47 protein-coding genes and 1 pseudogene (2 of these 48 only partly in view) are annotated in these 57,671 nt (G+C 64.2%); 15 read left to right on the top strand and 33 right to left on the bottom strand.

The window, feature by feature from the left end:
* From MesoLj_RS31495 to MesoLj_RS31515, 5 genes are all read left to right on the top strand, one after another.
* Positions 1-362, top strand: the 3' portion of a protein-coding gene (locus tag MesoLj_RS31495) for a hypothetical protein (RefSeq protein WP_202323764.1). The gene continues 112 nt to the left of window position 1, outside the view; the window shows 362 of its 474 coding nt (coding positions 113-474); its start codon lies beyond the left edge, outside the window; it ends in the stop codon at positions 360-362.
* A 126-nt stretch (positions 363-488) separates the two neighbouring features.
* Positions 489-2,099 (top strand): AMP-binding protein, encoded by a 1,611-nt coding sequence (locus MesoLj_RS31500; protein ID WP_202323765.1) that lies wholly within the window; start codon positions 489-491, stop codon positions 2,097-2,099.
* 111 nt (positions 2,100-2,210) lie between these two features.
* Positions 2,211-3,413, top strand: a complete 1,203-nt coding sequence (locus MesoLj_RS31505) for an acyl-CoA dehydrogenase family protein (RefSeq protein ID WP_202323766.1) — start codon at positions 2,211-2,213, stop codon at positions 3,411-3,413.
* Positions 3,410-3,868, top strand: a complete 459-nt coding sequence (locus tag MesoLj_RS31510) for a MaoC family dehydratase (RefSeq protein ID WP_202323767.1) — start codon at positions 3,410-3,412, stop codon at positions 3,866-3,868. The genes MesoLj_RS31505 and MesoLj_RS31510 overlap by 4 nt, the downstream gene beginning before the upstream one ends.
* Positions 3,865-4,872 carry a DUF7064 domain-containing protein gene (locus MesoLj_RS31515; protein WP_202323768.1) on the top strand — a complete coding sequence of 336 codons (1,008 nt, stop codon included), beginning with the start codon at positions 3,865-3,867 and terminating at the stop codon, positions 4,870-4,872. Before MesoLj_RS31510 ends, MesoLj_RS31515 begins: the two co-directional genes overlap by 4 nt.
* A 135-nt stretch (positions 4,873-5,007) precedes the next feature.
* Here MesoLj_RS31515 and MesoLj_RS31520 read toward each other — a convergent pair whose 3' ends face one another.
* The 11 genes from MesoLj_RS31520 to MesoLj_RS31570 form a co-directional block, all read right to left on the bottom strand.
* Positions 5,008-5,718: a TetR/AcrR family transcriptional regulator gene (locus tag MesoLj_RS31520; protein WP_181180069.1), complete on the bottom strand. Its 711-nt coding sequence runs from the start codon at positions 5,716-5,718 to the stop codon at positions 5,008-5,010.
* Positions 5,718-6,551 (bottom strand): enoyl-CoA hydratase/isomerase family protein, encoded by an 834-nt coding sequence (locus MesoLj_RS31525; RefSeq protein ID WP_202323769.1) that lies wholly within the window; start codon positions 6,549-6,551, stop codon positions 5,718-5,720. Before MesoLj_RS31525 ends, MesoLj_RS31520 begins: the two co-directional genes overlap by 1 nt.
* Positions 6,552-6,657: 106 nt before the next feature.
* Positions 6,658-8,181, bottom strand: coding sequence for a sugar ABC transporter ATP-binding protein (locus MesoLj_RS31530; protein WP_181180068.1), 1,524 nt, complete (start codon positions 8,179-8,181; stop codon positions 6,658-6,660).
* Positions 8,178-9,107 (bottom strand): ABC transporter permease, encoded by a 930-nt coding sequence (locus MesoLj_RS31535; protein ID WP_181180067.1) that lies wholly within the window; start codon positions 9,105-9,107, stop codon positions 8,178-8,180. The genes MesoLj_RS31530 and MesoLj_RS31535 overlap by 4 nt, the downstream gene beginning before the upstream one ends.
* A 130-nt stretch (positions 9,108-9,237) precedes the next feature.
* Positions 9,238-10,314 (bottom strand): sugar ABC transporter substrate-binding protein, encoded by a 1,077-nt coding sequence (locus MesoLj_RS31540; RefSeq protein WP_140775018.1) that lies wholly within the window; start codon positions 10,312-10,314, stop codon positions 9,238-9,240.
* Positions 10,315-10,386: 72 nt separating this feature from the next.
* Positions 10,387-10,731, bottom strand: a complete 345-nt coding sequence (locus MesoLj_RS31545; RefSeq protein WP_244735226.1) for an AtuA-related protein — start codon at positions 10,729-10,731, stop codon at positions 10,387-10,389.
* Between the two features lies 1 nt (position 10,732).
* Entirely contained in the window at positions 10,733-12,079 is a 1,347-nt protein-coding gene (locus MesoLj_RS31550) for an acyclic terpene utilization AtuA family protein (RefSeq protein ID WP_140775017.1), read from the bottom strand.
* The gene (locus tag MesoLj_RS31555; protein WP_202323770.1) at positions 12,066-12,899 is read right to left on the bottom strand and encodes an SDR family NAD(P)-dependent oxidoreductase; all 834 of its coding nucleotides are present in this window, start codon (positions 12,897-12,899) and stop codon (positions 12,066-12,068) included. Before MesoLj_RS31555 ends, MesoLj_RS31550 begins: the two co-directional genes overlap by 14 nt.
* A 37-nt stretch (positions 12,900-12,936) precedes the next feature.
* Positions 12,937-14,448, bottom strand: coding sequence for an aldehyde dehydrogenase family protein (locus MesoLj_RS31560; protein ID WP_202323771.1), 1,512 nt, complete (start codon positions 14,446-14,448; stop codon positions 12,937-12,939).
* Positions 14,445-16,769 (bottom strand): hydantoinase B/oxoprolinase family protein, encoded by a 2,325-nt coding sequence (locus MesoLj_RS31565; protein WP_202323772.1) that lies wholly within the window; start codon positions 16,767-16,769, stop codon positions 14,445-14,447. Before MesoLj_RS31565 ends, MesoLj_RS31560 begins: the two co-directional genes overlap by 4 nt.
* The gene (locus MesoLj_RS31570) at positions 16,766-18,958 is read right to left on the bottom strand and encodes a hydantoinase/oxoprolinase family protein (protein WP_202323773.1); all 2,193 of its coding nucleotides are present in this window, start codon (positions 18,956-18,958) and stop codon (positions 16,766-16,768) included. Before MesoLj_RS31570 ends, MesoLj_RS31565 begins: the two co-directional genes overlap by 4 nt.
* Before the next feature lie 367 nt (positions 18,959-19,325).
* On the opposite strand from MesoLj_RS31570, the gene MesoLj_RS31575 reads away from it, so the two are divergent.
* Positions 19,326-20,054, top strand: coding sequence for a GntR family transcriptional regulator (locus tag MesoLj_RS31575; RefSeq protein WP_140775013.1), 729 nt, complete (start codon positions 19,326-19,328; stop codon positions 20,052-20,054).
* Positions 20,055-20,211: 157 nt separating this feature from the next.
* Here the strand turns inward: MesoLj_RS31575 and MesoLj_RS31580 are convergent, their stop codons facing one another.
* The 3 genes from MesoLj_RS31580 to MesoLj_RS31590 form a co-directional block, all read right to left on the bottom strand.
* Complete coding sequence (locus MesoLj_RS31580; RefSeq protein WP_202323774.1) at positions 20,212-21,183, bottom strand: SMP-30/gluconolactonase/LRE family protein; 972 nt, start codon at positions 21,181-21,183, stop codon at positions 20,212-20,214.
* 93 nt (positions 21,184-21,276) lie between these two features.
* Positions 21,277-22,578, bottom strand: coding sequence for an MmgE/PrpD family protein (locus tag MesoLj_RS31585; protein WP_202323776.1), 1,302 nt, complete (start codon positions 22,576-22,578; stop codon positions 21,277-21,279).
* Between the two features lie 2 nt (positions 22,579-22,580).
* Complete coding sequence (locus tag MesoLj_RS31590; protein ID WP_202323777.1) at positions 22,581-23,375, bottom strand: enoyl-CoA hydratase/isomerase family protein; 795 nt, start codon at positions 23,373-23,375, stop codon at positions 22,581-22,583.
* A gap of 181 nt (positions 23,376-23,556) precedes the next feature.
* On the opposite strand from MesoLj_RS31590, the gene MesoLj_RS31595 reads away from it, so the two are divergent.
* Positions 23,557-24,441 (top strand): HpcH/HpaI aldolase/citrate lyase family protein, encoded by an 885-nt coding sequence (locus tag MesoLj_RS31595; protein WP_140775009.1) that lies wholly within the window; start codon positions 23,557-23,559, stop codon positions 24,439-24,441.
* An 87-nt stretch (positions 24,442-24,528) separates the two neighbouring features.
* Here the strand turns inward: MesoLj_RS31595 and MesoLj_RS36760 are convergent, their stop codons facing one another.
* Positions 24,529-25,377 (bottom strand): Lrp/AsnC family transcriptional regulator, encoded by an 849-nt coding sequence (locus tag MesoLj_RS36760; protein WP_342215814.1) that lies wholly within the window; start codon positions 25,375-25,377, stop codon positions 24,529-24,531.
* A gap of 116 nt (positions 25,378-25,493) precedes the next feature.
* Between MesoLj_RS36760 and MesoLj_RS36895 the strand changes: the two are divergent.
* The 5 genes and pseudogenes from MesoLj_RS36895 to MesoLj_RS31625 all read left to right on the top strand — a co-directional run.
* Positions 25,494-25,724, top strand: a pseudogene (locus tag MesoLj_RS36895) (hypothetical protein); the annotation flags it as partial.
* Between the two features lie 178 nt (positions 25,725-25,902).
* Positions 25,903-26,889, top strand: a complete 987-nt coding sequence (locus MesoLj_RS31610) for a 2-hydroxyacid dehydrogenase (protein ID WP_202323778.1) — start codon at positions 25,903-25,905, stop codon at positions 26,887-26,889.
* Between the two features lie 203 nt (positions 26,890-27,092).
* Positions 27,093-28,319, top strand: coding sequence for a CaiB/BaiF CoA transferase family protein (locus MesoLj_RS31615; RefSeq protein WP_202323779.1), 1,227 nt, complete (start codon positions 27,093-27,095; stop codon positions 28,317-28,319).
* Between the two features lie 11 nt (positions 28,320-28,330).
* On the top strand, positions 28,331-28,978 hold the full coding sequence (locus MesoLj_RS31620) for an isochorismatase family cysteine hydrolase (RefSeq protein WP_140775007.1): 648 nt from the start codon (positions 28,331-28,333) through the stop codon (positions 28,976-28,978).
* 23 nt (positions 28,979-29,001) lie between these two features.
* Positions 29,002-30,492: an aldehyde dehydrogenase gene (locus tag MesoLj_RS31625; protein ID WP_202323780.1), complete on the top strand. Its 1,491-nt coding sequence runs from the start codon at positions 29,002-29,004 to the stop codon at positions 30,490-30,492.
* A gap of 160 nt (positions 30,493-30,652) precedes the next feature.
* On the opposite strand, the gene MesoLj_RS31630 is transcribed toward MesoLj_RS31625, so the two are convergent.
* The 13 genes from MesoLj_RS31630 to MesoLj_RS31690 form a co-directional block, all read right to left on the bottom strand.
* Positions 30,653-32,143, bottom strand: coding sequence for a sugar ABC transporter ATP-binding protein (locus MesoLj_RS31630; RefSeq protein WP_202323781.1), 1,491 nt, complete (start codon positions 32,141-32,143; stop codon positions 30,653-30,655).
* Position 32,144: 1 nt separating this feature from the next.
* A complete protein-coding gene (locus tag MesoLj_RS31635; protein ID WP_202323782.1) occupies positions 32,145-33,233 on the bottom strand; it encodes a hypothetical protein in 1,089 nt (362 codons plus the stop codon).
* Complete coding sequence (locus MesoLj_RS31640) at positions 33,230-35,356, bottom strand: ABC transporter permease (RefSeq protein ID WP_202323783.1); 2,127 nt, start codon at positions 35,354-35,356, stop codon at positions 33,230-33,232. Before MesoLj_RS31640 ends, MesoLj_RS31635 begins: the two co-directional genes overlap by 4 nt.
* 84 nt (positions 35,357-35,440) lie before the next feature.
* The gene (locus MesoLj_RS31645) at positions 35,441-36,445 is read right to left on the bottom strand and encodes a sugar ABC transporter substrate-binding protein (protein WP_140775002.1); all 1,005 of its coding nucleotides are present in this window, start codon (positions 36,443-36,445) and stop codon (positions 35,441-35,443) included.
* A 43-nt stretch (positions 36,446-36,488) separates the two neighbouring features.
* Positions 36,489-37,484: an ABC transporter permease gene (locus MesoLj_RS31650; protein WP_244735227.1), complete on the bottom strand. Its 996-nt coding sequence runs from the start codon at positions 37,482-37,484 to the stop codon at positions 36,489-36,491.
* Between the two features lie 332 nt (positions 37,485-37,816).
* Entirely contained in the window at positions 37,817-38,614 is a 798-nt protein-coding gene (locus MesoLj_RS31655; protein ID WP_202323784.1) for an enoyl-CoA hydratase/isomerase family protein, read from the bottom strand.
* Between the two features lie 153 nt (positions 38,615-38,767).
* On the bottom strand, positions 38,768-39,658 hold the full coding sequence (locus tag MesoLj_RS31660; protein WP_202323785.1) for a LysR family transcriptional regulator: 891 nt from the start codon (positions 39,656-39,658) through the stop codon (positions 38,768-38,770).
* A gap of 121 nt (positions 39,659-39,779) precedes the next feature.
* A complete protein-coding gene (locus tag MesoLj_RS31665) occupies positions 39,780-41,273 on the bottom strand; it encodes a sugar ABC transporter ATP-binding protein (protein WP_202323786.1) in 1,494 nt (497 codons plus the stop codon).
* Positions 41,270-42,295 carry a hypothetical protein gene (locus MesoLj_RS31670; protein WP_140774999.1) on the bottom strand — a complete coding sequence of 342 codons (1,026 nt, stop codon included), beginning with the start codon at positions 42,293-42,295 and terminating at the stop codon, positions 41,270-41,272. Before MesoLj_RS31670 ends, MesoLj_RS31665 begins: the two co-directional genes overlap by 4 nt.
* A 68-nt stretch (positions 42,296-42,363) precedes the next feature.
* On the bottom strand, positions 42,364-44,487 hold the full coding sequence (locus MesoLj_RS31675) for an ABC transporter permease (protein ID WP_140774998.1): 2,124 nt from the start codon (positions 44,485-44,487) through the stop codon (positions 42,364-42,366).
* Between the two features lie 68 nt (positions 44,488-44,555).
* Complete coding sequence (locus MesoLj_RS31680; protein WP_181180064.1) at positions 44,556-45,578, bottom strand: sugar ABC transporter substrate-binding protein; 1,023 nt, start codon at positions 45,576-45,578, stop codon at positions 44,556-44,558.
* Between the two features lie 25 nt (positions 45,579-45,603).
* Positions 45,604-46,608, bottom strand: coding sequence for an ABC transporter permease (locus MesoLj_RS31685; protein WP_202323787.1), 1,005 nt, complete (start codon positions 46,606-46,608; stop codon positions 45,604-45,606).
* Positions 46,609-46,653: 45 nt separating this feature from the next.
* Positions 46,654-47,835 (bottom strand): CaiB/BaiF CoA transferase family protein, encoded by a 1,182-nt coding sequence (locus MesoLj_RS31690; RefSeq protein ID WP_244735228.1) that lies wholly within the window; start codon positions 47,833-47,835, stop codon positions 46,654-46,656.
* Positions 47,836-47,992: 157 nt separating this feature from the next.
* Here MesoLj_RS31690 and MesoLj_RS31695 point away from each other — a divergent pair, with 157 nt between their 5' ends.
* Positions 47,993-48,961: a hydroxymethylglutaryl-CoA lyase gene (locus MesoLj_RS31695; protein WP_244735229.1), complete on the top strand. Its 969-nt coding sequence runs from the start codon at positions 47,993-47,995 to the stop codon at positions 48,959-48,961.
* A 35-nt stretch (positions 48,962-48,996) separates the two neighbouring features.
* Here MesoLj_RS31695 and MesoLj_RS31700 read toward each other — a convergent pair whose 3' ends face one another.
* Entirely contained in the window at positions 48,997-50,598 is a 1,602-nt protein-coding gene (locus MesoLj_RS31700; protein WP_202323788.1) for a GMC family oxidoreductase, read from the bottom strand.
* 168 nt (positions 50,599-50,766) lie between these two features.
* Here MesoLj_RS31700 and MesoLj_RS31705 point away from each other — a divergent pair, with 168 nt between their 5' ends.
* On the top strand, positions 50,767-51,831 hold the full coding sequence (locus tag MesoLj_RS31705; RefSeq protein ID WP_140774993.1) for a LysR substrate-binding domain-containing protein: 1,065 nt from the start codon (positions 50,767-50,769) through the stop codon (positions 51,829-51,831).
* Here MesoLj_RS31705 and MesoLj_RS31710 read toward each other — a convergent pair.
* Positions 51,783-52,961, bottom strand: a complete 1,179-nt coding sequence (locus tag MesoLj_RS31710) for a CaiB/BaiF CoA transferase family protein (RefSeq protein ID WP_244735230.1) — start codon at positions 52,959-52,961, stop codon at positions 51,783-51,785. The two genes, MesoLj_RS31705 and MesoLj_RS31710, sit on opposite strands and share 49 nt — an antisense overlap.
* 222 nt (positions 52,962-53,183) lie before the next feature.
* Here MesoLj_RS31710 and MesoLj_RS31715 point away from each other — a divergent pair, with 222 nt between their 5' ends.
* On the top strand, positions 53,184-54,665 hold the full coding sequence (locus MesoLj_RS31715) for an aldehyde dehydrogenase family protein (protein ID WP_342215815.1): 1,482 nt from the start codon (positions 53,184-53,186) through the stop codon (positions 54,663-54,665).
* Between the two features lie 29 nt (positions 54,666-54,694).
* Here the strand turns inward: MesoLj_RS31715 and MesoLj_RS31720 are convergent, their stop codons facing one another.
* The 3 genes from MesoLj_RS31720 to MesoLj_RS31730 form a co-directional block, all read right to left on the bottom strand.
* On the bottom strand, positions 54,695-55,642 hold the full coding sequence (locus MesoLj_RS31720) for a LysR family transcriptional regulator (protein ID WP_202323789.1): 948 nt from the start codon (positions 55,640-55,642) through the stop codon (positions 54,695-54,697).
* 3 nt (positions 55,643-55,645) lie between these two features.
* Positions 55,646-57,265, bottom strand: coding sequence for a GMC family oxidoreductase (locus MesoLj_RS31725; RefSeq protein ID WP_202323790.1), 1,620 nt, complete (start codon positions 57,263-57,265; stop codon positions 55,646-55,648).
* Positions 57,266-57,410: 145 nt separating this feature from the next.
* Positions 57,411-57,671, bottom strand: the 3' end of a protein-coding gene (locus MesoLj_RS31730; protein WP_202323791.1) for an aldehyde dehydrogenase family protein. The gene runs 1,107 nt beyond the window's last position; 261 of the gene's 1,368 nt are visible here — the last part of the coding sequence; the start codon falls outside the window, past its right edge — the gene reads right to left on this strand; it ends in the stop codon at positions 57,411-57,413.

The raw sequence follows: 57,671 nt of genomic DNA on the forward strand, positions 1-57,671 counted from the left end.
ATCTGCTGAACAACATCGCTCCCCGGGTGGAATGGGCGCAGGCGCCCCTGGCCGCGGCGGTCAGGCAGAAAGTCGACCTTCTGGAGAGTGTCTCCGGGGTCATTCCCGAATCTGCCATCGATGCTGTCGGAAACGATGCCTCGACCGCGGAGGCGCTCCTGGCGCGCAAGGCGGAACTCGATGCGGCGCTCGGGGACGTGCTGGCGCAGGCATGGCCGCGCCGCAGCGAGGAGGATTCCAGCCGGGCCGTCGCCGCGATCAAGGCACATCTGCACGCCGAGGCGGACGCCGAGTTGAAGAAGACGCGCAAGCCTCTGTTCGCGGAGATCGCCGGCGGCAAGGACGGCGCGAAACACGACTAGACCAATTCCAGGAGAAGCGTGGAACGGTTTTCCGTCCGGGATTGTGTAGGAATAAACAGTTGGGGAGTTCGGCGTTTCCATGAAACTGCGAGCTGCCCGTCAAGTCGCTGCAGGGAGGCGGTGACCATGGTCAGTCATCTCGATCCAAGGATGCCGGCACCCGAAGCCTGCGTTCAGCGTTACATGCTGGAACGCTGGGCGACGACGCAGCCGGACAAGATATTCGCGATCTTCGCCGACGGCTCGCGATGGACCTATGCCGAGACACTCGCAAGCACCATCCGCACGGCGAATGCGCTCAAGGCGCTGGGCGTTCGGCAAGGCGATCGCGTTCTGTGCTGGCTGCCTAACGGGGCCGACTGCCTACTCTCCTGGCTCGGGCTCAATTACCTCGGCGCGGTGTTCGTGCCGATCAATCTTTCCTATCGGGGCAACATCCTGGCGCACACCGTCAAATTGTCGGAAGCCCGGCTGGGCATCGTTCATGCCGAGTTGCACCAGAGGCTGGGCGATGTCGAGCGCGCCCGACTGGAGCAGATCGTGGTGCTTGGCGGCAAGGGACACCCGGTCCCGGGCCTGAGGGTGCACCAGGCCGAGAGCTTCACCTCGACCGACGACTACCCGCCGGCGCTAGAGCGGCCGATCGTGCCGTGGGACATGCAGGCGATCGTCTTCACCTCCGGCACCACCGGCCCCTCCAAGGGCGTGATGTCGTCCTACATGCATATCTACAGCATGGCCGTCTCCGCACCTTTCCTGGGCAGCGACGACCGCTATCTCATCCACCTGCCGCTCTTCCATTCCGCCGGCGTGATGCCGATCACCGCGATGCTCATCCATGGCGGGTCGGTCGTTGTGGTCGAGGCGTTCAGCACCGAGGACTTCTGGCCACTCGTGCGTCGCACCGGCGTCACCACGGCCATCCTGCTCGGCGTCATGGGCGGCTTCCTCCTCAAGCGCCCTCCGAGCGGGGACGACAGGGAGCACACGCTGCGGACCTGTACCTACGTGCCGCTCAACGAGACGGCGCTGGAATTCCATCAGCGGTTCGGCACCGAGATCCACACGCATTTCAATATGACCGAGATCTCGATGCCGATCGTCTCCGAGGCCAACCCCAAGGCGCTCGGAAGCGCCGGCAAGCCTCGCGCCGGCGTCCAGGTCAGGATCGTTGACGAGAACGACTGCGAGGTTGATGTCGGCGCCGTGGGCGAACTGGTGGTTCGCACGGATTGCCCGTGGGCGATGAACCACGGCTATGCGCTCGATCCTCAGGCGACAGTAGCCGCCTGGCGCAACGGCTGGTTTCACACCGGCGACGGCTTCCGGCGCGATGCGGATGGCAACTTCTATTTCGTCGACCGCCTGAAGGATGCAATCCGCCGCCGTGGCGAGAACATCTCCTCCTTCGAGGTTGAATCCGAGGTCCTGGCGCATCCTTCGGTACGCGAGGCCGCGGCGATCGCGATCAAGAGCGAGATCGCCGAGGACGAAGTCCTGGCGGTCGTGTCCCTGAAGGACGGCGCCACGCTCGACCCCGCCGAACTGATAGAGTTCCTGCGACCGCGCATGGCTCACTTCATGATCCCTCGCTACGTGCGCGTGGTGGAGGCCCTGCCCCGCACCCCGACCGCAAAGATCGAGAAGATCAAGCTGCGCGAATTCGGGATAACCGCCGACACCTGGGACCGTGAAGCCGCGGGGATCGTCGTCAAGCGCGAAAAGATCGGCGCCTGAAGCAGTCGTGCCCGATGCGCGGTGGCCCGAGAGGATGTCGCGCATCAGAACAAGAACCTGAGGCGAAGCCGGCGCGACGGCACCGGTCCTCTTCGACGGAGTCAGCCGTTCATGTTTGCAGAGCTCTCGGCGCATGCCGCCGCCATTCGAGACCGTCTCGTCGATTTCATGAACGAGCACGTCTATCCGAACGAGCGTGAATTGCTGGCGCCGCCGCCGGAAGACGAGCGGTGGGCGCCGCGACCGCTCGCCATGGCCCTCATGGCCAAGGCCAGGGAGGCCGGGCTGTGGAACCTCTTCTACAACCACGGGCCCGAGGGCGCCGGCCTGTCCAACTTCGAATACGCGCAGCTCTGCGAGATCTTCGGCCGATCCCTCGCCGCGCCGGAACTGTTCAACTGCAATGCGCCCGATGTCGGCAACATGGAGCTTCTCGCCGCCTATGGCTCGCAGGAGCAGAAGGATCAATGGCTGCGTCCGTTGCTCGCCGGCGAAATCCGGTCCTGCTTCGCGATGACCGAGCCCGCGGTAGCGTCCTCCGACGCGACCAACATCGAAACGCGTATCGAGAGCGACGGCAACGACTATGTGATCAACGGACGCAAATGGTGGGTGACCGGCGCGCCGTCGCAACGCTGCAAGGTCGCGATCGTCATGGGCAAGAGCGACCCTTCCGCGCCCAAGCACAAGCAGCAGTCGATGATCCTCGTGCCGATGGACACGCCCGGCCTGACGGTGGTGCGGCCGCTCACGGTCTATGGCTATGAGCATGCCCCGCTGGGTCACGCCGAGGTCGATTTCAAGGACGTGCGGGTCCCGGCGCGAAACATGCTCCTCGGCGAGGGGCGAGGCTTCGAGATCGCACAGGGTCGGCTGGGTCCGGGCCGGATCCATCATTGCATGCGTTTCGTGGGACTGGCGGAGCGAGCGGTGGAGAGCATGTGCAGGCGGGCCCGAAGCCGGTCCGCTTTCGGTTCGACGCTTGCCGAGATGGGCGGCGTGCGCCAAGCGATCGGCCAGTCCCGCTGCGAGGTGGAACAGGCACGGCTGGTCACGCTCAAGGCCGCATGGATGATGGACAAGCTGGGTAACAAGGCCGCCCGCAACGACATAGCGGTGGCGAAGATCGTCGTGCCGAGCCTGGCCGGTGCCGTCATCGACCGCGCCATCCAACTCCATGGCGGCGCGGGCCTGTCGCACGACTTCTTCCTCGCCGAGGCCTTTGCCGAAACGCGCTTCCTGCGCATCGGCGACGGACCGGACGAGGTGCATCGCGAAGCGCTGGCGCGCGTGGAACTGGAGCGACAGAAATGAACATTGCAGGAGCTCCCCTGGTTCAAGGACTCACCGCCGAATCGGCGGGGCGCACGATCGGCGAAGGCGACGTGAATCTGTTTGCCGGACTCGTCGGCGATTTCACGCCCATCCACGTCGACGAGACGGCGGCGGCCAGGTCGCCGCACGGCACGCGCATCGCTCACGGACCCCATTCGATGGCGACGGCGATCGGCATGGCCACTCATACCGGCCTGTTCGGTGAACGCGTCATAGGCCTGGTCAACCTGAATTGGGACTTCCTCGGCGCGGTGAGGCTGGGCGACACCATTCGCTCAAGGGTGACCGTGGAGGCATTGCGCCCGACATCGAAACCCGGTCGCGACCTCGCCACCTACGCGTTCGAGGTGCTCAACCAGAACGACGAGATCATACAGCGCGGCCACCTCAAGGTGATCGTCCGCGCCGACAAAGATGAGGAGACCCAGCCGTGAAAGACGGCCAATTCGTCATGCTGCCGCGGCACGAACTGCCGCATGAGCCGGACGGCTCACGGAACTTCAACGAAAGCGTCTATACCAACGCCTTCGACACCGCCTCGCCGGTCGGAGGGTGGATGCGCCTCGGCAATCGCGTGAACGAAGGATATGCCGAGCTTTCGGTGTGCCTGTACCTTCCGGATGGCCGCATCGCATGCCAGTTCGCCCGGCCGCAGATCACCAGCAATGACCGCTTCGACGCCGGTGGCCTGTCCTACGAGGTGATCGAGCCGCTGAAGAGCGTTTCCATGACTTATTCGGGCGACCTCATCATCGTCGAGGACCCGGAGGCCCTCCGCGATCCGGCAAGCCTGTTCCAGGGCGGCCAGAGGCTACCTGGACGCGCGCATTGGGTTCATGAAGCCGAATCCCCTGTTCACGGCGGCGAGCCCGCCGACGACAGCGTCCAGACGATGTACGGACGCGATTTCTCCTTGGGCCATTTCAACCAGCACGGCCGCGCCAGGGGAGAGATCCGTGTCGGCGATCAATCCTGGACGATCGACGGTCGCGGATGGCGCGATCATTCCTGGGGCCCGCGCTACTGGCAGGCGATCTATTTCTATCGCCTGTTCATCGCCAATTTCCCCAATGGCGACGGTTTCATGCTGCTGAAGATCACCGATCGCGCCGGCCGGGTGCGACGCGAGGGCGTCCTGCTCGTGGACGGGCGCTACGAGCCCGTGCTCGATCTCGACGTCTCCACCGAATGGACCGGGGATCGCGATCCCGCCTTTGTTCGCCTGGGCGTGCTCACCGCCAACCGCAAGGCCCGGATCGACGCCGAAATCCTGCAACTGGCGCCGTTGCGGAACCGGCGCCGGGCCGGCGATGAAATCCTTCTCTCGCGGATCGCCGAAGGCTTCACCCGGTTCCACTGGGACGGCCAGCAGGGACGCGGCATGACTGAGTATATAGAGCGGCTGGAAGACGGCAATCTTGCCGGGTTCCCGCTCTAACTATTTGTTTTACGCAATTCCGGACGGAAAACCGTTACACACTTTTCCTGGAATTGCTCTAGACCAGGACAGGCTCTGAAAGCCGTAAAATCTCCCGGTCACGGCAGTGGCCGGAAGGCATCGCACCCGTGGGTTTCAGGGATTCTTGCCGCCCGCCAGACTTTCCAGGCGCGCCACCGCCTTCTCGATCCGTTCGGCCACATCGGCGCGACCGGACGCAGGGTCCGGCCCCAGCTTGCGCAGGCCACTGAGGATCAGTTCGACAATCGCGTCGGCGGTCGCGTCGGGGTCGAACTCGCCTTCGCCGCGCAGATACGACCATGTTCGGTGCTCCACGCAGCCGTAGATCATGTCCCTGACGAGCGCCAACGAAACATCGTCGCGCAGTTCGCCGGCATCGACCCCCTCGCGCACGATATCCAGCGTACGGCGCGTGTAGCGGCGGTTCAGTTCGTGGACGGCGGTGTGGCTGTAGTCCTTGCCGGTGCGCAGGAACTGGAACATCAGGTTACACAGCGCCGGTTCGTCGTGGATCGTCTTCAGGTGGCGCCAGATCATGTAGCGCAGGCGGTTTCGAGTGCCCGTAATGCCCGCCAGACGCTGGTCGTAGTCGGCCAGCATGCTTTCGTACCAATCCTCGATGACCTTCACCAGAAGATCGCGCTTGTTCTCGAAGTATCGGTAGATGCTGCCTTCCACGACATTGGCGCGCTCGGCTATGTCGGACAACGGCGCGTCCTCATAGCCCTTCTCGCGAAAGACCGACCGTGCGGCAGCCATGATGTCGGAGACGCGGCGCTCCTTCGAAAGCCGGAAAACCTGTCGGCGTGCGGTGCCGTTCGTCATCAGTCCCCTGCCCGGAAGCTCGGATTCCTTTTTTCCGTGAAGGCGGCCATCCCCTCCCACCATTCGGTGCCGGCGGCGGCGGACGCGACGGCGTCGAGCGCGATCTGGTCCGCTTCCTGCCCTCCCACGGTCTCGCATCGGTACAGGGCGCGCTTCGTCTCGGCAATCGAAATCGGGCTGCAGACCAGGAAGCGCCTGGCAAAGGCCTCGGTCGCCGAGGCCAGCTGATCGGCGGGGTGGAGCGATGTCGCCAGCCCGGCCGCAAGCGCCTCCTTTGCGCTGAGTTGATCGCCGAGCAAGGCGATTTCGAGGGCTTTCGCGCGACCGACCACACGGGCCAGCAACTGCACTCCTCCCGCAGCGGCGAGCGCGCCGATCCTGGTCTCGGTCAGTCCCATTCGTGTATGGTCGGCCATCAGCCGGAAATCGCAGGACAGAGCCAGTTCGCAGCCGCCCCCAAGCGCGAAGCCGTTGATCGAGGCGATGGTGACGCAGGACGCGTCGCGAACCTTGCTGAATACGTTCAGGATGGCGACCACATAGTCGTCGCGTATGGCGCGCGCGTTGCGATAGAGCGGCGATTGCGGATCGGTGAAATAGGTGATCTGCGCGCCGCCGCAGAAGGTGCGGCCCGATCCGGTGAGGATGAGGACGCGTGCCTTCCGCGCGCTGACTTCGTGCAGGAGTCGGCCCACCGTGTCGAGGAAGTCGAATGTCACGGTGTTGTGGCTGTCGCCGCGCGTGAAGGTTATGCGCGCAATGCCCTCGTCGATCCATTCCAGAACAGCGGGAGCTTCCTGCGCGTTCCGCTCGTCCAACCTCGACCCTGTCACCCTTAACCTCCGGCTCTGCCCTGCCTGGAGCATGATGCCGAAAGGTGTGAAGCGGCTTTCGACGACATCATGCTCTATCTCTTTGATCTGGAGACGGCTTCCGACTCTAGGCGTTTAGCACGGCTCCTGCCGTCGTGACTGCCCGTACGAGCGCCTCCGAGGTGATTTTCCCGCCGCTCAATTCCGTCGAGACCTGGCCCCGGCTAAGCACGAGGACACGATCGGCAAGGCCGACCAGTTCTTCCGGTTCGCTAACCGCCACCACCACCGAGCGCCCCTCGCCGGAAATCCGGGCAAGCAGGTCGTGGATTTCCTGCCTTGCCTTCACATCGACACCGACAGTCGGGTCGTCCAGGATCAGGACGCGGGCGTCGGCCAGCATGCAGCGCGAGAGCAATATCTTCTGCCTGTTGCCGCCGGAGAGGGCGCGCAAAGGCTCCTCGATTCTGCGCTCGAGGCCCAGTTCCGAGACGACGGGCCGCACGAAACGGCTTTCCATCGCGGCGTTGAGCACCCCGAGACGGCCGACCCGTGGAATACTGGAAGCCATCAGGTTCGCGCGGATGGTGAGATCCAGCATGCCGGCCCGGGCCCTCTCGACGGGCAGGTACGAGATCCCGCAAGCCAGCGCATCCGCGGGATCGGCGAAGGCCACTTCGCGTTCGTCGACAAGGATCGAGCCACGCACGGGCCGCTCCGCGCCACCGAGTATCTCCATAAGTTCGTTGATGCCCGACCCCGGCAAGCCGCACAGGCCCAATATCTCGCCGCGACCGAGGCTGAGGCTGACACCGCGCAGGCGTTTGCCGACGATATCGCGGACCGCCAGCAATGCGGGAGAGGCGTCGTAACGGCCGCGCGCGCGCTCCGGCGCACTACCCGTCTCGCCCTCGGCCATGATCGCGGATACCAGCTCATGCTGGTTGCAACGATCCCCGATGAGCCTGTCGACGGTGCGGCCGTCGCGCATGACGGTCACCTCGTCGCAGAGCCGCTCGATCTCGCCGAAACGATGCGAGATATAGACGACGGCAACCCCTGCTTCCCGGAGTGTTTCCACCACGCCCAGGAAGACTTCGGCCTCTGTCGCGTTGAGCGCGGCAGTGGGCTCGTCGAGAATGACGGTGTGGGCTCCCGCGTGCAACGCGCGGGCAAGCATGACCACGCGCTGCGAGGCCGGTCCGAGCTCTCCCGCCGGCGTCGCCGAGGGAATGTCGACATTCATGCGCCGCAGCACCGCTTCGGCGGCGCGCACAGAGTGGCGCGGGCTGAGCATACCCCACAGCGAGGGCTCGCGGCCGAGCGTGATGTTCTCGGCCACCGACAGCTCCGGGACGATGGTGAGCTCCTGCGGCATCACGACGACGCCGGCAGCCAGGGCGTCAGGCACCCCCTGGAAGTGGACAGCGTCGCCCCGTACCCGGATTTCTCCGGCGTCCCGTCTGACTTGTCCCGACGCGATCTTGACCAACGTCGACTTGCCGGCGCCGTTCGGCCCTATAATACCGTGGATTGTGCCGGCTTCCACGCGCAGGCAGCCGTCCCGCAGGGCCGGCGCGCCGCCATAGGCTTTCTGGATGCCCTGCATCTCGAGGGCGATTGCAGGGGCGATGGAGGGTTGGCCCGTCATCTCGTTCGCGCCGCCCTGGCGACCAGCACGGCTGACACAAGGACTGCGCCCTGGACGAAATTGTCGACCCATGAAGGGACCTGCAGCATGATCAGTCCGGTGGACAGCGTGCCCATGAAGAGCACGCCGAAATAGGTATAGGCAGGGTAGAAGCGGTTCGCGCCCGCGGCGCTCCAACCGAGGAAGCAGGCCGCGAAGGCCGGCAGAAGCAATCCGACCCCGCTGTTGGGATAATAGGAACCCGCCTGCGATGTCAGCAGGATGCCCGCAAACGCCGCGGTCAGACCCATCACCACGAATGTCAGCCAGCGCACCCGCTTGGTGCGGATGCCGGCGATCCTGGCGGCCTCGTCGCTGCCGCCGATGGCATAGATGCGGCGGCCGAATACGGTAAAGGACGAGATCAGGCTGAGCGCGATCACCACGAGGATCGAGATGATAACGATCAGTGGCAAGCCGGCGAAGCTGGTCTCGGTCAAGGCGACGTATCCCGGCGGAATACCGTCATAAACGGTGTTGTCGTTCATGACAGCGCGTTCGAGCCCAAGCGCCATCGAGCCCACGGCCAGGGTGGCGATGAGCGCCGGCACCTTGCCGTGGGCGACGATCATGCCGCTGATGGCGCCGGCCGCAAGTCCCGCTATCAGGGCAAGCAGGATGGCGATCGGAACCGGCAGTCCGAGCATATACATGGAATAGACGGCAATGGCGCCCGCGAGGCCGGCGACATTGCCGAAGGACAGGTCGAATTCACCGATCGCAAGCACCAGCGTGAGGGCCGAGGCCACCACGCCGAGGACGGCCGCGTCGACCAGGATCGCCCGCAGCGTATCGATCTGCAGGAACGTTCCGGGCCGAAGCACCGAGAATATGACGAGCATGATCACGAATACCGCGAACACGCCGTATCTGAGGAGAAACTGCATCGTGCGCTCCGCGCCTTTCCGGACCTCCACCCCGCCTGCGCCCGCCACGGGCGCAGGCGACTTCGCGACCTGCTGCATCGACATTCTTCAAACCCTGGTCGTACGTTGTTCGGACTGGATGCTGGCGGGATCAGTTCCCGCCATACTCCTTCGTCCACTTCTCCTTGTACTGGTCGATGTACTTCTTCACCGGATACGGGGTGAGGAAATCCTCGCCAGCCGGCGGCAGGTTCTCGAGGGTGAATATCTCGACAGGAACCTCCAGGCGCTGCGCGGCGGACGAATCGAACGGCTTGTTCGCCTTGAAGTGACCCAGCAACTGGTCGACCGCCAGCAGACCAACCTGCTCCACCGGACCGTCGGCAACCGCCTTGAGGGGCGAGCCTTCGGTCTTCATGTAGGGCACGTTCACGGCGTCGGCGAAGAACGAATAAACCGACACCTTGTCGGCCCGGCCGGCGCTCTTGATCGTGTTGCCGGCGGGCGCGGCGAAGAAGTCGTACACCGCCAGGATAGCCTTCAGGTCCGGATTGGCCGTCAGGTAGGTCGATACGATCTTGCGCGAGTTGCCGACGATGTCGGTCAGATTGACCGATTGGTCGCCCACGATCACCGCCTTGGCTCCCGCCATGCCTTCCTTGACCGCGTTGGTGCGGATCTTGCCGGCCAGGATGACGGTGTCGCCGAGGATACCGACCTGGGCGTTGTCGCCGATCTGCTTGCCGACATACTCGCCCAGCGCATGGCCGACGGCGGCGTCATCGAGCGGGAACGAAGCGTCCCACGCCTTCTCGTCGGTCATCGGGCAGCCTGCCTGGACAGCCGGGATGCCCTTGCTCTTGGCAAGTTTCAACGCCGGGCGCATCGGCGCCGAGTCGGCGCAGGAGACGACAAGCGCGTCGATGCCCTGGTTGATCAGGTTGATCGCTTCCGTGTTGGCCTTGGTCGGATCGCCTTGGGCATCCTGGAAAATCACCTTCCAGCCGAGAGCGTCGGTGCCGGCGGTGAAGTAGCTGTAGAAGCGGCGCTGCATGGCACCGGAGGCAATCAGGTCGACATAGCCGATCGTCTTCTTGTCGACCGGAAACGAGACCGTCTTTTCTTGCGCGCTGGCGCTGCTCAGTGCCGCCGTGCCGAGTGCAAGGCCGGCGGCAATCGCGGCGACTGTCTTGCGCAATCGCAACCCGCGCTTCGTTGGAAATGTCATTATCTATCCTCCCTTTGGACTACCCTCTGCGCGGCGGCGCCCGCGCACCCAGGCTCGTGAATACGAGCCCGGCTACGCCGTTGGAGCTGATACTTCAGCCTCCAAGATCAGCGACTGGAATGACTTGCCGTGTCCATCGACACGCAGGGACATGGAGACGCCGCCGGCGAGCGCGCCCTTCATGACGAAATTGAGCGCGCGCGTTCCCGGCAGCTCGTAGCGGGTGATCTCGCCGTTGACCAAGCCTGCGTAAAGCCGGCGCACGACATCGATGGTTACTTGTTCCCTGATCAGTTCCCAGTGTTTCTTGTCGTAGGGGATTACGGACACGTTGATCGTGTCGCCCTTGTCGCCGGATCGGGAAAAGGCGATCTCGCGCAAGGGAATGAAACCGCTGCTGGGCTTCGACGATCCCATGTCAGGTCTCCATGTAAGAGATGGACGGGGTGACGACGCCGGCGTCGATGTAGATCGGGAACACGCCCAGCGCCGGTTCGACGCGCCTGACGACGCCGCCGCCGCCGGCGGGCCCTTCCAGGTAGAGCCGCTCGACTTCGAGCGAGAGGCGCTCGGCCGCCTTGCGCGTGCGGCAGCGCGCCGCGACGCGCATGCGCACCTCGACTGGATCCTGGTTGCGGCGGTCGCGGAAGGTATCGCCGACAAGCGTATTGAAGCCGTGCAGATCCTGTCGCGATTCCAGAATGTCTCCTCCCATCGCCGCCAGCTTGTGGGCGATGATCTTCTGCGCCAGTTGGGCGCGCGACAGGCAGCCGGCGGCCGCGTAGGAAATCTCGGCGACGACCTTCCACCCCATGTCGATGCCGACGAGCACCTTCAGCTTGTCCGGGCGCGCGCTCCCCCTGGCGCCACGAACCAGGACCCGGTGCGGCGCCACGGTCTCGGCCGTGACCTGCGTGAAGTCCGCGACGATATCGGGATTGGTGTAGGCGGCCGGGTCATGGACTTCGTAGGACACCTGGGCCGCGATGATCCGGTCGTCCACCAGGCCGCCAGTGCCATCGAGCTTGGTGATGATGGCATGTCCGTCGCTAACTTCCGCGAGCGGGAACGGCAGGTTCTCGATACCGTCCACCTCGCGATAGGGCGGGTCGGCGAAGAAGCCGCCGGTAATGTGCGTGCTGCATTCCAGGAGGTGACCGACGAGTGTCGCATGGGCGACGCGGTCCCAGTCGTCGAGCGACCAACCCATCTCGTGGCAGATCGGTCCAACATAGAGCGACGGGTCGCTGAGGCGGCCGCCCACGCACCACTGCGCGCCCTGCCCGAGCGCCTCGACGATCTCGCGCGCGCCGAGATAGGCGTTGGCCGAGATCACCCGCTCGCCGAGATCGCCTATGCGCTTGTCGAGTTCCTCGATGAACGGGTTGATCTCGCGGACCTGCTTCAGCACGTCGTCGCCGACGATCGCGGCGACCTTGACGCCGCGATGACCCGCGTTGCGGAAGCGATCCACGATCACCTCGGCCGCGGCCTCGACATTGGCCGCGCCGAAGCTGCCGACGACCTTCAGGCCATTGGCGACATATGGCGCAAGACCGTCAAGCGTGTCCTCCAGCCGCGTGTCGTAACCATGCCGCGGGTTTTCCTGCCGCCGCAGTTGCGCCATGGCCAGGGTGCGCTCCGCAAGCGCGTCGAATGCGAGATAGTCGACCCTCCCGCTGGCGGCGAGATCGAGCGCGGGCTCCAGGCGGTCCATCGCAAAGCCGGAACCACAGCCGACGCGGACGGTCTTAGCGTGCGACATAGCCACCATCCACGGGTATGGCCGTTCCGGTCACGTAGCGCGAGGCCTCGCTGGCGAGGAACAGGGCGATCCCCGCCACCTCCTCCGGCACGCCGGTCCGGCCCAGCGGGACGAGTTGCTTGAAACGGTCCACGCCCCCGGCGACGTCGGCGCGCGTCGCGGCCTTGGGATCGGCAACATCCGCCGTGGCCCGGAAGAAATCGATCAGCATCGGGGTTTCCATCGTACCGGGGCATATGGCATTCGCCCTGATGCCTTCCGGGCCGAGAGCCGCGGCCACCGCCTTGGTGAAACCGACGATGGCGTGTTTCACGGCCGAGTAGAGCGGGCTGTTCGGCGAGGCCACCAGGCCGGCTATCGATGCCGTGTAGATCAGCGATCCGGCCTTGGACTTGCGCACAAGCGGAAGCGCCTTGGACGTCAGCATGATTGGCACGCGCAAGTTCAGGTTAGTACCCGCGAGCCAGTCGTCATTGGTCAGCGCCAAGCCAGGAGCGCACGCACGGCCGGCATGGTTGAACAGCACGTCGATGCGGCCCTGCTCGTGCTCGATACGGGCAAGCACTGCATCGATCGCGGCGTCGTCGCTTGCATCGATCGCCACTGCATGGATTCGACCCTGGGCGGAGGACACCTCCCCGGCAACCGCCTCCACGGCTTTGCCGTTGAGGTCAAGGCCATAGACAGTGGCGCCGGCCTCGGCAAAGGCCCTGGCGCAGGCGCGCCCCATGCCGGAGCCCGCGCCGGTGATCACGGCCACGCGATCCCGCAGGCTGAATGCAGAGGGCAGCGACAGCCCTTCTCCCTGGTGTACCGTCATTCCCAACTCCTGTTATGGCCGGCAGCCGTCTGTCGTCTCACTTGGTGCCGAATGGCTTGGTTGGCTCGCCGTCGAGCGGCCACTGGATGTGCTTGGTTTCGAGATATTCGAGGAAGCCGTCCTCGCCGCCTTCGCGGCCGAGCCCGCTGAAACCGTAGCCGCCCCAGGGAACATCGGGCCGCATGCCGCCGCCGCCATTGATGGTGACGGTGCCCGACCTTATGCGCCGGGCGACGTCGATCGCCTCGGAGGTCCTGCCCCAGATGTTGGCGTTGAGGCCGAACGAACTGGTGTTGGCGATGCGGATGGCCTCCTCGACGTCGTCGAAAGGCATGACCACGCCGACGGGGCCGAACAGCTCCGTCTGGGCGATGTCGCTGTCGTTGGTGACGCCGCCGATCACCATCGGATCGACGAAGTATCCTTGCTGACGATCCTTCGGATTGCCGGCCTCGATGCGGCCGCCGCCCGCCAGGGCACGATCCACATGTCCCTGCACGAAGTCGCGCTGTTCGGCGCGAATGAGCGGGCCGAGGTCGGTCCTTTCGTCACGCGGGTCACCGACGACCAGCTTTCCGAGAGCATCGCGGGAGCGCTCGACATATTCGTCATAGGCCTGGCGTGCGACCAGAGTTCGCGTCGTGCAACCGCATCCCTGACCGCTGTTCAGGCAGAAGCGCAGCAGGGATGGCGGCACCGCCACGCTGAGATCCGCGCCGGGCAAGATGATGTTGGGCGACTTGCCGCCAAGCTCCAGCGTCACGCGCTTCAGGGTGCTGGACGCCTGCCGCATGACCTGAGCGCCGACCTTGTGGGAGCCGGTGAAGCTGACCACGTCGACATCCGGGCTCTCACTCAGCCGGCGGCCGACATCCACGCCACCGACGACGAGATTGACCGTTCCCTTCGGCAGGTCCGCTTCGGCGAGAAGTTCCATGAAGGCGATGGTCGAGAGCGGCGCGCGCGGCGACGGCATCACCACGATCGTACAGCCCGCGGCGAGTGCCGGACCGAGCTTGCGCCCGAGCAGGAGCAGCGGGTTGTTGTAGGCTGTGATGGCGGCGACCACGCCGGCGGGTTCCCGCACCAGCATGCTGGCCGACAGGATCGGCTGCTTGTGCAGGTTCAGGAGTTCCTCGAAGCCGCCACGCGGTCCCTCGGCGGCCTTGTCCGCGAACCAGCGCAGCACATCGATCGCGAACTGGATCTGCAGGCCGTGCGTGATGCGGATCGGCGTGCCGACCTCATCGACGATCAGTTCCGCGAGCTGCTGGCGCCGCGCCTCGAACAGGTCGACCAGATGGTGCATGCGCCGACTCCGCTCGCGCGGAGCCATGCGGGACCAATGGCCCTCAAAGAACGACCGGCGGGCGGCGGCGGTAGCCCGGTCAGCCTGCTCGACGGACGCTCCCGTCAACCGATGCAGGACAGTCTCGTTCGCGGGATTGACGACGACGATCTCCTCGCCCTCGCCTGTCTCCCATACGCCGTCGATGAGGCATCCCGGCGACGACGGCAGCGTCGCGCCCTTCCCAATCATGACGTTCATGACCGCGCGCCCTCGCGAGTGACCGTGATATCGTTGAAAGGCTCGTCGGCCGGGCGGCAGATGACGCCGTCGAGAGCCGAACCACAGGACGGGCAGAGGAAGCGACGGAACACCAGCGCATCGGTTACCTGCGTCGACGGATCGCCAAAATAGGGCGAGATCGAAGGCAACGGCATGTCGAGCTCGGCGCAGCCAGCGCGATAGCCGGTTTCGCCGGTGCCGAGGCCGGTACCGCAATGGCTGCAGGTGAGGACGAGACCTTCCGCATTTTCGCAGACATTGACGGTGGCGAGCACCTTGCCGATCACCTTGCCGGATGCCCGGGACAAGCCCGGACGGCGCGGCTTGCCGGCCTGCGACAGCCTCTGCTCATAAGCCTTCTTGCGGGCCTGGGCGGTGGCGTCGGCGTCGACGGAGCCGTCGTCCTTCAACACCACCCCGTAGATGCGCAAGGCGTCACCTTCGAGAAGACGGCCGGAGGAACCATCGCCGGCGACGAGCTGTGGGTCGCGCAGTAGGGGATCGCCGTAGCCTGCGCCCGGTTGCGCCCAGCTCTCGAACACATCGCCCTCGGCGAGCCGGTTGTCGAACTTCTTGGTCGGCGGCGGCGCAAGGTCCGGCACCAGTTGCTCGAGTTCCTCCGGACCGCCCGGCAACGTACCGCCGGCCAGCAGGGCCGGCACGCCGGTTCCCGTCGCATGGCGCATCAGCCCGGCCGTCGCCGGAAAGCCGCCTACCAGGCCAAGTCCCTGCGTGACCGTCTGGAACAGGCCGCCCGAGGAGATGAACGCGTGGTCGGTCCGGTGACCGGTGAAGCCCGATACGAAGGAGCAGCCGCCGCGGAACTGGCCATGGCCGCCCGAGGCCGGCATTTCCTTGCGATAGAGATACAGGAACGGAATCTCGCGTTCGTAGCCCTCGCAACTGCCCACCGGGTTCATCATCGACAGGATGCCGCCACCGTGATCGATACCGTCTCGGAACGTGAAGGCCCCGATCGCGCCGACGACCGAGTCGAAGGGGAAATTGGCATAGGGGGTGCCGTTCTCGTCGCGTCCGAACACCTGGTTCACGACCAGCGTGTGCAGGCAGGACGCGGCGAACACATGCGCGCCGAGTTCAGGATCCGCTGAGAGCATCTTGGCGGCGAGATAGTGCGCCTGGGCGCCCGCCGTGCACATGCCGATCGACGTGCTGACCGCCGCCGGATGGCGCGCGGAGGTTATCCGGTCGCCGCCCTCCACGAGGAAATCTATCTGCCGCAGGACGCCGGCCCCGCAAAGGAACTGGTCATAGGCAAGAAGCGGGATGAACACATTGGCGATGACCGCCCGCAGGACGCCGCGGGTGATATTGAAGGAACCGACGCTTCGGTCCGTGCCTTCATTTGTGACGCGCAGCCTGTCGCCGCGCTTCTCGAAAGTCAGGCCGAGCTTATAGAGGTTCTTGTCGCCCGGGCTCGACCCGGCGACATAACGAAGGTCCCGCCACGTCGCATCCGGCAGTTTTTCGAGCCTGCGGCCCACTGTGCGGGCGGCGTTGTCGATGACGCCCCGCATGGCGCCCTTGACGACGGCGGCGCCGTAGCGCTCGATCATTTCCTCCAGGCGCCGCTTGGCGAACTGGACACCGGCCAGTTGCGCCTTGGTCTCCAACGTCATCAGGTCGGGCAGGCGCGACCGCCGGACCCACATGTCCAGCACGTCCTCGCGCAGCTCGCCGCGATCGACGATCTTGATCGGCGGCATGAATGTCGCTTCGCTATAGACGTCCTGGGCCTGCTGGACGAAGCCGCCCGGCTCCACGCCGCCCAGCTCGCGCTGGTGCACGACGTTGTAGACCCACGCGAACAGCTTGCCGTCCACGAAGACCGGGGCGAACACCGCCGTATCCATCTGGTGGTTGGTGCCGACCCAGGGATCGTTCTGCATGAAGACGTCGCCCGGATTGATGCCGGAGCCGCCGGAGCGATGCTCCAGCGTCCATTTCACGCACAGATCGGCGCAGCCGGCGAAGAAAAGGTTGCCGGGCCCGAACACGACGCCCTCACCTTCTTCCGTTTGGATAGAGGTGTTGAAGTCGAAACCGTAGACGACCACGAGCGATCCCGACGCGCGCCGCAGCGCCTCCTGGTGGTCCCAGTTCAGGTTCCAGAACTTCGAGCGCAGCACTTCGTAGGTGACGGGATCGAGGTTCTTCTCGTAATCGCGATGGAAAGCCACGCTCGGATCGACGATGAGCTTTTCACCGGGCATGTAGCCGTCGAGCAGGCTGGCTGCCCGGCGCCGGGCTTCGCTGGGATGGGTTACGGCGATATTCATGACGCCACCTTCTGCTTGGCAGCCCGCACACTTCCGATGGCCATGGCGGACAGGTCGATGACGACATTGCCTATCGGGTCGATTTTCGCGGTCTGGTTGGGACGAACGACAACTGTCGTATGCCGATATTCGATAACAGCCGGACCTTCGATCCGATGACCGGAGTGGACAGAGCCGCCGGCGTAGATCGGCGTTTCCACGGCCTTGCCGTATTCCTGCCAGTAGACCTGCCTGCTGGTCCGCCTCGCGAGCGGCTTGTCGGTCGCCGCCTCGCGCGGCACCTGCGGCCGGTCCCAGGCGACGGAAGCGCGCACGCGCACTTCGGTCAGCGCGTAGCCGGCTTCGGCATAGCGCGACCCTTTCCCGTAACGCTGTTCGTAGGCGGCATCGAAGTTGGCGATCAGCTTGGCCGCGCCGGCTTCGTCGAGATGCCCGTCGGGGACAGGGGTCTCGACCTCAAACACCTGCAAAGCATATTTGAGGTTCGCCGTGCGCTCGATCTTGACGTCCTGCGGGCGGGCACCCATCGCCACGCAATCCTGGATTGCCGCCTGCTGTAGTTCGGCGAAGGTCTGGTTCAGCGTGTCGATGGCCGTCTGGTCGAACGGGGTGCGCAGGTGCCGGCTGGCCTCGCGCGTCCTCACGATGTCGGCCGTGCCTATGCCGAAGCTCGAGAACACCGAGGCCAGGTTGCCCATCGGCACGACGACCGTCTGCACGCCGAGATCGCGCGCGTAAAGGGTCGCGTGGGCGCCGGCGTGACCGCCATAGGCCCAGAGCTGGAAGTCGCGGGGATCATGGCCGCGCTGCAGCGTCACTCGCCGCACAAGGTCTTCCATTTTGCTGTCGACGATCTCGACGATGCCCGCCGCGCATTGCTCGACCGTCATGCCGAGCCGTTGCGCCAGTTCGCCGACGGCGGCCCGCGCGGCCTTGCCGTCGATCTTCAGGTCGCCGCCCAGACTGCCTTCGGGGTCGATGATGCCGAGAACGACGTCGGCATCCGTCACGGTGGCCTCGCGACCGCCGCGACCGTAGCAGGCCGGCCCCGGGACGGCGCCCGCGGAATGCGGCCCCACCCTGAGCGTGTTCGATTCCTTGTCGATCCAGGCGATGCTGCCGCCGCCGGCGCCGACCGACTCGACGTCGACCTTGCGCAGGTGGAAGGCATGCTGCTCGACGCTCGCGACATCGGCGACACTCGGGCGGCCATTGTAGATGACGCTTACGTCGAGCGTGGTGCCGCCCATGTCTGTCGCGATCACGTTCGGCATGCCTCCATAGAGGCCGACATTGGCGCTGGCGACGACGCCGCCCACCGGACCCGACTGCAACGTGATGATGGGATGGCGACGAGCGAAGTCGGCCGTGACCAGACCGCCGTCGGAATGGGCGAACAGCACATCGCCGCCAAAACCGTGCGCAGCCGCGCCGTCCACGATCGCCCCGATATAGTCGTGCATCAACGGGCCGACATAGGCATTGAGAACGGTCGTCACCGTGCGCTCGTACTCGCCGAGACGCGGATCGGTCGCGTGAGCCAGCGATATGAAAGTATCCCCGGCCTCTTCGCGGATGATCTCGGCCGTGCGCAACTCATGCTCCGGTCGCAGGAAGCCCCAGAGATAGGAAACGGCAAAGGCCTCGACACCGCCGGCGAGGAGCCGGGCCACGCCACGGCGAACCTCGTCCTCGTTGAGCGGGACGACGATGCGCCCCTTCGAATCCAACCGCTCGGTAACCTCGACAATGTGCTCGCGCTCGACGAACTGGCGCGGCCGCTTGGAGCGCGTGTAGTCGAGGACTTCCTCGATGGAGACGCCGGTTATTCGGCCCGAATTGTCCATGATCCGGATTGCGTCGCCGTGGCCCTTGGTTGCCAGCAGGCCAACCTTCGCGCCGGTCCGCGTCACGATCGCGTTGATGCCCACCGTGGTGCCGTGGGAGAGACGCTCCGAGCGCCTGTACAGCTCGTCGACGCCGATGCCGATCTGCGCCGCGGCGTCGGCGATGGAGCCGAAGAACCCTTCGGAAAGCGCGTGGCGCGTCGTCGGCACTTTGCCGACATAGATGGCCCCACCGCGCGACACGACCGTGCAATCGGTGAATGTCCCCCCGATATCGACCCCTATGCCGTATCGCTCACCTGCGCGCGCGGCGGCATTGCTGGCACCCGGTTCTCCTCCCAAGGCGCACCTCCCTCACTATTTGGCCTCAAAATCGCTAACTGAGTTAGACTTATCAATGCGATCGGCCGAAAATGTACACGATTGACCTCTTCGCGCAACCCATAATCACCAGATTGTCATCGGTAATCGCGAATTTTCGCCTGAAATTGTGTACCATCAAAACAGATGGATAAGCGTAAAAATTGATAAATGAATTACGCTCACTAGAAGTTTGTGTACATCACCATGCAGGCAGGCACGAAGTGTCTCATATTTTTCAATATGTTAGCGACGTCCATCATTTCGCGCAACTCGGGATTGTGTACGATCCTGCGCTGGTGTAGGACTGATAATGACGCCGGGCACATCGAGAGAATAGCGTTCGCACATGTCGACAACCGCCGAACTGCAGGATTCCCGGGCGATCGAGGACGATCGCTCTTTTGAAGCCGAAAACTCGCTCCTGCGCGCCAGCACGCAACCCCTTTATGAGGGCCTTCGCACGGAGATCCTCAGAGGACGTCTCCTGCCTGGCTCGCATCTGGTGGAGTCGCAGATCGCCCAGACCTACGGGGTGAGCCGGACGCCCGTAAGAGCAGCCCTCGCGCGGCTGGAAGGCGACGGTCTCGTGGAGATCATCCCGAATCGCGGAGCATTCGTCAGCCGGCTCACCGACACCGACTTCGAGGAGATCTACGGGCTTCGCGTGCGGCTGGAGCCTTATGCGGCGCGTCTCGCCGCGGGCAAGATCGAAATGCCGGAACTGAACCATCTGGAGGAGCTGACCACCGCCATGACGCAGTTGCTCGATGCCGGGACGGATGGCTGGATCGAGCGGTGCACCGACCTCAATGCCGAATTCCATACCGCGATCCTGCGAGCCTCCAATTCGCCAAGGCTCGTGTCGATCGTGACGGCGCTGACGGAACTGCCGATGGTCAGGCGTGCCATCAGCCTCTATCCGCGCGACGTCTTGCGGCGCAGTTTCGAGCAGCACAGCCAGATATTGCAGGCCTTGAGGCAGGGCGACGGCGAATGGGCCGAAGCCTTGATGTCCGCGCACATACTGGGAGCGCGCCAAGCGCTTCGCCTGCAGAACGATGCGGCCTCCCTTTAGGGCGGGCCGCAACATGCCGCCGGAAGTCCGCGAGTGTTTCGCGGCAAGGCTCCCTAAGCCTGGAAGTAAGTCCGGCCGGACTGACGCAGCCATCGGGTTCGCTCTTTCACCGACAGGCGACGCCGGCTCGGCGGAAACGCCGGCGATGCGCGGGTGATCAGAACGCCCAGTTCCAGTGGACGGGACGCACGCCAGGAACCGGCGAGCGGAAGGTCGGGAAACAGTTCATCTTGAGCGTGCCTAGATAGGCGGTTCGCATATCCTCCCCGCCAAAGGCGATGCTCGCGATGTGGTTGAGCGTCTTGCCCGCGTCGGCATAGAGGATTTCGGCGGTCAGCCCCTCCTTCTTGAAGCTCTGCTCGGCCATGGCCACGTAGGCCGGGTCGGCGTCCTCGAACATCAGGCGCGGCCTGCCGTCGGGCTCGAAACGATAGATGCGGTTGGAGACCACACTGGTCAGCCAATAGCCACCCATGGCATCGAAAGTACCTCCATCCGGATAATCTCCGATGCCGAGCTCAGCAAAGGTTTCCCGTGCCCCGAGGGAACCATCCGCGGCGACAGGAAGGCGGGAAATCCGCCTGGCAAAGGTCTCGTTGACATAGAGATAGGCGCCGTCGTTCGACAGCCGGCACTCGTTGGTGTAGCCGAAACCCTCGGCAACGATCCTGGCGGTCTTGCCGTCCCACAGCACGATGTAGCCATCCGCGATATCGTGACGATAGGCTTTGGCGCGCGGCACCTGGCGGGTGCTGACGGAAATCCAGAGCCGGCCTTCCTTATCCGCGAGCACGAAATTCACCGGGTAGAGATGCCGTCCCTCGACTTCCATTAGAAAGGGCCGGCAATCCCCGCTGCGGTCGACCTGCCAAACCCCGCCTTCCAGGCCGCTGTTTGCGATCATCAGCCGGCCATCCGGCATCAACGCGATGCCGTTTGGCGTGAACTGCTGGGAAGTTACGCCATCCTGGCGGCCATAGAGCTTTCGGCTGCCATCCGCGGCAATGTGAAGAACGCCTATCGGGTCGTGCGATACGAATATGCCCGCCGAAGCAGTGCACAGAATGCACTCCGGCCGGCTCAAGCCGTTGGAAACGAAACTAAGTTCACTCGGGTCTATCTTGTCCATACTGCCCCCAATTGGCGCGCAATGATTCCGGCGGCGGCGGCGTTGAGCCGCTTCCACCCTCGACATTCCTGGTTATCGCGATCCGCTTTCCTGTCAGGCGTTCCCCGCGAATTGCTTCGCCATCGACCTGAACCGTGCGGCAAGATCCTTCTCGTGCGGGGCGCCCATCGCAATGCAATCCGAAAGCTTGGCCTCGAGCGCCGCGTCGGTGATCGGCGCGGCGGGTGACCCAGGATAGGCCTCGATCGAGATGCGCGCGGCAACCGAACCTCCCCTGACGAGGCTGACGGTGACGCTGCCGCGATCGATGCCCACGCCGGCTTCTCCCGCGGTACTTGTCTCCCGCAGGACAACGCGCCTTGCGATGCCGGCAAATTCAGGGCTTGCGACGCTTTCGGGAACGAATGCCGACAGGCCCAGCCGTCCAGTCGAGAGCGCGTGCGCCACCGTATATTTGCCGGAGAATTTGGCTTCGGATCCGCTTGCCGGAATGTCGACCGTGAGCGCCTTGAGGCAGCCCGGCGGAACCTCGACCTCAACCCCGGTATCCTGATCGGCGAGCAGGTCGGACGCTCCCGCTTCGTGAAGACGGATGGCGGCGGCTACCGGCCGATGGGCCATATAGCAGCAGGCGAACAGCTTTCGCGACAGGCCGGCGACCGCCGCCTCAATGTCCAATTCGAGCCGGGTATCCGGCGGTCCCTCGAAGACGGCCAGGAAGCCGTTATTGCCGGTGAAGACATCGCCGGGCCCTTCCAGGCCCGACCTCGCCAGGTGCGCGGCGCGGATGCCCGCTTGCGCGGCAAGACCCGCTTGCAGCGGCTTGATCATGGTGCCGAAATTGCGCTGCAGCCCTCCCGACTGGGCCGCGGCGACGGCGAGGCTGGAGCGGAAGGCGCGCTCGTCCAGGTCCAGCAGGTGCGCGATGGCCGCTCCCGCGGCCAGGGCGCCGATGGTGGATGTGGCGTGCCAGCCTTTTTCGTAATGGGCGAAGCCCATGGCATTGCCAAGGCCCACATTGACGGCAAGGCCGACCGCAAACGCTCCAGCCTTCCTGCCACCGGTGCCGGGAACCAGCCGTGCGACGGCTTCGATGGCAGGAACAAGAACGGCGCTTGGATGCGTGACGCTGGTCATATGGACGTCGTCGTAATCCAGCGCATGGGCAGCTGTGCCCCAGGTCAGCGCCGTCGTCTCCGCATCGGACGGACTGACCGCCTCCCAGGGTGCGCGAACATGTGGGTAGGTCTGGCGCAAAGCCCTTGTGACCGGTTCATTCCACCCGGCACAAAGCACTGCCAGCGTGTCGATATAGGCGCGTTCGACTTCCCGTCTCGTGGCAGGCGACAAATCGCCAATGCCCTTCGAAAGCGCGAAAATCTGTCCCGCAGGCATGTTCAGCATCCCCTGAAAAGCGGCGCGCGCTTTTCGTTGAAGGCCCTGACGCCCTCCAGCCGGTCTTCGGTCGGAACAAGCCGATTGTAGGCTTCGATCTCGAAGGCCATTCCATCCGAGAGCGACAGGCCGGAGCTGCGCGCGATCGCCTGCTTGGCCTGCCGGACCGCGAGTGGCGCGTTGATCGATATCCGCATGGCGGTATCGAGGGCCCTGCCGGTGAGCGCATCGGCTGGGCACACGGCGTTGACGAATCCCCATTCCAGGGCGTCGGCGGCCGAGAAGGAACGTCCAGTCAGGATCAGTTCCTTGGCTCGCCTTTCTCCGACCGCCCGCGCCATGGACTGCGTACCGCCGGCCCCCGGGATGATGCCGAGCTTCACTTCGGTGAGTGCGAATGTCGCCCCCTCGGAGGCATAGATGAAATCGCAGGCCGCCGCGATCTCGCAGCCGCCGCCATAGGCCGCGCCGTTCACCGCGGCGATGATCGGCACCGGGCAGTTCACCAGCGCCCTCGCCATGCGTTCGAACACGAGGTGCTGGGCGGCCCAGGCCTCGACGGACATGCCGTTGCGCTCCTTGAGGTCGCCGCCGGCGCAGAACGCCTTTTCTCCCGCGCCGGTGAGGATCACGCAGCGCAGCCGCGACGGCGTCATCGCGAGCGCTTCGAAATAGGCAACCAGTTCCTCGCCCATGCGGGTGTTCAGCGCGTTCGCCGCTTCGGGCCGGCTAAGCGCCACCGTTTCGACGTGCTCGCGTTCCTGTATGACTTCAAGGGTCTGGAAATCGGCTGTCATCCGCTGCCCATGCGGTTGTGGGTCCGCGCGCAAGGCGCCAGGATCAATGCCGCGACAATAGTCGAACCGGCCGCGCCACCCTCATAGTTCCTCGTGATAGATTCATACGTCGATCCGAATACTAGGCGCCTCCTCGGTGCAGTATCCGTCGCGGCGATACCCAGCATGGTGGAGGACGCGGATGACGAAGGACTTTCGCCTTGCCAGGTCGTGGCTTTTCGTACCTGGCGATTCCCAGCGCAAGCTCGCCAAATGCTGGTCGAGCGGCGCCGATGTCATCATTGTCGACCTTGAGGATTCGGTGACGGCCGACAATAAGGCGGCTGCGCGCGAGACGGCCGCCGAGGCTATCCGCAACGCGCGGGCCGAGGGCGTGACGACGCCGATCGTGGTTCGCCTGAACGCCCTGCAAACCGGACTGGCCGAGCGGGATATCTCCGCAACGGTCGGCGCCGGCGCTGACGGCTACGTCGTTCCGAAGGTCGCCGGCGCGCCGGACGTGGTGGAATTCGCGCGGATGCTGGAAAGCGCCGAGGCGCCCGGGGCCAGGCCCATGGCGCTTATTCCGATCGCAACCGAACTCCCGGAGGCGATCTTCCATCTGCGAGAGATCGCACTCGCGCACCCGCGCGTCGGCGCGATGTTCTGGGGCATGGAGGATCTCGGCGTGGAGGTCGGCGCGCGCCGCACGCGCCACGACAATGGCGATATTCTCGAGGCCTTCAAGACCGTGCGTTCGCTGGCTATGTTTGCCGCCTCCGCCGCCGGCATCGCCTGCGTCGACACGCCATTCATCGACATCGCCAATGGCGAGCAACTGAAGCGGGAAGCGACCGAGGCAAGCTGGATGGGCTTTTCCGGGAAGCTCGCCATCCATCCCTCGCAGGTCGAGCCGATCAACGCGGCGTTCTCGCCTTCGGTCGAGGAAATGGACGATGCGCGCACCATATTGCGGATGTCTCGCGAGGGTGGAGGCGCTGCCTTCCGGTACAAGGGCCGGATGATCGACACGCCTCATCTCGCGGCAGCCGAGCGCCTGCTCGGTCGGATGGAGAAGACTTTCTAGCTATTCTGCAGCCAGATGGCATCGCTGGCACCGCTCGGCGTTACTGAACGGATCCTGGATTTCACGCAAAACGCGGGGCCGCTTTCCTCAGCCCACCGCCAGCGGATCGACCGAGACAACCCGCTTCAGCGCCCGAAGCGAGAAGGTGCTGCGCGAATGCCGGATGCCGTTGATGCGGTACAGCCGTTCGCGCAGGAAGCGCTCGTAGTCGGCGGTGCCGGCGACCGCCACCTTGACGAGATAATCGTAGTCCCCCGTCACAAGGTGGCACTCCAGCACCTCGGGTATGCGTGCGAGCTCGCTGCCGAACTGCTGCAGCACATGTTCGTCATGCTGCTGGAGCGTGATCTCGATGAAGACGATATCGCCGAGGCCCAGCGCCGACTGATCGATGACCGCCGTATAACCTTCGATCGTGCCGTTTGCCTCAAGGCGCCTGACGCGCGTCCAGCAAGGCGATGGCGAAAGGCCGACCTGCTCCGCCAGCTCGTTGTTGGTGAGGCGCGCATTCCCTTGCAGGGCGGATAGAATCTTTCGATCAATGACGTCCAGTTCGCCAGATGTCTGCCTGCGCTTCCTTACAGAAGACATGTCGGTCAATTCCGTCTTTTGCAGAAGATCCTGCCGACAATACCCTGCTTTTGGCGGAACAAAAGAAAGAAATCGGACGTGGATCGGAATAGCCTGCCTTGGCTGGGAGGCGCCATGCTGGACGAAAGATCGAAACTTCGAATGGACGTACTCCAGATATCGACAGTGCTCGTCGATCCGTTCGATGGAACGATCCGGATTCTTGGCGATGCCCAGCGCTTCGGCCTCACATTGCGCAGGCTTCACCTTGAACCGCTGCCTGGTGGCAAATCGACCATGAACCTCGAACTGCTGGTGCCCGCCGGCTCGGATCCAATCCTGCTCACGTCGCGTTTCGCGCGGCATGGCGCAGTGGTCAGCATCGAACAGTCCTCACTTGGAGCTGACATGCAGGAAGACGGCGCCCCTGCCTTGGCGTAGCGGAGCCACCCTCGCGGCCAGGCCAGCAAGGCGATTACAGCCACCTGCATTTTTCGGCGGCCGGAGACGTCGCAAGGCTCGCAGTGGACGCGGACGCTGCCAGCATCACGGATCTGACCAGCGGGCTGGTCCGCGTGCTGGACGATGACGGCATCGCCAGGAGGCCGTATGACCCCAGCCTATCCGCCGATGCCATGCGGGCCGACCTGCGCGCCACGTCTGCTCCCAGCCTGAAAGTCCGGTCGTCATCGCGAAACGCGATGTGGCGATAAGCCGAAGCTTGTTTGGCCGCGCGCCCCCGCAAAATAGTCTGTCCGGATGTTTCCGGTGGGCCCGCTGCGGAGCGCCGGCATCGAGGGGTCAGGCATCCGCAGCGAGGGCCGCGTGGGTGAATGGCAGCGATGGATGGACGTCGCGCTTGACCCAATCGCGTAACAGGAGATCGAGACCATGACCGTGCAACAAGACAAGAGGCCGGTTCTCGTCGCCTGCGCGCTGCCGGATGCAGCGCTTGCCGTGCTGAATGACGCCTTCGACGTCACGGTGGTGACCACTCCGGAGCGCCCCGAGCCGGAACAGGTGGTGGCGATGGCGCAGGGCAAGGAAATCCTGCTGCTCAGCGTCACGCTGCGTTTGACGCGGGAGCTCATCGAGCGGCTGCCCGATTCCATTCGTGGGGTCGCAACCTATTCGGTCGGGTACGAACACGTCGATATGGACGCCTGCCGAAATCGGGGGTTGGCCGTCTTCAATACTCCGGATGTGCTTACGGACGCGGTCGCGGAAGTTGGCCTCCTGCTTCTGCTCGGCGCCGCACGGCGGGCACGGGAGGCCGCGACGCTGATCCTCGACGGACAATGGACGGGCTGGCAGCCCACTCAGCTCAACGGCGTCGAGCTCGCGGGCAAGTCGCTTGGCATATTCGGCATGGGCCGGATCGGACGAAGCATCGCCCATCGCGCGCGGGCCTTCGGCATGGCCATCCATTATTCCAATCGCCGCCGCCTGCCGCCCGAACTTGAAGCCGGCGCCCACTTCCATGCCGATCCCACCTCGTTGCTTACGACGAGCGATGCGCTGATGCTTGCTTGTCCGGCCAGCGAGGAGACACGGTACTTCCTCGACACGAAGCGGCTGGCGCTCATGAAACCTGGGGCGATCGTGGCCAATGTGAGCCGAGGCAACGTCGTCGTCGACGACGCATTGATAGCCGCGCTCCAGACCGGCAGGATCCGCGCGGCCGGCCTGGACGTCTTCGACGGCGAACCGCGCTTCGACAAGCGTTATCTTGCCCTTCCCAACGTGTTCATGCTGCCTCACATCGGCAGTTCAACGATCGAGACACGCGTGCGCATGGCCGAAAGCTTGCGCGATGGATTGCTCACATGGGCCGGCGGTGCGACGCCTTCCAATCGCATCGACATCAAAGGGGGGTGATCGGCCGGTCGCCGAGACATAAACGTCGGTTATCGGAACTGCAAAAAACAGATTAGTGGACCGTTTCAAATGTGACCGCGATAGTCGCGCCGAGGAGGACGCCCGCCTGGTTTGCCGGAAGATTGTTCGCGTTGCAGCGGAAGGACCATGAACCTTCCTTCCCTGCGGCGGCAGCGGCACTGCGCGGCGTGAAATACTGATACATGCTCAGAAAAAGCCTGAAAGACGTAAGGGTAGCCGATTTCAGCCAGATAGGCGCGGGCCCGACCTGTTCGATGTTCCTTGGCGACCTTGGCGCGGACGTCATCAAGGTCGAGCCGCCCTCGGGCGATATTGGCCGGGGGCTCGGCCCGCCCTGGGTCGCGGACAATGTCAGTTCCGTCTTCGTGGCGTTCAACCGCAACAAGCGAAGCATCTGCATCGACCTCAAATCCGAGCAGGGCCTTCGGGCGGCCAGGCGCCTTGTGCGGTCCTGCGACGTGCTGATCGAGAGCTTCAGGCCGGGGGTGATGGATAGGCTGGGGCTCGGCCATGGAGAGGTGAGCGCCGACAATCCCGGCATCGTCTATTGCTCTGTCTCCGCCTATGGGAGCACCGGCGAGGCGGCGCGCCTCGGCGGCGTCGACGGCATCGTCCAGGCGGAGTCTGGATTGATGAGCCTACTTGGCGACGAAGGCCAGCCGCCGAGCAAGGTGCAGGCGCCGGTCGTGGATGTGACCACCGGCTATGTCGCGACGATCGCCGTGATGGCGCAACTCTATCAGCGCCAGGCGACCGGTTTCGGCGGCTACCTGGACGTTTCGATGCTCGGGGCCGCGGTCGCGCTGCAGCAGTCGTCCCTGGCCGGCTTTCTCGGCGACGGCGAGTTGCCTGGCCGGCTCGGCAGCGCGGCGCCCTATTCGGCGCCAAACGAGGCGTTTCCCGCAAGCGACGGCTGGATCATGGTCGCCGCCTATCAGGGCGGCCGCTGGGAGCGGCTCTGTGAAATCCTCGAAAGGACGGACCTGGCGCAAGATCCGCGTTTCGAGACGTCGGCTCTGCGGGTCCGGAACCGCCAGGCCATGCGCGCGGAACTGGGTGGCGCTTTCTCCCGCCATCCATGCGCCTATTGGCTGGAACGCCTGATGGCCAGGGACATATTGTGCAGCAAGGTCTGCGACTATGCGGACCTGATCGAGAATCCTGCCGTCGCCCATCTCAAGCTCATCACGAGCCTGACCGACGACCTCGGTCGGAGCCACCGCGTCCCGGGCTTCCCGGTGAATTCCCGCGAGAGCCAGTCGCTGCCGCACCGCGCGCCGCCCAGGCTTGGCCAGCATACGCTGGAGGTGCTTTCCGAACTCGATTTCACCGCCGCCGAGGCGGCGGCTCTCGTCACCACCGGCGCGGTCTTCGCGGACCGCTCCGCCAGCCCCGCAGAAACCGCTTAGGAGGAACCTAGATGTCGGAGTTTTCCGTTCTCCCCGCCAACGATACCGTGCTGGTGCTGACCCACCTGCAGAACGAGTTCGCCCATCCGGATGGAAAGGGAGCGAGCATCGTCTACAAATTCCTCAAGGAGTCGGGCTCTCTCGACCGGATCAAGCGCGTGCTCGCCGTCTGCCGCAAGGTCGGCATTCCGGTCATCTTCCACAACGAGACGTTCCGGCCCGGCCATCCGGAACTGCGCGCCAGCCGAGGCGGCTATGTGCGGGGGACAGGCCGCGTGCTTGGACTTGCCCGCGACGACATGGCGGTGCGCGGCCAGTGGGGCGCCGAGGTGATCGACGATCTCGCGCCCGATCCGGGCCGCGACGAATTCGTCCTGCACAACGCCAAGGTGGACCCCTTCACCTGCAGCGAATTCGAGGTGCTCCTGCGAAACCTGAACCGCAACATCATCCTGGTCGCCGGCCTGGCCTGCAACTTCGGCATCGAGATGACCGCGCGCAGCGGCAACGAGCGCGATTACGGCATCTGCGTCCTGTCGGACTGCATCGATCGGTTCCTCGGCGAATACAGCGAGAAGACGGTCACCGAACTGCTTCCGCTTTATGGCCGCGTCGCAACCAGCGACGAGATCGTCAAGGAACTGGAAAGCCAGGCCTGAGCCAGGTCGAGAGGAGGCCGCCGATGCAGCAATTCGGGATTTGGATCGACAACGAGGAGCAGGCTTCGGCCTCGGGCCGGTATTTCGAGAGCCTCGACCCGGCCACGGGCAAGGTCTGGAGCCGGGTCGCCGCGGGCGGGAAAGCCGATGTCGAGCGCGCGGTCGCGTCGGCATGGCGGGCCTTTGAAGAGCCCGCCTGGTTCGACATGGAACCGTCGGCGAGGCGCAAGCTGCTGCTCGCGATCGCCGCGCGCATCCAGCAGAACAGGCACCAGCTTGCGGAAACGGAGAGCAACGATTCCGGCAAGCTGCTGCGTGAATGCCTGCTGCATGTCGACGCGATGGCCGAATGGTTCGAGTATTTTGCCGGCATGACCGACAAGGTCTGCGGCTCGACGATCCCGTCGGACCGGGGCGTGTTCAACTACACCACCCTGGAGCCTTACGGCGTCGTTGGCGCCATCGTGCCTGGAAACTCTCCGCTGCTGCTGTCCACGTGGAAGCTCGCGCCGGCGCTGGCCGCCGGGAACACTGTCGTGATGAAGCCCAGCGAATACACCAGCGCCTCCATCCTCATCCTCATGCGGCTGCTGAAGGACATCCTTCCGCCCGGCGTCGTCAACATCGTCACGGGCGACGGCGTGGAAGCCGGCGCGGCTCTCGTCGATCACCCCGACGTAAGGAAGATCTTCTTCACCGGCGGGCCGGCGCATGGCGCCGCCGTCGCTGCCGGGTCGGGTCGAAGGCTGGCGCCCTCGATCCTGGAACTCGGCGGCAAGAGCGCCAACATCGTGTTCGACGACGCGATCTACGACAAGGCGCTGGCGGGGGTCATGGCGGGGGTCTTCGCAGCCAGTGGCCAGACATGCATGGCGGGGTCCCGCGTCCTTGTCCAGGAAACCATATTCGACAGGTTCTTGAACGACCTCCGCGAGCGGACGAAAGCAATCGTGGTCGGCCATCCGGCCGACGCCACCACGCAGGTCGGGCCGCTCGGCAACAGGAAGCAGCTCGACCGGGTGGCGTCGCTCGTCGAGGGAGCCCTCGCCGAGGGCGCCCGGATTGCAGCGGGCGGCCACAGGGCTAGGGTCGAGAGTTTCGAAGGCGGTTACTATTTCCAGCCGACGATCCTCACGGACGTGACCAACGACACCGCCATCTGCCGCGAGGAAATATTCGGGCCGGTGATGACCGTCATGCCTTTTTCGACGGCCGAAGAGGCGCTGAAGATCGCCAACCGCAGTGATTTCGGGCTCGTGGCCGGGCTCTGGACCAGCGACCTCTATCGCGCTCACTCACTTTCACGCAGCCTCAATGTCGGGACGATCTTCCTCAATCTCTACCGGAAGGTCGCGCCTCAGACGCCTTTCGGCGGGCGGAAGGCGAGCGGCTTCGGGCGCGAAAATGGCTTCGCCGTTATGGGCGAATATCTGCAGGTCAAGAGCGTTCTCGTCGACACGGACGCCGAGCGCGTGCAGGACCCCTTCGTCATGCGGGTTGGCAGTTCCCGCTAGGCTGTCCAGGAGAACGTGAAGCGGCTTCTGTTCCGGAACCGCTTCACGACAAGGACGCCATCAGATCCCGGTCAAGTCCGCATCCTCCCAGCGTGCCTGACAGCAAGACGCCGCCGGAAAGCTCCGGCGGCGTCTTGCGCGTTGAACGGGCAAACGGTGTTCAGTGGACCGCCGCATACATGATCTTTTCCTCGGTCACGCTGAGCGGCGAGAACTCCTCGACGATGCGCCCCTTCTGCGACACCAGGATGCGATCCGAAAGATTGATGACCTCGGGAAGGTACGACGAGATAACGACGACGGCCATGCCCTCATCCGCGAGGCGGTTGATGAGCTGGTGGATCTCGGCGATCGCGCCCACGTCGACGCCCCGGGTCGGCTCGTCGAAGATGATGACCTTCGGCTTCTGCACCAGCGACTTGGCGATCACCACCTTCTGCTGGTTGCCGCCGGAAAGCTCGATGACATGGGCGTTGTTGTTGATCGCCTTGATGTTGAGCTTCTTGGTCCATTCGTCGGCGAGTTGCTGCATCTCGCTGAAGCGGACCACGAAACCGCTTGAATGCGAGGATGTCAGTTCACCCATATGCAGGTTCTCCGCGATCGACATGGTCTCGAAGAAACCTTCCATCTTGCGGTCCTCCGTCACATAGACGATACCGTCGAGCACGGCCGGCCGCGGCACGCGATAGCGCACCGATTGCCCGTTGAGGTGTACCTCCCCGCCATGGAAGAAGTTGCGCTTCAAGACGCCGGCGACGATCTTTGCCGTCTCGGTGCGGCCGGCGCCGATGAGCCCGAATATGCCGGTGATCTGCCCGGCATAGACCGTGAAAGAGTTGTTGCGCACGAGCTTGCCCATCGACAGGTTCTGTACGCTGAGCACGCGCCTCCCGGGTTTCCTGACCGACTCGCGGCGATGATAGAGCGCCTGCGACAAGGTGCGGCCCACCATGGCGCGCACGATCTTCTCGCGGTCGAAGTTCTTCGTCTCGTCGGTGACGACGTGTTCACCATCGCGCAGCACGGTGATGCGATCCGAGATCGCCAGCGCTTCCTCGAGCGCGTGGCTGATGAAGATGATCGAGACCCCGCGCTCCTTCAGCCGCTTCATCAGCGCGAAGAAGTAATGCTTCTCCTCGGGCGTCAGCGTCGCCGTCGGCTCGTCGAAGATAATGACGCGCGCGTTGTGGCGCACGGCCCGGGCGATTTCCACCATCTGCTTCTTGGCGGCGCCGAGCGTCGCCACGTTTGCCCACGGATCGACGTTGAAGTTAAGCGACTGCAGGAACTGCTGGGCCGCGATGTACAGGCCGCGAAGGCGATTGAAGTACTTCTCGTCGCCGAGATAGAGGTTCTGGGCGACCGTCATGGACGGAACCAGGCTGTTCTCCTGGAACACCATGTTGACCCCGTTGTGCAGGGCCTCGGCGGGAGTGGCGAAATGCGTCGGCTTTCCGTCGACAAGCATTTCACCTGAGGTCGGCGATGTCACGCCGGCCATCATCTTGGTCAGGGTCGACTTTCCCGCGCCGTTCTCGCCGAGCAGCGCATGGATTTCTCCCTTCTCCAGCGAGAACGACACGTTCTTGACCGCCGGCACGCCCCGATATTCCTTGGTGACGCCTCGCATTTCGATCAGCGATGCCATGCTATTCTCCAAACCCTTCGTCGGTCGGCAGGGACACGATCGCGTCTCCGCCCTTGCTCGTCGCCAGGAGGCGGCCATCGGCTTCAAGGCAGGACGTGATGCCATGACGGCGGCCATCGGCGCGGCTGTGCATGCTGAATACCGGCTGGAACGCCTCGTCCAGGCGCAGAACCAGTCCGTAGGAGCGTGTCGGGGCCCATGGCTTGACGATACCGAGGTGCTTCAGCCCTCCGCCCTGCAGCGGCTCGAGGAACGTCAGCGGCGCTGAAATCGAGGGAGCGATCCACAGATGCTCGGGCACCTCGGTCATCATGCTCTGGCGGTAGTCCGCCTCCCTGAGTACGAATTCGATGAGCTGGCTGCGCGGCGCGAAGACCGCAAGCCATGCTCCGCCTCCGGCGGCTGGGGAAAGGCGCGCCGGGTAGCCGGCTATGTCGCCGAGTTCCACGACCGGCCGCCGTCCCCTGGCAACGCGTATGAGCTGGTTGCGCCAGCTCTCCGACACGATGACGCTGCCGTCGGCCTGAGCCAGCAGGCCATAGGGGAACGCAAGACCGTCCGCCAGGCATTCGGCTTCGCCGTCGACCGGCACGCGCCAGACCGAACCACTGGCATTCTTCTGCATGAAATCGCGCTTCCACCACGAGGGCTGGTTCGAGGCCGAGCCCACGGCCAGGACAAGCGTGCCTTCGTCAACGAAGCTCAGCGCGGTCGGACATCTGATGTCGTGACCACCGACCTTCGACACTATCCTGCCGTCGTGGCGTCCGCCCTTCAGCAAGACACGACCGTCGTCCAGCCCGACGGCGAAACCGCCGCCCGGACGCGCTGCGAGCGCTGTCACCGGGCTGTCGAAAGTCGCCACGCTTTCCGACGAAGACCCGCGCAGTGACCTGACCTCGTTGCCCGAGGAGAAGAGGATGCTCGAACCGTCGGATATGAGATTATCGGGCGATTTGGCTTCGAGGGCGAGCGGAGAGCCCTCGATGACCTGATTGGGACTGAGCGCGCCGTCCATGGGCGGCACTGTGACCGAATAGGCGCCGGCACCACGCCAGGCATCGAAGAGATTTCGGATGGCGCTGATCATTTCTGCTTCCCCCAATAGCAGTCCTGATTGGTGAAGTTCGGATCGGCGCCCGGGATTTTGTATTTGCCGACCCGGTTGTTGTAGATGCCGCCGAGATAAAGGTAGCCCTTGTGCTCGTTGCAGGAGGTGAGCATGGGGTGGTTGACGCCGCTCTTGTCCCACAGGCAGTCGACGATCTTGCCCTGTTCGGTGAACTTCACCACATTGCCGACGTTCATCTGCGGGAAGAGCCATTCGTCCTGCGCCACCCGCTGCACCATCCGCTTGCGGAAGCCCGGCTTGCGCAGGGCGAGATCGAAGACCGGTGTACGCATGCCGACGATCGCCAGCCAATATGTGCCGTCCGAAGCGCGATTGATGTTGTCGGCGTAGCCAGGCAGGTTGGTGATGAGTGTCTCGACCTTGCCCGCCTTCGGACCTTCCAGCCAGTAGCGCTCGACCGAGCAGCCCCAGGTTGTCGCGAACAGCACGGACTTGCCGTCGTGCGCCACGCAGACGCCGTTCGGGAAACGCAGGTTGGGAACGACGGTCCTTGTCGTCTTGTCCCGTGGATCGTAGCAAAGGATGCGACCGTTGCCGCGGCCCTCAAGCGCGTCCACCATCCATTCGTCCGGGTCGAAGCGTATCGTGCCCTCGCTGAAAAAAACCCGGCCATCCGGTGCAATGTCGAGATCGTCCGCGTAGCGGATGCGGGAATCGTCGATGATGGAGAACAAGGACCGGTTCGTTTCGTCGGCGAGCTTGACCACCTCGCGCGTGTCCTTGCGGATCTGGTAGAGCCCCATGCCGGCAACGCAGCATGTCAGGTTGCCGTCCCGGTCGAAGGCCATGCCCAGCGGCGCGCCGCCGATATGTGCGTAGACTTCCCAGCGTTTGTGGTCCGGGCCGAAGTAGCGGATGATGTCGCCCTGCCGGTTGCCGAAGTAGATGTTGTCGTCCCGGTCGAGCAGCGGATCCTCGCAGCCATCGATCTCGCCAAGGCCGATAAGCTCCACGTCGCGCAATTTATCGTTGAGCGCGTAGGGAGAGTCGGATCCTTCCTCGGTGGAGGGGCAAGGCACCATCTTGAAGTAGGTCGGCGAAACATAGACCTGCGACAACACCTTGTGGCGGTTCTTCAGCCAGCGGACATCGATCGCGACGGCGATCAGCAACGCCATGCCGAGCACCATTGTGTTGGCGCCGCTGGTCAGGCCGAGCCGAACGAGACTGTTGGTGATGATGAGCACGATGATGGCGCCCAGGACGGCCTTGGCGATCGAGCCACGGCCGCCGCCGAGGCTGATGCCGCCGAGGACGGCGGCGGTAAGCGCCGTGACCTCGAGGCCGACGCCGGTGCTGGCGCCGGCCGAGGCCAGGCGCGAGGCATAGAAGATGCCGCCGGCCGCCGCGAGCAGCCCCGACATGACATAAGTTATCGCGACCGTGCGGCGCACGTTGATGCCGGCATTGTGCGCCGAACGGCGCGAACCGCCGACGGCGAGAATGTGCCAGCCGGGGCGAAGCCGGGACAGGAAGACATGGCCGACAACAGCGATCAGCGCCGCGAGCAGGAACGCGACCGGAATGCCGAAGACGCCGTCGCCGCCGACAAAGTTCCAGATTTCCGATGTCTGCGTGGGCAGCAGGATGTCGATTGAATAGTTGAGCACCAGCGTGTCGTCGATCGCCCGTACGATGATCAGGGTGACGAGAGTGGTGAGAAAGGCGCGCAGCCGCAGGTAGCCGACCAGCACGCCGTTCACGAGGCCGACCGCCGCGCCCGACAACAGCGCGGCCCCGACCGCCGCCCATACCGGGTAGCCCAGCCAGTTGAACATCGCCAGCATCACGAAATTGCTGAGCGCGAAGGTCGAGCCGACGCTGAGATCGATGCCGCCGGCGAGCATGACGACCGTCATGGCAAGCACGACGAAGAGAATCTCGCCGAGCTCCCTCGCCTGATCGCTGACGCCGACGCCGCCGAGGAAGTTGGGTATGAGGGACCAGAAGATGCCCAGGGTGACGACCAGGATCAGGAACGGGATCGCGTTGTCGATCCAGTTCTTGGACAGAATCTCACCGATCACATGGTCCGGTATGAGGCGCGTGCGCCAACGAGCGTAGGTCTCCGAGGCCGACATCAGCGGCGCCTCCTGCAAAATCAGTCACAGGGAGCGGCGCTTGCGCGCCGCTCGTTTTTGTTTCGGATTGTTCGCCTCACCCACTCATTGCTGCGTCCAGCAGGAGGTCGGCGTGACGTTTTCCTTGGTGATGGTCGTCAGCGTCGAATAGAAGCCGAAGGGCTTGGAGCCGGGCTTTTCCGGTGGGTTCTGCAGCAGCGAGCGGACGGCTAGGGCCAGGTCACGGCCCTGTTCCTTCGCGTTGTAGCCGACATAGGCGTCGAAGGTGCCGTCCTCGATACGATCGCAGGCTGCTTCCTTGCGGCTGCCGCCGTCCGTTATCAGCTTGACCTTTCCGGTCTTGCCGGCTTCGGCGATCGCAGCGGCCGCGCCCATGTCCTGGCTGTCCCAGAACCCCACGACGGCGCAAAGATCCTCGTTCTGCTTCAGGATGGTCGCGGTGATGTCCTTGGCCTTGGAGGCATCCCAGTCGCCCGACTGCGTTGCGACGACCTTGAGCTCGGGATAGCGGGTCAGGGCATCCTTGACCCCCTGGAGGCCGATGGTGACGGTGGGCGTCGTCGGCGTGCCGATGAGCAGCGCGATCTTGCCGGACTGGCCGGTACCCGCGCCGCAATATTTCGCGGCGATGTCGATCTCGCTCGAAAGCAGGTCGAACCAGTCGACACCGACATAGGCGTCACCGGTGTTGAGCGACTTCAGGTTGACCTGGACGACCGCGATGCCCTGCGCGTTCGCGCGGTCGACCAGCTTCGAATAGGCCGTCATGTCGAGCGGATGCAGGACAAGGACATCCGGCTTCTCGGCGATAAGCTGGGTGACGGCCTGCGCACCGGCGGCGACGTCCCAGCTCGGATCGCGGATGATCAGCTCGTAACCGAACTGTTCGGCGTCCTTCTTCAGCGCGGCGGCCCACGCCTGTGTCAGGTCGATGCCCATCGAGAGCGGCACGAAGGCGACCTTCTTGCCCTTGAGGGCCTTCAGCGTCGTGAGATTCTGGCCGTCGTCGAAATGCTCGGCAACGGCAACGGCCGGCAGCGTGAAGAACGCTGCCGTCAGCAGGCCCATGATAAACTTCCTGATACGCATGACTTTCCTCCCTGGTCACTTGTTGGCTTTGGATTAAGGCGGGTTAGATGTCCCCTTGCTGGGACGTCTGCTCATCGCGCGGATTGACGATTGAATCCGCGACGATGGCCACGAGAAGAATGCAGCTCTTGACGATGTTCTGGATCGTGTACGGGATATCCATGATCGTCATGCCGTTGAGAAGGATGCCGATGAGGAGCGTGCCGACGACGACGTTGCGGACCCCGCCCTTGCCGCCGCTGAGGCCGACGCCGCCGATCACTGCCACCAGGATGATGTCGTAGACCAGCGTCGAGTTGGCGACGCGGGCGTTCATGGAACTGACGGCCGTGGCCGTGATGATGCCGGCCACGAATCCGATAAGCGATGAGATCACATACTGCACCACCATCATCGGGCGTACGGGCACGCCGGCGACCCGCGCCGTCAGAGGATTATCGCCCATGGCGAAGATGAAACGACCCGGACGTGTCTTGCGCAGGAACAGGAACGCAATGAACGAGAACAATGCGAAAAGCAGAACAGGATTGGGAATGCCAAGCACCCGGCCGCTGCCGATCGCCTTGAACGAGGTCGCGGTGGCCGGCATGAAGGTGACATCGTTGGCGACGAGAAAATAGCGGCCGAAGCCGTAGACGACGAGCCCCATGGCCAGGGTCGCGAAAAGCGCGGGTATTTCGACATAGGCGATGAGCAGGCCATTGGCCAAGCCGACGGCGAGACAGAGGCAAAGCCCGTAGAGGAGCGCAATGCCGAGCGGCGTGCCGCTGTTGGCCAGCGTCAGCATCCAGGCAACGGAAATCGCCATGGTGGCGACTATGGACAGGTCGATGCCGCGCCCGATGATTGTGAGCGCCATGCCGATGCCGAGCACTCCCAGTATGGAGACGCTGCGCACAAGCGACAGCAGATTGTCGGCCTGCAGAAATCCCTTCAGCGTCGCCGCGAAGACGAGGAAAAGGACAACGGCAATGGTGAAGACGATCTTTTCCTGACTAAAGTGAAAGGCCTTCAGGTAACGGCCCGCCGAGGCGCTCACGACAGGAGCTCTCCGGACGGCCTATCGGCGGCCGGGCAAAGAACCGCCTTCATTGCATGACAGCGCACGGCATTCCTCCCTCATTCCCACCCTTAGCCGCCCTGCGCGCGAGTCCTCCGGCGCATGACGGCAGGATTTCCTCAGACCCAAATTATCCCAGACGGTTAGAATAAATACTGACCAGTTTTATATTGTCCCGGAAGGTACATGGCTTTGTTTTTTTCCGCAAGCTGACCCTCGAATTTTCGCAAAGCGTTTCCGCGCAATCCATTCGCGGATCGGAAGGCGCGTCTTTGGATATGATGAGTTCTCCACCTTGCGCGCCGCTTCGGTCAGGCGCCCCGGAATTGCGGCTTGCGCTTCTCGGAAAACGCGCGCCGGCCTTCCACGCGGTCCGCGCTGCCGTACAGGTGGCCCCAGAGCATCTCCTCGAAATCAGCCGCCTCGGACAAGGGCAACTCAGCCGCCTTGTCCGCCAAGCGTTTGGCTGCCCGCACCGCCAGCGGCGCGTTGTCGGCTATGGAGTGGGCAATCTCCCTTGCGCGCGGCATCAGCCGCTCCGCCTCGACAACCTCGCTGACGATACCCCATTCCAGTGCCTTGGCCGCCCCGACGATCTCCCCGGTCAGAAGCAATTGCATCGCGACGGGTCGCGGCAGGGAACGCATCAGGCGTTGGATGCCCGCTATGGCGGGGATGGATCCGATCCTCACCTCGGTCAGGCCGAACCGCGCATTGGCCGAGCCGATGCAAAGATCGCAGTTAAGCGCGATCTCCATTCCGCCGCCGACCGCCGCGCCGTTCACGGCGGCAATGATGGGCTTGGTCAACCCCATCCTGCTCAGCGCGATATTGCGGACATAGAGCGGGTGGGTCGCATCGGTCTTGCGATCGAAATAGCCCTGGAGGAAGCCGCGCTCCTTCGGAACGGTCTCGTGGATATCGGCGCCGGCGCAAAAAGCCAGGGTTCCGGCGCCGGTGAGAATGGCGACCCGCGCGCTCCCGTCGTCCTCGAAACGCAGCAGCGCTTCGTTCAGCGCGACCATCGTCGAGGGCGCCAGCGCGTTTCTGCGAGCCGGACGATCGATGACGATCGTCGCAATGCCGTCCGCGACCTTGAAATCGATCATCCGTCACGCCCTCCCCGGCTTCAATTCGGGCGAGGGTGCGATCGGGAGGCCCGGCTGTCTAATCGCAACTTTTTTTAAGGATACAAAAACGCCGGCTTTGAATGACCGGTCAGGCCAGCGGTCCTGCTCTCCCGATTGGCCGGCGAAACCGCCCTAGCCCAGCCTGAGGTCTCTCGCCCGCTTGAGCATCTCAAGCACGATCGGCTCGTTTTCGCCCTTGCGCACCACGGCGAAGAACGCGATTGGGTCGGCGACCATCTCGGGCACCGGAACGAATTCGCCTCTCGCGATCCTGTCGCGTACCAGGAGTTCGGGCAGGATCGCCATGCCGCCGGAACTGGCGACGACATCGATCAGCGTGCGGACATGGTTGCAGGTGTTTATCACGGGCCGCTTCAGGTTGGATTGCCTGAGCGATTCCGCCATCACCTGGTAGAGATGTGAGGGCCTCGACAGGCACCAGACCGGAAGATCGGGCACCTCGCCGCCATCCACGGACCGTGAAAGCCGCGAGGCAAGCTCGCGGCCCATCAGCCACTTCATCTCGACCGTGCCGATCGGAGCTGCCTCCAGCGCCGGGCTGTCGATCGGTCCGACAAGGAAAGCAAAATCGATGGCGCCGGCTTCAAGCTTGTGCCGCAGGTGGATCGTGAGGTCGATCTCAACCTCCAGAGTGACGTTCGGCATCAGGCGTTTGATCTCGGACAGAAATGCCGGCAGGCTCTCGACCGCGACGATCTCGCCACAGCCGATCTTCACAATCCCGGTCGCCGTCGAAAATGCTTCCGTCGCGAGCAGGACGGTCTCGAGCTGCGCCCACAGGGCCTCGCATTGCGCGGCGAACTCCCTGCCCTTCACCGTCAGCAGCATGCGCCGGCCTTCACGCCGAAAAAGGCTGAAGCCGAGATGGTTCTCGAGTTCCCTGACGCGCGCCGATATCGACGGCTGGGTGGTGTTCAGTCTTTCCGCGGCCGCGTTGAACGTGCCAAGGCGCGCGATCCAGAGCAGCGTCTCGATGTGATAGAGCGCGATGCGATTGATCACGAGCGGCAGGCCCCCGGTCCCAACATCAAGCCGCGGCGCCCGCCCTTTCTACACCTCTCCAGGGATTTGTCAGGACGCCCGGCCAATGGCGCTCGTGGCACGCCGCGAACGGCTGCCGCGATCAATGCACGGCCGCGTACATGATGCGCTCTTCGGTCGCCTCGCCCGGCGTGAACTCCTCGACGATGCGGCCGAGGCGCGAAACCAGTATCCGGTCCGAGAGGTTCATGATCTCGGGCAGATAGGACGAAATCACCATCACGGCCAGCCCGTCGTCGGCGAGCTTTCCGATGATCTCGTGGATCTCGGCGATCGCGCCCACGTCCACGCCGCGCGTCGGCTCGTCGAAGATCACCAGCTTCGGCTTCTGCACAAGGCCCGAGGCGATGACCACCTTCTGTTGGTTGCCGCCGGACAGTTCGATGACGCGCGCGTTGGAGTTGATGGCGCGGATATTGAGCTTCTTCGTCCACTCGTCCGCCAGGACTTTCGCGCTGGCATGGTTCACGACGGCGGCCGTGTTGAGGCCCGCGCCGAGCAACCCCGAATAGAGATTGTCGGCGATCGACATCGTGTCGAAGAACCCCTCAAGCTTGCGGTCCTCGGTGACGTAGACGATGCCGTCCCGGACCGCCGGTCGAGGCACGCGGTAGCGCACGGAGTCACCGAAGAGCTTTATCTCGCCGCCGTGGAAATAGTTGCGCTTCTGCACGCCCGCTACGACCTTGGCCGTCTCCGTGCGTCCCGAACCGATCAGGCCGAAGATACCCGTGATCTGTCCGGCGTAGATGGAGAAGCTGTTGTTGCGCACCATCGAGCCCATCGAGAGGTTCTGGACGCTGAGCACCTTCTCGCCGGCCGCGCGGTTCTTGCGCGGAGCATTCGAGTAGAGTTCGTTGGACAGGCTGCGGCCAACCATGGCTCGAATGATGCTGTCGCGGTCGAAATCGCTGGTATCGCCGGTGGTCACCAGTTCGCCGTCGCGCAGGATCGTGATGCGATCAGAGATCGACAGCGCCTCCTCCAGCGCATGCGAGATGAAGACGATGGAAACCCCGCGTTCCTTCAGCCGCTTGATCAGGGAAAAGAAGTAGTACTTTTCTTCCGGGGTGAGCGAGGCGGTGGGCTCGTCGAAGATGATGACGCGCACGTCCTGGCGCACCGCCCGCGCGATCTCGACCATCTGTTTCTTGGCAGCGCCGAGCGTGGCCACCGTGGCCCAGGGATCGACGTTGAAATTGAGCGACTGCAGGAACTGCTGGGCGGCGATGTAAAGGCCGCGCAGGCGGTTGAACAGTCGCTCGTCGCCCAGATAGATATTCTGCGCCACCGACATCGATGGAACCAGGCTTGTTTCCTGGAACACCATGGCGATGCCGTTGGCGAGGCCTTCGGCCGGCGTCTGGAAGGATACTTCCTTGCCGTCGAGCAGCATCTTGCCGCCCGAGCGCTCGGTGACTCCGGCCATGATCTTCATCAGGGTCGACTTGCCTGCGCCGTTCTCGCCCAGCAGGGCGTGGATCTCGCCTTTGCGAAGCGTGAAGTTGACCTTCTTGACGGCGGTGACCCCTCGGTACTCCTTGGTCACCGACTGCATTTCGACGATAGAGGTCATGCCCGCTCCGCTTTAGCTGCAAGCGCCATCAGGACGCCGTCCCCCTTGCTCGCCACCATGGTCGCGCCGTTCCAGTCCGCGGCGCTGGTCACGCCGTGGCGCTTGCCGTCGGACCTGCTGTGGAAGCTGTCGACCGGTTTGAAATTCTCGTCGAGCCTGACAAGCAGGCCATAGGATCGGGTCGGCCCCCAAGGCTTGTGGATGCCGAGATGCTTCACGCCTCCACCCTGCAGCGGTTCCTTGAAGCTGCGTCCCGCACGCAGCGACGGCGCCATCCAGAAATCCTCCGGCACCTCCGCTATCATGCGTTCGCGATAGACCTTCTCGCGCAGCACAAATTCGATCATCTGACTGCGCGGCGCGAACACGCTGAGCCAATAGCCCTGCCCCGACGCGGCACGTGCGAGACGACCGGGATACCCCGGAATGTCCCCCAGTATGGTCTCCCAGCTGCCATTGGGGCGCTTGCGCACCAGGCGATGCCTCCACGCCTCCGAAACTACCGGCGCTCCGCTGGGGTCGGTGACAATGCCGGCCGGGAACGCCATGCCTTGGCCGATCGTTTCACCCCGCGATCGTGAGGGCGGCACCCGCAGCACGGTCCCATCCGACCCGAGCGTCATCAAGTCCCGCTTCCATTCCGACGCGCTGTTCCTTGTCGAGCCGACACAGACCAGCAGCGCGCCGTCGTCCGCCAAGCTCATCGCGGTTGCCGACGCGCCTTTTTCCGGAAGATCGATCTCGATCTCGTTCGCATCGCCTGCAGCGGGCCTGATAAGAACGCCGCCTTTGTCGAAGCCGATCGCCAGACCGGCGCCTTCCGATGCCGCAAGCGTGGAGATCGGGGCGTGGTAGGCCTTCACCAGCCGCGGCTGCGCACCCGGCGCGTCCAATGCCAGGAGCTTTTCGGCCTGGCTGAAATACAGCACGCCGCCATTGACCGTGAGGTTGTCGATACCGGTCGCATCTAAAGCGGTGGGAGCTTCGTCCAGCCGCGCATTGGGACGCATGGCGCCGTCCATCGACGGAACCGTGATGGAATACTCGCCCCGGCCCCAGACGGCGTCCCAGATCCGTGTCAGACTGTTTCTCACGACCAGTTCCTGAAATAAAGCGCGCGATCGTTGAAGTTCGGATCGGCATCCGGCAGCTTGAGTCGGCCAAGCCGGTTGTTGAAGACGCCCCCCAGATAGAGATACCCCTTGTGCTCGCGCATCGAGGTGATCATGGGGTGCTTCTGGCCCGAACGGTCCCAGAGGGATTCGAGGATCTTGCCGTTGACGTCGTATTTGACCACGCCGCCGGTGTTGATGTTCGGATAGATCCATTCCTCGAAGGCCACGCGCTGGGTCATGCGCCGGCGGAAGCCCGGCATGCGCATGGCGAGGTCGAGTGAGGGTGTGCGCATGCCGAGCATTGCGACCCAGAAATGGCCGTCGGATGAGCGCCGGATGTTGTCGGGATACCCCGGCAGGTCGGTGATGACCGGAAGCACCTTGCCCTTCTGCGGCCCGGCGAACCAGTAGCGGTTGATACGTCCCGCCCAGGTCTCGGCGAAGAACAGCGACTCGCCGTCGCCCGTCATGCAGATGCCGTTCGGGAACATGCGGCCCGGCAGTACAGTGCGCGTGACCCCGGTCTTCGGATCGTAGCGCAGGACACGCCCGTTGCCACGTCCCTCCATGGAGTCCGTCGCCCAGTCGGTGACATCGTAGCGGATCGTCGCCTCGCTGAAATAGACGGAGCCGTCGGGCGCGAAATCCATGTCGTCGGCGAAGCGCATGCGACTGTCGTCGATGATCGAAAGCCGGCTGCGATTGGTCTCGTCGGCCAGCCGGATCACCTCGCGGTCCGGCGTCACCTTGTAGAGGCCCATGCCGCTGATGCAGGCATAGAGCGCGCCTTCCCCGTCGAAGTGCAGGCCGAGTGGCTGGCCTCCGATATGGGCAAAGATTTCGCGGCGCGTATAGTCGGGCGCGAAGAACTTGACGATGTCGCCGTGACGGCTGCCCGTGTAGATGTTGTCGTCCTTGTCGAAGGCCAGGTCCTCGGCGCCGTCCACCTGGTCGAGGCCGATCGGCTCGGCCTCGGCCAGCCGGTCGTTGATCTCGTAGGGCGAGCCGGAACCCGGATCGGTCGCGGCGGCCGCTGTCGGGGCGAAGTAGGTCGGCGAGACATAGACGCGCGAAAGCAGCTTATGCCGGTTCTTGAGCCAGCGTACGTCGGTGGCGACGGCAACGAGCAGCGCGCCGCCGAGCAGAAGCGAATTGTAGCCGCTCGGCATCTGCAATCGAAGCAGGCTGCCGGTCAGCAGGACGACGATGAAGGTTCCGAGCAGCGCCTTGGCCACGGAGCCGCGACCGCCGCCGAGGGAGTTGCCGCCGAGCACCGCCGCCGTCAGGACGGTGACCTCCAGGCCGGCGCCGGTTTCCGAGCCGGCGCTGTTGAGGCGCGCCGCGTAGAGGATGCCGGCGAAGCTGGCGAAGATGCCCGATATGACATAGGTCAGGCACACGGTGCCGCGCACATTGATGCCGGCGTTGTAGGCCGAACGCCGCGATCCCCCGACCGCCGTGATGTGCCAACCCTTGCGCATGCGGGTGAGGAAGATGTGCAGCGCCACCGCGACGACCAGCACCAGCACGAAGTTGAAGGGAATGCCGAGCACGCTACCCGCCGCCAACAGGTCCCATAGATGCGAATCCGGCATGAAGAGGACGACGTCGCGGGCGTAGCGGAACGTCAGGATCTCGACGATGGCGTCGATGATGATGAGCGTCGCGAGCGTGGTGAGGAAGGCGCGGAGCTTGAGGTAGCCGACCAGGACGCCGTTGACGAGCCCACAAAAGGCGCCGACCAGGATCACGATCGCAATGCCCGCCAGCACTGGCACCTGGATATAATTGAGCAGGAACAGCGTCAGGAAATTGGCAAGGGCGAAGACCGATCCGACGCTGAGGTCGATGCCGCCGGCAAGGATGACGAGCGTCATCCCCAGCACCACGAAAGTCAGCTCGCCCATCTGCCTCAGCATGGTCGAGAAGGTTCCGAAGGTGAAGAAATTGTCGATGACGGTGCCGAAGAAGATCAGCAGCAGCGCAAGGATGAAGACCGGGATCGCATTGTCGATCCAGTTCTTCGAAAGCAGTTCACCCACGACGTGGTCTGGCACCAGGCGGTAACGCCATTTCGCATACGTTTCCGATATCGCCATTTCACATCTCTGAATTCGTAACCTGCGGAAAATAGAGCGCCCGTGCGGGGCGCTCTATCGAAATGGGCTCAGTAGCCGCGCTTGATCTCGTCCAAGGTCCAGCACGAACTCGGGGTCAGCGCCTCCTTGGTGAGGTTCTGCGTCGTCAGGTAGATGGCGAACGGCTCGAGCGTTTCCCCGGCCGGACGCTGCAGGATGACGGCGATTGCGTCGTTGATGTGCTTCGACAGCTCACGGATGTTGTAGGAGACGTAGAAGTCATAGCTGCCGTCGGCGATCTTTTCGCAGGCCGCCTTCTCTCCCGCGCCTTGCGAGACGACGAACACCTTGCCGGTCAGGCCGGCTTCGCGGATGGCGGCGGCCATGCCCGAATCCTGCCCGTCCCAGAGGCCGAAATAGCCGCAAAGGTCAGGCGACTGGCGGACCACCGTCGACACGACCGAATGAGCCTTGCTGGCATCCCAGTCCGCGGCCTGGTCGGACACCACGGTCATTTCCGGATGCGCCGCCATGACGTCGTTGAAGGCCTTCATGCCGATGAAGTTCGTGGGATTGTTCGGCGTGCCTTCCAGAGCGGCGATCTTGCCGTTGCCGCCGTTCTTGGGGCTGCATTTCTCGACCAGCTTGAGAGCGTTCGTCTCGGCGTTCTTGTACCAGTCGATGCCGACATGGGCGGTCGAGTTTGTGGTCGCCTTGACATTGACCTGCAGCACCCGGACGCCGGCTTCCATCGCCTGCTTGATGACGCGCGCATAGGCCTGCATGTCGACGTTCTGGATGATGACGAGATCGGGATGCTCGCTGATGATCTGCGTGATCGCCTGGACGCCCTGGTCGACGTTCCAGTTCGGGTCGCGGATCTGGAGCTGGAAGCCGTACTGGTCGGCCATCCGCTGCATGCCCGCGGCGAAGCCCGCCGCGATGTCCATGCCGATCGAGATCGGCACGAACACAACCTTCTTGCCCTTCATGCTCTCGTAGAACTTGGTCGACATGCCGTCGTCGAAGCCGCCACCTTCAGCCTTGGCGGCCGACAGGCCAAGCGTGAGTGCGATGGCTGCGCTTCCTATGATGTTGATCAGCTTTTTCATTTTCTCCTCCATTTGGTCAGTAGCGTCAGATATCGCCTTGTTGCGACGTCTGTTCGTCACGCGGGTTCAGAACCGTGTCGATGATGATGGCGACCAGGAGGATCACTCCCTTGATGAGGTTCTGGATCGAATAGGACACGTTCATGATCGTCATCCCGTTGAGAAAGATGCCGATCAGCAGCGTGCCCACGATGACGTTGAAGATCCCGCCGCGGCCGCCGCTCAGCACGATGCCGCCAAGCACGACGACGAGGATGACATCGTAGACCATGGTCGAGTTGACAACGCGGGTGTTCATGGTGCCGACGAGCGTCGCCAGGACCAGCCCCGCAAAGAAGGCGATTGACGCCGAAATCACATATTGCAGCAGCATCATCGGCCGGGTCGGCATGCCCGCGATGCGCGCCTTCAGAGGGTTGTCGCCCATGGCCCGGATGAACACGCCGGGCTTGGTGTGGCGCAGGAAAAGATGCGCCAGCAGCGCGACGGCCGCAAAGGCAATCACCGGGATCGGAATGCCGAACAGGTAGCCCGCGCCGAATTCTCGGGTCCAGGACGCGCTTTCCGGAATGAAAAGGAGGTCGACATCGACGAAGGCGACACGGGTGAAACCATAGATCGCCGTGGTCATGGCGAGCGTGGCGAATATGGCGGGGATCTCCGCGTAGGCCACCAGGAAACCGATGACCAGGCCGATGCAGACCACGAAGATGTAGCCGAGCAGGACCGCCTGCCAGACCGGCGTGCCGCCGCCCAGCATGAAGATCACCCAGGCCACCGACATGGCCATCGTCGAGATGATGGCCAGATCGATGCCGCGTCCGATGATGGTGAGCGCCATGCCGATGGCGAGGATTCCCAGGATCGAAACGCTCTGGACCAGCGACAGCAGATTCCCGGCATTGAGGAAGCCGGGAAGGGTCACGCCGAAGACAACGAACATTAGCGCGGCGATCGCGAGAACGATCCGCTCCTGCGAGAAAAATGCCGAGCGCCGAGCGCCGGCCTTCTCGTTGATTGCCGTTTGCATAGTACCAGTCCCTCCACAGGCCCCGAGGGGCCAACCATGCGGCAACTACATGGTCAATACACGCTCCGAATAGAGTTCGCTCAAAAGCTCCGCCCTATGTTCGTCGAGCACGGGTGCCGGTCGCCGGATCGCGCCCGGCGTGACGCTCAGGCGCCCAACAACCGCATGCATCGGCAGCGTGCCCATGTCGTCATCTTCCATCTCGACGAAGGTGCCCCTCGCCCGCACATGCGGGTCCTCCATGAGGCTCGCGGCGTCGTAGATCGGCCCGACCGTGACCTCGGCCTTGTCGAAATGCGAAAGGTTCTCGACAAGCGTGCGCTGCGCGATGAAAGCGCCGATTATCGCATCCAGCTCCTCGACGTTCTCGACGCGCTTCTCGTTGGTGACGAAACGTGGATCCGAGCACAGCTCCGGATGGCCGATCGAGCGGAACAGGCGAAACGCCATCTCCGGGGTGGAGGCCGAGAGCGCGACGTAACCTTCGTCCCGGGTGCGGTAGATGTTTCGCGGCGCCGACAGAGCGGTCCTGTTGCCTGTGCGCGTCGGCACCGCGCCGGTCGCCTTGTAGACGGCCTGGTCCGCGCCGAGGATCGAGATGATTGGCTCGAGCAGCGAGAGGTCGATCTCCTGCCCCTTGCCCACACCGAGTTCGGCCTCCCTGAGGGCCACGAGCACGGCGGAAGCCCCGTAGAGGCCGGCGATGGAATCGGCGAGCCCAAGATTGGGCAGCAGCGGCTCGCGGTCGGGAAACCCGTTCTTGTAGGCGAAGCCGGACGCAGCCTCGACAAGCGTGCCGAAGCCGGGTTTGTCCTTGTAGGGGCCTGTCTTGCCCCAGCCGCTGATGCGCGCCACCACGAGCTTCGGCTGAAGCTCGAGCAACTCCTCCAGGCTGAAGCCTAGCCTGTCGAGGACACCGGGCCGGAAGTTCTCGACCAGGACTTGGGAACTAGCGACCAGCCGCCGGAATATGTCGCGGTCGTCATCCTTCTTCAGGTCGATGACGATGCTGCGCTTGTTGCGGCCATAGACCTTCCACTGCACCGGTATGCCGTTGAGCTTCCAGGCGCGCAGGGAATCGCCTTCCGGCGGCTCCACCTTGACGACATCGGCACCCAGATCGGCCAGCACATGGGTCAGCATGTTGCCCGCGACGAGGCGGGAAAGATCCAGCACCCGGACACCGTCCAGCGGACATTTCCTGTCGCGAGCGTATGCCTCAGCCACCAACTTCCTCCCTAAGTGCTGAGGCGGGTGTACGGCAGGGCGCGGAGGCGCGGAAATAGCATCTGCCGACTGGGCTATTGGAAAAAGCTTTCGCGAATTGCATGCTTCTCAAACGAGAACGGCGCAGAATGGACAAGCCCCCGGCCGGACACGCACAATGCGGTCGCTGGATCGAGGAAAGGTTGAAGGCGCCATGCACCCGTCGAAGGTTCAAATCACTGAGGTTGGAACGCGCGACGGGCTCCAGTCCGAAAAGACCTTTGTTCCCACGGATCGCAAGATCGAGTTCATAAAGGGCTTCGCGGCCGCCGGCCTGCAGCGCATCGAGGCCACCTCGTTCGTCTCGCCACGCGCCGTGCCGCAACTCGCCGACGCGTCGGAAGTCGTCGCCGCTGTCCGGGATATTGGTCCGACGATCGCCGCGCTGGTGCCCAACGCGAAGGGTGCGATGCGGGCAGTCGAGGCCGGCGTGGACGAAATGATGGTTTTCATCTCGGCATCGGAAAGCCACAGCGGCACCAATCTGAACATGACCGTCGACCAGGCGATAGCGGCCGTGGAGCCCGTGGCGGAAATTGCCCGGCAAAGCGGGATCGTGCTGCGCGCCGCCATCGCGGTGGCGTTCGGCTGCCCGTTCGAGGGCGACGTTCCGACCTCGACCGTCAGCGCGATCGCGGCGCGATTGATTGCGCTCGGGATCGATTCCCTGACGCTTGGCGATACGACGGGCATGGCATCGCCACGCCATGTCGAAGCCGTCTGTGGCCGACTTCTGACGGATCATCCGGATGTCCGCCTCACGCTGCATTTCCACAACACCCGAGGCATGGGCCTGGTGAATGTTCTGGCCGGCCTGCGGCTTGGTATAGACCGGTACGAATCCGCCGCCGCCGGACTTGGCGGCTGCCCTTTCGCCGCGGGCGCGACGGGCAACATCTGCACCGAGGATCTGGTCTATCTGCTGTCGGAACTCGGCATCGAAACCGGCATCGATCTCGAAGCGATGATCAGGGTCGCGAAAGAGATGGAACGCTGCCTCGGCAGGCCATTGCCCGGCCAGTTGATGCGCGCTGGCCCTCGCACGCGGCTTCACCCCATCGAGTCGGTGCGCCGAGCCGTCGGCTAACCGGACGAAGGCCCGGCGGCGGCGCGCCAGTCCGGTCAGGCGACCTTGTGGGTATCCTCGATGATCAGGTCGGCCGCCTTCTCGCCGATCATGATCGTCGGCGCGTTGGTGTTGCCGGTCGTCAGGTAGGGCATGATGGAAGCGTCCGCCACCCTCAGCCCTTCGATGCCGCGGACCTTCAAGCGCGGATCGACCACCGCCAGCTCGTCCAGGCCCATCTTGCAGGTGCCGACCGGGTGGAAGAGCGATGAACCTTCGCGGCGAACGAACTCCTCGACCTGCGCGTCGTCGCTCACCGCGTTGCCCGGGCGTGTCTCCTTCACCACATAGGGCGAGAAGGCCGGCGCCCCGAAGATACGCCTGGCATGGGCCAGTCCAGCCGACATGACCCGGAGATCATCCCGATCGGTGACATAGCCATAGCGGATCTTCGGCCGCGCGCTCGGATCGGCGCTGTCAATCAGCACGCTGCCGCGGCTGCCTGGACGCGTCGGGCAAACGGCGACTGTCATGCCCGGTTCGTTTTCGAGAACCAGCGCCTTGCCGAACACGTAGCTCGCCGGCGTGAAGAGAAGCTGCAGGTCCGGGCTCTCCAGGCCTTCCCTGCTCCGGCCAAACACCATCGCGCTCGTGACGCCGAACGTCAGGGCTCCGTTGCCGGCAAAGCCGAATTTCAACACCTCGCGGGCGAGTCGCCATCCTCTTGCAAGCTCGTTGATCGTGGTCAGGTCGCGCAGGCGACTGACGAGCCGCACGGTGAGATGATCGGACAGGTTTCGCCCCACGCCCCGCAAGGCGACCCGCGTCTGTATCCCCACGGACGACAGGTGCTGCGGGTCGCCGATGCCGGCGAGCTGCAACAGCTGGGGAGATCCGATCGCTCCGGCCGACAACACGACCTCGCGCCCTGCCCTGACCTCCTTCGATTGCCCACCCTGGACATATCGCACGCCGACACACCGGTTGCCTTCGAAGATCAGAGCGGTGGCGGTGGCATTCGGGATCACCTCGACATTGCGCCGAGCGGCCGGAACGCGGAGATACGTCCGGTACGTCGACCCGCGCAGGCGGCCGCGCCGCGTCATCTGGGCATAGCCGACGCCCTCCTGCTGCGCGCCGTTGAGGTCGCGTGTGTAGGCGAACCCCGCTTCCTGCGCGGCCTTGATGAACAGATGGGTCAGGGGAAGTATGGTCCGGTAGTCTTCCACCTTCAGCGGACCCGACTTGCCGCGATAATGCGGATCGCCGGCGCCGGCATAGGTCTCGGCGCGGCGGAAAAGCGGCAGAACGTCGTCGTAGCTCCAGCCACGGCAGCCGAGCTGCGCCCAGCCGTCATAGTCGGCCGGGTTGCCGCGGACATAGAGCATGCCGTTGATCGAGCTGCTGCCTCCCAGAACCTTGCCGCGCGGCGTGTGGATCTGCCGGCCGTATGTGCCCTCCTCCGGCTCGGAGGCGTACATCCAGTTGTAGGTCGAGTTGTAGAGCATGTGACCCACGCCGGCGGGAATGTGGATGAGCGGATGGGCGTCCCGGCCGCCGGCTTCGAGAAGGCACACCTTGTGACCGGCTTCCGCGAGTCGTGCCGCGACCACGCACCCGGCCGAGCCGGCACCTACAACGACGAAGTCTGGCTGCATGACGCTCCTCCCGCGATCGGCGAACTCCCAATCGCATCGACTGCATGGAAGGATGGAAAACCACACGCTTGGACGCGCATGAAATATTGAACATCGCTATGGCTATACGTAAGCCTTATATCCTATGGAAGCGGACTCCGCCGCAACCGGGGTTCGCGAGGAACTGGAATGGAACTAAGGCAGCTTCGCTATCTCATATCCATCATTGATTTCGGCAGCTTCTCCAAGGCCAGCGGCCAGCTCAATGTCGCCCAGCCGGCTCTCAGCCAGCAGATAGCCAACCTGGAGAGCGAGCTCGAGAGGCCGCTTCTGGTGCGCAGCGCCCGCGGCGTCCAGCCCACAGATGCGGGATTGCGACTCTATCGCCAGGCGCAGATCATTCTGGCTCATGTCGAGCAGGCCAAGTCCGACGTGCTGATGTCGGAATTCGCCGAGCAGTTCGTCGGCCAGGTTTCCGTGGGGTTGCCGACCTCGACCGCAACCATGGTCGCGCTCCCCTACATACAGCGCATGCGCGGCAATTTTCCGGGCATTCAGCTCCGCGTGGTGGAGGCACTCTCCGGCCACCTGATCGAAATGCTGCTCAACAACAGGATCGACCTCGCCATACAGTTCCGCTCCGAGCCGGCGGCGGGCCTGCAGGTCGAAAGGCTTCTCGTCGAGGAACTCTTCTGGATATCGTCCGAGGCCGAGACGAAGGACAAACCCATCACCTTCGCCGAAATGGCAAAACGCCCCGTCACGGTGCCTGGCAAGCCGCATGCGATGCGGGCCGTGATCGACCAGGCATGTCAGGACATGGGCATAGAACTCCAGATCGTCGCCGACGTCGATTCGCTCCCGGCCTTGCGCGGTATCGCGGCGACGGGCTTCGCCGGCGTTATTCTGCCCCAGTCGGCGCTGGCCGAGTCCACCGGCTATGGCGAGTTGTTCAGCCGCCCTATCGTCGAGCCGAAGCTGACCCGGCCGCTGGCGTTGTGCCGGTCCGAGGGAGCGCCGCGAAGTCGGGCCATGCAGGCAGCCGAGGAAGTGCTGCGTTTCCTCATCAAGGATCTGGTCGAAATCGGCACGTGGAAGGGTGCGACGCTGGATCCTGAACTGGCATCGCGAAAGCCCGACAAGAGCCTGACGCCAAAGGCGAAGCGCCGCAGCAGGCAACCCGAACAGCGAGCCGAGCCCGCCGCTCAGATGACGCCCTTGGTCCGCAAGGCGCCGATCCGGTCCTCGTCATAGCCGACCTCCCGCAACAACGCCTCCGTGTGCTCGCCCAGCCTCGGCGGCGGCAGGCTCGGGCCGGCTTCCATGCCGCCGTGGCGGATCGGCGAGCCGAGAATGAGGATGGGCTCTTCGCCGGGGCGTGTCGTTTCGACGACGATGTCCTGGCTGCGAACCTGCGGGTCGTCGAAAGCCCGGTCGAGCCCATACACCGGCCCACTGGGGATGCCTGCCTTGTTGAGCACCTCGATCCAATGCTCGGTCGAAGCCTCCCGCGTACGCGCCTCGATGAGCGCGTTGATTTCCAGCCGGCGGGCGGTGCGCGCCTCGTTGGTGGCAAACGCCGAATCCGTGAGAAGCTTCTCGAGGCCGAGCGCCTTGACCAGCTTCTGGTAGACCGCCTCGTTGGAGGGGGCGATCGCGATCTCGCCATCGGCGGTTGCAAACAGCCCGTAGGGCGCGACCAGCGCATGGTCGTTTCCCGTGCGCGGCGCGGCCACGCCTGAGTTGAGGAAGTTGGTCCCGTGGAAAGACAGCATGCTCATGAGGCTTGCCAGCATGCTCACGCTGAGGGTGCTGCTTTCTGTGCGCTCGTCCCTGCCGTGGAGCGCCGCCGCGATTCCGAGCGCCGCGTAGAGGCCGCAGACGAGATCGGCTATCGGCACTCCGCTGCGCATCGGCGGATCCTCCGCCCTGCCGTTGCAGCTCATGAAACCGCTCATCGCCTGCACTATGAAGTCGAAGGCGGGACGATCGGCGTACGGACCGTCGATGCCGAAGCCGTTGATGTTGCAATGGATGAGGGCCGGATTGATCGCCTTCAGCCGCTCCGGCGCGAAACCCATCTTGCCCAGCACGTCCGGGCGGAAATTCTCGACCAGAACATCGGCTTGCGCCAGAAGGTCCGCCAGTACCTGCTTGCCTTCGGGAGAATAGAGATCGAGCGCGATCGAACGCTTGTTGCGGTTATAATTGGCAAAGTAGCTGCTCATGCCACCGACCATGACGCCTTGCTCGCGAACCGGGTCTCCCTGCTCCTTCGGCTCGACCTTGATCACTTCGGCTCCGAGATCGGCCAGAAGAGCCGTACAGAACGGGCCCGAGATCACACGGGTGAGGTCGACGATACGCACGTCCTTGAAAGACAAGCAGATTCTCCCATTGTTCAGGCAAGCTCTTGCTGATGGAAACCGAAGGAAGCGCAAGGCGGCAACAAAAACTCCACGATGCGTGACCTTCCCGATCGAGAGGCCACGTTTCGTCGGCTGGGGCTAGGATCGCGAAATCTTATGGCCGCTTACCCGCTTCGTATTTTGCCGGGCGCGGTTCACGGCCTAGACTGGCCGCTTCTGATGCATCGGGAGAATGCCATGTCAGCGCAAGCGGCATCCAAGGTCGAGAAGCCGACCCTCAAAGACCACGCGAATTTCATTGGCGGCAAGATGCGGCCGGCGGCGGATGGACGCACGATAGACGTGATCTGCCCGTCGGACGGCCAGGTCTTCGCCACGATCGCAAGAAGCGGACAGGCCGATGTCGACGCCGCGGTCCGGGCGGCGCGTGTCGCCTTCGACACCGGAGCATGGCCGCGAACCTCGGCGACGGATCGCGGCCGGATCCTGGCGCGCATGTCGGAACTGATCCTCAGCGAGCGCGAGAGCCTGGCCCGTCTCGAGGCCAAGGACGTCGGCAAGATCTACCGCTCGACGTTTTCGGATGTCACGGTGCTTGCGCGCTACTTCGAATTCTATGCCGGCGCGGCCGACAAGATCGGCGGCGACGTCATCCCGCTGCCGACCGGCTTCACGGCCTTCACCATTCGCGAACCCCTCGGCGTCGTCGCCGGCATCCTCCCCTGGAATTCCCCCACCCAGATGTTCGGCCGTGTCGTCAGCCCTGCGCTGGCGATGGGCAACACTGTCGTGCTGAAACCTGCCGAGGATGCATGCCTGACGGTGCTGAGGCTGGCCGAACTCGCCATGGAGGCTGGCCTGCCGGAAGGCGCGCTGAACGTCGTGACCGGCTACGGCCACGAAGCGGGCGCCGCCCTTTCCGCCCACCCCGCGATCGACTTCATCAGCTTCACCGGCTCGCCCGAGGTGGGCACGCTCGTCCAGCAGGCCGCCGCGGCCAACCATGTCGGCGTTACACTGGAGCTTGGCGGAAAGTCGCCGCACATCCTGTTCGACGATGCCGATTTCGCGGCCGCGCTGCCCATCATCACCAATTCGATCATCGTCAATTCAGGGCAGACCTGCGTAGCCGGCAGCCGCCTCCTGGTTCAGGCCAGTGCGATCGACAGGGTGAGCGAACTCTTTGGCGCCCACTTCCAGGGCCTGTCGACCGGGCCGCATGACGTCGAGTGCGATCTTGGGCCGCTCATCAATGCCAAGCAGCACAAGCGCGTGAACTCGATGCTGTCGACGGCGATCGGCGAAGGCGTGCCGGTCATCGCCGAAGGCAGGATCGCCGACGGCAGCTCGCCGGACGGCTACTTCGTCCGGCCGATGCTGCTCGGACCCGTGCCGCGCCAGAACACCATCGCCCGCAAGGAAGTCTTCGGGCCGGTGCTGTCACTCCTGCCCTTCACTGATGAGAGCGATGCCATCGCGCTGGCCAACGACACCCCGTTCGGCCTCGCGGCAGCCGTGTGGAGCAGGGATGTCGGCCGCGCGATGCGTGCTTCGCGGCAGGTCCGCGCCGGCCAGGTCTACATCAACGGCTACGGCGCGGGTGGCGGCGTGGAGCTTCCCTTCGGAGGTTTCAAGAAGTCGGGCCACGGTCGTGAGAAGGGCATGGAGGCGCTGCACGAATTCTCGGCGACCAAGACCGTCATTCTCAACCACGGCTGAATGGGCGTGGAATATCTCTAGCCGACAGCCTATTTCACGATCTGCCCGGGAAGCTCGCCAAACCGCTTTCCGAGCAGGAATTGCAGCATGGCCCGGGTCTGCGCGGGCAACACCGCGCCTCGCCTCACGCAAATGCGCATCTCGCGCTTTGCCCATGCCTCCGCGAGCGGAACGGTGACGATCTGCCCGGAGCGGGCATGGGTGGCCAAACCCTGAGGCAGCACGGTGACGCCGAACCCCGCCGCCACCATCTCGCGGGCAATCTCGTTGCTCTGGACCTGATAGCGCAGAACGAGGTGTTGGTTGAGGTTCGCCGCCGCCCGGCGTAGCTGGTTCATGACCGAACTGCTTTCGTTCACGCCCACGATGTCGGTCGTCAGCAGTTCCGCGAATGTCAGCGACTTCTTCGATACGAGCGGATGGTCCTTCGGCAGAACCACGACGAGTTCGTCCTGCTTGTAGGCGTAGGTGTCGACGTCGCCTGGGACCTCCGGCGGTGTTGCATAGACCCCGATGTCCGCCGTTCCGGTGCTGACCGCGTGAACCACCTCGAAACTCAGGTGCTCGCGGATATCGAGATCGATCCGCGGGTACATGGCGGCGAAATCCCTGAGCTCGACGGCGAGGAAACCTGCCAGCGCGGAAGGCACGGCGCTGATCCGGACATGCCCCTTGGCGCCTTCCGCGAACTCGCTGAGATCCGTTCGGATGCCCTCGACGAGCTGGAATATCTGGCGCGCATGCTCGGCCAGCGCCTCGCCGACGGGCGTGGGGATTGTCCCCTTCGTGTTGCGGTAGAGCAGCTTGACGTCGAAGAGATATTCGAGGTCCTGAATCCGCTTCGTCACGGCTGAGGGCGTGATGCTTTCCCGCTCGGCCGCGCGGCCGATGCTTTTTTCCTCACAGACCGTCAGGAAGAGCCTGAGGCTCAGCAGGTCGAGCTTCGAGATCGTTTTCTTCAGCGGAGGCGGTGTCATGGTTCAACCGCCGCCGCGCAGCATCGCGTCGGCGCCTTTCTCGGCGATCATATAGGTCGCGGCCATCGTATTGGCCGATGGCATGGTCGGCATGATCGAGGAATCGACGACGCGCAATCCCTCCACGCCGTGCACGCGCAATCGGTCGTCCACGACAGCGCGGCGATCCTGCGCGGGGCCCATGCGGCAGGTGCCGATCAGATGGAACACCGTCGACCCCTTCCTGCGGGCGAAATCGAGGATCTCGTCGTCGGTCACGATATTGGGACCAGGGCTCTCCCTGTCCAGGAAATAGGGTTTGAGGGGATTTGTCTCGAGCAGTCGCCGCGCCAGCTTGACGCCGGATACGATTGCCCTCTGATCGATCTCGTCGCTCAGATAGTTCGGTTGGATGGCCGGATGCTCGCGTGGGTCGCGCGAGCGCGCACGCACGAAGCCCGTACTTTCCGGACGCTGCTGCCAGACGCCGCACGTCATGCCGTCGAAGCTGTCAAGCAGGCCCGCGACGCCTTCCTTGTAGCTGGCCGGCGTGAATGTCATCTGCAGATCCGGCACCGCGAGGACCGGATCCGATTTCCAGAACACGTGCGCGAGGGAGGGGCTGACCGACAGGACGTTAGGACGGCCCAACGCCCAGCGCATCGCCTGGCCCACCAGTGGCAGGCCATTGACCATGCGGTTGATCGTCCTCACGCCGCGGACCAGCGCGACCACGCGGATGGCCCAGTGATCGCGCAGGTTTTCACCTACCCCTTCGAGCACACGGACCGGCTTGACGCCGAGCGCTTCCAGGACCGGAGCCGGCCCGATGCCGGACACCTGCAGGAGCCTGGGGCTGTTGACCGCGCCGGCTGCTATGACGACCTCGAGGTTCGCGCCGAGCGTCTGTTCGCTCCCGTCGGGGCGCTGGATCGTGACGCCGACTGCCTTGCGATCGGCAAAATTCACGCAAGAGACCTGCGCGTTGGCCATCAGTGTGAGGTTTGGCCGCTTGAGGGCTGCCTTCAGGAAGCTCCTTGCCGAACTGCGGCGCTGCCCCTTGTGGATCACGCGCTGGTAATAGCCCACGCCAGCCTGTTCGGCTCCGTTATAGTCCGGGTTGTACGGTATCCCCGCTTCCATGGCGCCCTTCACGAAGGCGTCGCAGAGCGGATGATGCCAGTCCAGGTCGGTCACGTAGAGGCCGCCGTCGCGGCCGCGAAGCCGGTCGTCTCCCTCGCCAAGCCGCTTCTCCGTCCGGCGGAAGAAAGGCAGGACGTCTTCGTAGCTCCAGCCGCGATTGCCCATCTGAGCCCAGGCGTCGTAGTCGGCGGCCTGGCCGCGGTTATAGACGAGCCCGTTGATCGAGCTCGATCCTCCAAGCGTCCTGCCCTGCGTCGTCGCAATGCGGCGCCCGGCGCTCCCCACCGAAGGCTCCGTCTCGAAACGCCAGGTATAGGCGGGATTGAACAGCGTCTTGATGTAGCCGGCCGGCAAGTGGATGAAAGGATGGTTGTCGCGCGGCCCGGCTTCGATCAGGCAGATCGAGTTGGCCGGATTCTCCGAAAGCCTGTCCGCGAGGAGGCAGCCGGCGGTTCCCGCGCCGACAATGATGAAATCGAACTGGCCCGCGGCCTGTGACATCGGTTCGTCCTCCCAATGCGACCCGCCTGCCCGAGCGCATCAGGCAATTTCGCGATGTTTGCAAAGAGCGTTTGGCTATACCGGTATTGCGAGCCGCTCACCCTCCGGCGCGTCACGCGTCCGCCCGGATCGGAGCCTTGGGAAACTAGCGCGGTCGAGGCACCGACGGCCGGACCACGATGACCTTCGGCTCAGTGTACTCCTCGACGGCGAAACGGACGCCCTCGCGTCCAAATCCCGAAGTTCCCGTGCCTCCGTAAGGCATATGGTCGACACGCCAGGTTCCCGGGCCGTTGATGATCACGCCGCCGGCCCTGATCTCGTCGGACATCCTGAAGGCTGTGTCGATATTCGCGGTGTAGATGCCATGGTGGATGGCGCCGCTCACGGCGTTCATCTCCGCTAT

Origin of the sequence: Mesorhizobium sp. 113-3-9 (assembly GCF_016756515.1) — a bacterium.
In the GTDB taxonomy this organism is placed as follows: domain Bacteria; phylum Pseudomonadota; class Alphaproteobacteria; order Rhizobiales; family Rhizobiaceae; genus Mesorhizobium.

Coding starts and splice junctions, on each gene's coding strand:
- MesoLj_RS31500 (WP_202323765.1), top strand. CDS start 489: ATGGTCAGTCATCTCGATCCAAGGATGCCGGCACCCGAAGCCTGCGTT.
- MesoLj_RS31505 (WP_202323766.1), top strand. CDS start 2,211: ATGTTTGCAGAGCTCTCGGCGCATGCCGCCGCCATTCGAGACCGTCTC.
- MesoLj_RS31510 (WP_202323767.1), top strand. CDS start 3,410: ATGAACATTGCAGGAGCTCCCCTGGTTCAAGGACTCACCGCCGAATCG.
- MesoLj_RS31520 (WP_181180069.1), bottom strand. CDS start 5,718: ATGACGAACGGCACCGCACGCCGACAGGTTTTCCGGCTTTCGAAGGAG.
- MesoLj_RS31530 (WP_181180068.1), bottom strand. CDS start 8,181: ATGACGGGCCAACCCTCCATCGCCCCTGCAATCGCCCTCGAGATGCAG.
- MesoLj_RS31535 (WP_181180067.1), bottom strand. CDS start 9,107: ATGCAGTTTCTCCTCAGATACGGCGTGTTCGCGGTATTCGTGATCATG.
- MesoLj_RS31540 (WP_140775018.1), bottom strand. CDS start 10,314: ATGACATTTCCAACGAAGCGCGGGTTGCGATTGCGCAAGACAGTCGCC.
- MesoLj_RS31545 (WP_244735226.1), bottom strand. CDS start 10,731: ATGGGATCGTCGAAGCCCAGCAGCGGTTTCATTCCCTTGCGCGAGATC.
- MesoLj_RS31550 (WP_140775017.1), bottom strand. CDS start 12,079: ATGTCGCACGCTAAGACCGTCCGCGTCGGCTGTGGTTCCGGCTTTGCG.
- MesoLj_RS31555 (WP_202323770.1), bottom strand. CDS start 12,899: ATGACGGTACACCAGGGAGAAGGGCTGTCGCTGCCCTCTGCATTCAGC.
- MesoLj_RS31560 (WP_202323771.1), bottom strand. CDS start 14,448: ATGAACGTCATGATTGGGAAGGGCGCGACGCTGCCGTCGTCGCCGGGA.
- MesoLj_RS31565 (WP_202323772.1), bottom strand. CDS start 16,769: ATGAATATCGCCGTAACCCATCCCAGCGAAGCCCGGCGCCGGGCAGCC.
- MesoLj_RS31575 (WP_140775013.1), top strand. CDS start 19,326: ATGTCGACAACCGCCGAACTGCAGGATTCCCGGGCGATCGAGGACGAT.
- MesoLj_RS31580 (WP_202323774.1), bottom strand. CDS start 21,183: ATGGACAAGATAGACCCGAGTGAACTTAGTTTCGTTTCCAACGGCTTG.
- MesoLj_RS31585 (WP_202323776.1), bottom strand. CDS start 22,578: ATGCCTGCGGGACAGATTTTCGCGCTTTCGAAGGGCATTGGCGATTTG.
- MesoLj_RS31590 (WP_202323777.1), bottom strand. CDS start 23,375: ATGACAGCCGATTTCCAGACCCTTGAAGTCATACAGGAACGCGAGCAC.
- MesoLj_RS31595 (WP_140775009.1), top strand. CDS start 23,557: ATGACGAAGGACTTTCGCCTTGCCAGGTCGTGGCTTTTCGTACCTGGC.
- MesoLj_RS36760 (WP_342215814.1), bottom strand. CDS start 25,377: ATGCCGCGCGAAACGCGACGTGAGCAGGATTGGATCCGAGCCGGCGGG.
- MesoLj_RS31610 (WP_202323778.1), top strand. CDS start 25,903: ATGACCGTGCAACAAGACAAGAGGCCGGTTCTCGTCGCCTGCGCGCTG.
- MesoLj_RS31615 (WP_202323779.1), top strand. CDS start 27,093: ATGCTCAGAAAAAGCCTGAAAGACGTAAGGGTAGCCGATTTCAGCCAG.
- MesoLj_RS31620 (WP_140775007.1), top strand. CDS start 28,331: ATGTCGGAGTTTTCCGTTCTCCCCGCCAACGATACCGTGCTGGTGCTG.
- MesoLj_RS31625 (WP_202323780.1), top strand. CDS start 29,002: ATGCAGCAATTCGGGATTTGGATCGACAACGAGGAGCAGGCTTCGGCC.
- MesoLj_RS31630 (WP_202323781.1), bottom strand. CDS start 32,143: ATGGCATCGCTGATCGAAATGCGAGGCGTCACCAAGGAATATCGGGGC.
- MesoLj_RS31635 (WP_202323782.1), bottom strand. CDS start 33,233: ATGATCAGCGCCATCCGAAATCTCTTCGATGCCTGGCGTGGTGCCGGC.
- MesoLj_RS31640 (WP_202323783.1), bottom strand. CDS start 35,356: ATGTCGGCCTCGGAGACCTACGCTCGTTGGCGCACGCGCCTCATACCG.
- MesoLj_RS31645 (WP_140775002.1), bottom strand. CDS start 36,445: ATGCGTATCAGGAAGTTTATCATGGGCCTGCTGACGGCAGCGTTCTTC.
- MesoLj_RS31655 (WP_202323784.1), bottom strand. CDS start 38,614: ATGATCGATTTCAAGGTCGCGGACGGCATTGCGACGATCGTCATCGAT.
- MesoLj_RS31665 (WP_202323786.1), bottom strand. CDS start 41,273: ATGACCTCTATCGTCGAAATGCAGTCGGTGACCAAGGAGTACCGAGGG.
- MesoLj_RS31670 (WP_140774999.1), bottom strand. CDS start 42,295: ATGGACGGCGCCATGCGTCCCAATGCGCGGCTGGACGAAGCTCCCACC.
- MesoLj_RS31675 (WP_140774998.1), bottom strand. CDS start 44,487: ATGGCGATATCGGAAACGTATGCGAAATGGCGTTACCGCCTGGTGCCA.
- MesoLj_RS31680 (WP_181180064.1), bottom strand. CDS start 45,578: ATGAAAAAGCTGATCAACATCATAGGAAGCGCAGCCATCGCACTCACG.
- MesoLj_RS31685 (WP_202323787.1), bottom strand. CDS start 46,608: ATGCAAACGGCAATCAACGAGAAGGCCGGCGCTCGGCGCTCGGCATTT.
- MesoLj_RS31695 (WP_244735229.1), top strand. CDS start 47,993: ATGCGGTCGCTGGATCGAGGAAAGGTTGAAGGCGCCATGCACCCGTCG.
- MesoLj_RS31700 (WP_202323788.1), bottom strand. CDS start 50,598: ATGCAGCCAGACTTCGTCGTTGTAGGTGCCGGCTCGGCCGGGTGCGTG.
- MesoLj_RS31705 (WP_140774993.1), top strand. CDS start 50,767: ATGGAACTAAGGCAGCTTCGCTATCTCATATCCATCATTGATTTCGGC.
- MesoLj_RS31715 (WP_342215815.1), top strand. CDS start 53,184: ATGTCAGCGCAAGCGGCATCCAAGGTCGAGAAGCCGACCCTCAAAGAC.
- MesoLj_RS31720 (WP_202323789.1), bottom strand. CDS start 55,642: ATGACACCGCCTCCGCTGAAGAAAACGATCTCGAAGCTCGACCTGCTG.
- MesoLj_RS31725 (WP_202323790.1), bottom strand. CDS start 57,265: ATGTCACAGGCCGCGGGCCAGTTCGATTTCATCATTGTCGGCGCGGGA.